This window comes from Agrobacterium sp. GD03872 (genome assembly GCF_029840625.1).
Classification (GTDB): Bacteria; Pseudomonadota; Alphaproteobacteria; order Rhizobiales; family Rhizobiaceae; genus Agrobacterium; species Agrobacterium fabrum_A.
Genome location: NZ_JAOCCY010000004.1, coordinates 170,231 through 226,269 on the forward strand (window position 1 = coordinate 170,231; position 56,039 = coordinate 226,269).

59 protein-coding genes, 2 pseudogenes and 2 riboswitches (1 of these 63 cut by a window edge) are annotated in these 56,039 nt (G+C 59.2%); of the genes and pseudogenes, 34 read left to right on the plus strand and 27 right to left on the minus strand.

The window, feature by feature from the left end; all coding sequences use genetic code 11:
* Positions 1–19: 19 nt before the first annotated feature.
* The 15 genes and pseudogenes from N5D22_RS11850 to N5D22_RS11920 all read left to right on the plus strand — a co-directional run bounded on the left by N5D22_RS11850 (position 20) and on the right by N5D22_RS11920 (position 14,360).
* A complete protein-coding gene (locus tag N5D22_RS11850; protein ID WP_279655176.1) occupies positions 20–763 on the plus strand; it encodes a hypothetical protein in 744 nt (247 codons plus the stop codon).
* A gap of 204 nt (positions 764–967) precedes the next feature.
* Positions 968–2,641, plus strand: a complete 1,674-nt coding sequence (locus N5D22_RS11855) for a hypothetical protein (RefSeq protein ID WP_279655177.1) — start codon at positions 968–970, stop codon at positions 2,639–2,641.
* On the plus strand, positions 2,607–3,284 hold the full coding sequence (locus tag N5D22_RS11860) for a hypothetical protein (RefSeq protein ID WP_279655178.1): 678 nt from the start codon (positions 2,607–2,609) through the stop codon (positions 3,282–3,284). Before N5D22_RS11855 ends, N5D22_RS11860 begins: the two co-directional genes overlap by 35 nt.
* Complete coding sequence (locus N5D22_RS11865; RefSeq protein ID WP_279655179.1) at positions 3,250–3,744, plus strand: M15 family metallopeptidase; 495 nt, start codon at positions 3,250–3,252, stop codon at positions 3,742–3,744. Before N5D22_RS11860 ends, N5D22_RS11865 begins: the two co-directional genes overlap by 35 nt.
* Before the next feature lie 10 nt (positions 3,745–3,754).
* Positions 3,755–4,978, plus strand: a complete 1,224-nt coding sequence (locus tag N5D22_RS11870) for a hypothetical protein (protein WP_279655180.1) — start codon at positions 3,755–3,757, stop codon at positions 4,976–4,978.
* A 532-nt stretch (positions 4,979–5,510) separates the two neighbouring features.
* Positions 5,511–6,848: pseudogene (locus N5D22_RS11875) on the plus strand (ISNCY family transposase); the annotation flags it as partial.
* Between the two features lie 227 nt (positions 6,849–7,075).
* Positions 7,076–7,289, plus strand: a riboswitch (cobalamin riboswitch).
* A 102-nt stretch (positions 7,290–7,391) separates the two neighbouring features.
* The gene (locus N5D22_RS11880) at positions 7,392–8,369 is read left to right on the plus strand and encodes a DUF1852 domain-containing protein (protein ID WP_279655181.1); all 978 of its coding nucleotides are present in this window, start codon (positions 7,392–7,394) and stop codon (positions 8,367–8,369) included.
* Between the two features lie 25 nt (positions 8,370–8,394).
* Positions 8,395–9,423: a methionine synthase gene (locus tag N5D22_RS11885; protein ID WP_279655514.1), complete on the plus strand. Its 1,029-nt coding sequence runs from the start codon at positions 8,395–8,397 to the stop codon at positions 9,421–9,423.
* A 485-nt stretch (positions 9,424–9,908) separates the two neighbouring features.
* Entirely contained in the window at positions 9,909–10,475 is a 567-nt protein-coding gene (locus N5D22_RS11890) for a YceI family protein (protein ID WP_279655182.1), read from the plus strand.
* Positions 10,476–10,588: 113 nt separating this feature from the next.
* Positions 10,589–10,756: a hypothetical protein gene (locus tag N5D22_RS11895; protein ID WP_279655183.1), complete on the plus strand. Its 168-nt coding sequence runs from the start codon at positions 10,589–10,591 to the stop codon at positions 10,754–10,756.
* 4 nt (positions 10,757–10,760) lie between these two features.
* The gene (locus N5D22_RS11900) at positions 10,761–11,267 is read left to right on the plus strand and encodes a sigma-70 family RNA polymerase sigma factor (RefSeq protein ID WP_279655185.1); all 507 of its coding nucleotides are present in this window, start codon (positions 10,761–10,763) and stop codon (positions 11,265–11,267) included.
* The gene (locus N5D22_RS11905) at positions 11,264–12,043 is read left to right on the plus strand and encodes an anti-sigma factor (RefSeq protein WP_279655186.1); all 780 of its coding nucleotides are present in this window, start codon (positions 11,264–11,266) and stop codon (positions 12,041–12,043) included. The genes N5D22_RS11900 and N5D22_RS11905 overlap by 4 nt, the downstream gene beginning before the upstream one ends.
* Before the next feature lie 3 nt (positions 12,044–12,046).
* On the plus strand, positions 12,047–12,691 hold the full coding sequence (locus tag N5D22_RS11910) for a cytochrome b (protein WP_279655187.1): 645 nt from the start codon (positions 12,047–12,049) through the stop codon (positions 12,689–12,691).
* A 279-nt stretch (positions 12,692–12,970) separates the two neighbouring features.
* On the plus strand, positions 12,971–13,708 hold the full coding sequence (locus tag N5D22_RS11915; RefSeq protein ID WP_279655188.1) for a DUF1062 domain-containing protein: 738 nt from the start codon (positions 12,971–12,973) through the stop codon (positions 13,706–13,708).
* 226 nt (positions 13,709–13,934) lie between these two features.
* Positions 13,935–14,360: a GNAT family N-acetyltransferase gene (locus N5D22_RS11920; protein ID WP_279655189.1), complete on the plus strand. Its 426-nt coding sequence runs from the start codon at positions 13,935–13,937 to the stop codon at positions 14,358–14,360.
* Positions 14,361–14,385: 25 nt separating this feature from the next.
* On the opposite strand, the gene N5D22_RS11925 is transcribed toward N5D22_RS11920, so the two are convergent.
* Positions 14,386–15,036 (minus strand): glutathione S-transferase family protein, encoded by a 651-nt coding sequence (locus N5D22_RS11925; protein ID WP_279655190.1) that lies wholly within the window; start codon positions 15,034–15,036, stop codon positions 14,386–14,388.
* A 538-nt stretch (positions 15,037–15,574) separates the two neighbouring features.
* On the opposite strand from N5D22_RS11925, the gene N5D22_RS11930 reads away from it, so the two are divergent.
* Positions 15,575–16,231, plus strand: coding sequence for a peroxiredoxin (locus N5D22_RS11930; protein WP_003496073.1), 657 nt, complete (start codon positions 15,575–15,577; stop codon positions 16,229–16,231).
* 64 nt (positions 16,232–16,295) lie between these two features.
* Here N5D22_RS11930 and N5D22_RS11935 read toward each other — a convergent pair whose 3' ends face one another.
* A complete protein-coding gene (locus N5D22_RS11935; protein ID WP_279655192.1) occupies positions 16,296–16,769 on the minus strand; it encodes a hypothetical protein in 474 nt (157 codons plus the stop codon).
* Positions 16,770–16,800: 31 nt separating this feature from the next.
* Positions 16,801–17,253: a DUF5680 domain-containing protein gene (locus N5D22_RS11940; RefSeq protein WP_279655193.1), complete on the minus strand. Its 453-nt coding sequence runs from the start codon at positions 17,251–17,253 to the stop codon at positions 16,801–16,803.
* 166 nt (positions 17,254–17,419) lie between these two features.
* On the opposite strand from N5D22_RS11940, the gene N5D22_RS11945 reads away from it, so the two are divergent.
* The 3 genes from N5D22_RS11945 to fghA are packed head-to-tail and all read left to right on the plus strand — an operon-like array spanning position 17,420 to position 19,472.
* Positions 17,420–17,875, plus strand: a complete 456-nt coding sequence (locus N5D22_RS11945) for a YaiI/YqxD family protein (protein ID WP_279655194.1) — start codon at positions 17,420–17,422, stop codon at positions 17,873–17,875.
* 25 nt (positions 17,876–17,900) lie between these two features.
* Positions 17,901–18,608: a DUF1345 domain-containing protein gene (locus tag N5D22_RS11950; RefSeq protein WP_279655195.1), complete on the plus strand. Its 708-nt coding sequence runs from the start codon at positions 17,901–17,903 to the stop codon at positions 18,606–18,608.
* Between the two features lie 30 nt (positions 18,609–18,638).
* Positions 18,639–19,472: an S-formylglutathione hydrolase gene (fghA, locus tag N5D22_RS11955; protein ID WP_279655197.1), complete on the plus strand. Its 834-nt coding sequence runs from the start codon at positions 18,639–18,641 to the stop codon at positions 19,470–19,472.
* A 55-nt stretch (positions 19,473–19,527) separates the two neighbouring features.
* On the opposite strand, the pseudogene N5D22_RS11960 reads toward fghA, so the two are convergent.
* From N5D22_RS11960 to crcB, 6 genes and pseudogenes are all read right to left on the minus strand, one after another.
* A pseudogene (locus N5D22_RS11960) lies at positions 19,528–19,916 on the minus strand (RidA family protein).
* Positions 19,917–20,152: 236 nt separating this feature from the next.
* Complete coding sequence (locus N5D22_RS11965; protein ID WP_279655198.1) at positions 20,153–20,641, minus strand: hypothetical protein; 489 nt, start codon at positions 20,639–20,641, stop codon at positions 20,153–20,155.
* 60 nt (positions 20,642–20,701) lie between these two features.
* Entirely contained in the window at positions 20,702–21,496 is a 795-nt protein-coding gene (locus N5D22_RS11970) for an ATP12 family chaperone protein (protein WP_279655199.1), read from the minus strand.
* Positions 21,497–21,530: 34 nt separating this feature from the next.
* Positions 21,531–22,196: an HAD family hydrolase gene (locus tag N5D22_RS11975; protein WP_279655200.1), complete on the minus strand. Its 666-nt coding sequence runs from the start codon at positions 22,194–22,196 to the stop codon at positions 21,531–21,533.
* 5 nt (positions 22,197–22,201) lie between these two features.
* Positions 22,202–23,191 (minus strand): RluA family pseudouridine synthase, encoded by a 990-nt coding sequence (locus N5D22_RS11980; RefSeq protein ID WP_279655201.1) that lies wholly within the window; start codon positions 23,189–23,191, stop codon positions 22,202–22,204.
* 66 nt (positions 23,192–23,257) lie between these two features.
* On the minus strand, positions 23,258–23,635 hold the full coding sequence (gene crcB, locus N5D22_RS11985; RefSeq protein ID WP_279655202.1) for a fluoride efflux transporter CrcB: 378 nt from the start codon (positions 23,633–23,635) through the stop codon (positions 23,258–23,260).
* A gap of 202 nt (positions 23,636–23,837) precedes the next feature.
* Between crcB and N5D22_RS11990 the strand changes: the two genes are divergently transcribed.
* Positions 23,838–24,158, plus strand: coding sequence for a hypothetical protein (locus N5D22_RS11990; protein WP_279655203.1), 321 nt, complete (start codon positions 23,838–23,840; stop codon positions 24,156–24,158).
* 220 nt (positions 24,159–24,378) lie between these two features.
* Here N5D22_RS11990 and N5D22_RS11995 read toward each other — a convergent pair whose 3' ends face one another.
* Complete coding sequence (locus tag N5D22_RS11995; protein ID WP_279655204.1) at positions 24,379–25,353, minus strand: copper chaperone PCu(A)C; 975 nt, start codon at positions 25,351–25,353, stop codon at positions 24,379–24,381.
* 88 nt (positions 25,354–25,441) lie between these two features.
* Entirely contained in the window at positions 25,442–25,822 is a 381-nt protein-coding gene (locus tag N5D22_RS12000; RefSeq protein ID WP_279655205.1) for a hypothetical protein, read from the minus strand.
* Between the two features lie 173 nt (positions 25,823–25,995).
* On the opposite strand from N5D22_RS12000, the gene N5D22_RS12005 reads away from it, so the two are divergent.
* The 8 genes from N5D22_RS12005 to N5D22_RS12040 all read left to right on the plus strand — a co-directional run bounded on the left by N5D22_RS12005 (position 25,996) and on the right by N5D22_RS12040 (position 34,041).
* On the plus strand, positions 25,996–26,181 hold the full coding sequence (locus N5D22_RS12005) for a DUF3008 family protein (RefSeq protein ID WP_279655206.1): 186 nt from the start codon (positions 25,996–25,998) through the stop codon (positions 26,179–26,181).
* 124 nt (positions 26,182–26,305) lie between these two features.
* Positions 26,306–26,393, plus strand: a riboswitch (glycine riboswitch).
* Between the two features lie 154 nt (positions 26,394–26,547).
* Positions 26,548–27,687, plus strand: a complete 1,140-nt coding sequence (gene gcvT, locus N5D22_RS12010; RefSeq protein ID WP_279655207.1) for a glycine cleavage system aminomethyltransferase GcvT — start codon at positions 26,548–26,550, stop codon at positions 27,685–27,687.
* 28 nt (positions 27,688–27,715) lie between these two features.
* On the plus strand, positions 27,716–28,078 hold the full coding sequence (gcvH, locus tag N5D22_RS12015) for a glycine cleavage system protein GcvH (protein ID WP_045016075.1): 363 nt from the start codon (positions 27,716–27,718) through the stop codon (positions 28,076–28,078).
* Positions 28,078–30,942 carry an aminomethyl-transferring glycine dehydrogenase gene (gene gcvP, locus N5D22_RS12020; RefSeq protein WP_279655211.1) on the plus strand — a complete coding sequence of 955 codons (2,865 nt, stop codon included), beginning with the start codon at positions 28,078–28,080 and terminating at the stop codon, positions 30,940–30,942. Before gcvH ends, gcvP begins: the two co-directional genes overlap by 1 nt.
* 157 nt (positions 30,943–31,099) lie before the next feature.
* Entirely contained in the window at positions 31,100–31,642 is a 543-nt protein-coding gene (locus tag N5D22_RS12025; RefSeq protein ID WP_279655212.1) for a sigma-70 family RNA polymerase sigma factor, read from the plus strand.
* Positions 31,639–32,355 (plus strand): anti-sigma factor, encoded by a 717-nt coding sequence (locus tag N5D22_RS12030; protein WP_279655213.1) that lies wholly within the window; start codon positions 31,639–31,641, stop codon positions 32,353–32,355. Before N5D22_RS12025 ends, N5D22_RS12030 begins: the two co-directional genes overlap by 4 nt.
* A 166-nt stretch (positions 32,356–32,521) precedes the next feature.
* A complete protein-coding gene (locus N5D22_RS12035) occupies positions 32,522–33,079 on the plus strand; it encodes a fasciclin domain-containing protein (RefSeq protein WP_279655214.1) in 558 nt (185 codons plus the stop codon).
* 158 nt (positions 33,080–33,237) lie between these two features.
* Positions 33,238–34,041 carry an endonuclease/exonuclease/phosphatase family protein gene (locus N5D22_RS12040; protein ID WP_279655215.1) on the plus strand — a complete coding sequence of 268 codons (804 nt, stop codon included), beginning with the start codon at positions 33,238–33,240 and terminating at the stop codon, positions 34,039–34,041.
* Between the two features lie 39 nt (positions 34,042–34,080).
* Here N5D22_RS12040 and N5D22_RS12045 read toward each other — a convergent pair whose 3' ends face one another.
* From N5D22_RS12045 to cysG, 6 genes are all read right to left on the minus strand, one after another.
* The gene (locus N5D22_RS12045) at positions 34,081–34,584 is read right to left on the minus strand and encodes a hypothetical protein (protein WP_279655216.1); all 504 of its coding nucleotides are present in this window, start codon (positions 34,582–34,584) and stop codon (positions 34,081–34,083) included.
* Between the two features lie 230 nt (positions 34,585–34,814).
* Complete coding sequence (locus N5D22_RS12050) at positions 34,815–35,627, minus strand: ferredoxin--NADP reductase (RefSeq protein WP_279655217.1); 813 nt, start codon at positions 35,625–35,627, stop codon at positions 34,815–34,817.
* 149 nt (positions 35,628–35,776) lie between these two features.
* Positions 35,777–36,283 carry a DUF934 domain-containing protein gene (locus N5D22_RS12055; RefSeq protein ID WP_279655218.1) on the minus strand — a complete coding sequence of 169 codons (507 nt, stop codon included), beginning with the start codon at positions 36,281–36,283 and terminating at the stop codon, positions 35,777–35,779.
* Positions 36,284–36,293: 10 nt separating this feature from the next.
* A complete protein-coding gene (locus N5D22_RS12060; protein WP_279655219.1) occupies positions 36,294–37,964 on the minus strand; it encodes a nitrite/sulfite reductase in 1,671 nt (556 codons plus the stop codon).
* 8 nt (positions 37,965–37,972) lie between these two features.
* Positions 37,973–38,287, minus strand: coding sequence for a DUF2849 domain-containing protein (locus N5D22_RS12065; protein WP_279655220.1), 315 nt, complete (start codon positions 38,285–38,287; stop codon positions 37,973–37,975).
* Complete coding sequence (cysG, locus tag N5D22_RS12070; protein ID WP_279655221.1) at positions 38,280–39,740, minus strand: siroheme synthase CysG; 1,461 nt, start codon at positions 39,738–39,740, stop codon at positions 38,280–38,282. Before cysG ends, N5D22_RS12065 begins: the two co-directional genes overlap by 8 nt.
* A gap of 262 nt (positions 39,741–40,002) precedes the next feature.
* Between cysG and N5D22_RS12075 the strand changes: the two genes are divergently transcribed.
* Positions 40,003–40,590, plus strand: coding sequence for a nucleoside deaminase (locus N5D22_RS12075; protein WP_279655222.1), 588 nt, complete (start codon positions 40,003–40,005; stop codon positions 40,588–40,590).
* 60 nt (positions 40,591–40,650) lie between these two features.
* Positions 40,651–41,496, plus strand: coding sequence for a nucleoside triphosphate pyrophosphohydrolase (mazG, locus tag N5D22_RS12080; RefSeq protein ID WP_279655223.1), 846 nt, complete (start codon positions 40,651–40,653; stop codon positions 41,494–41,496).
* Between the two features lie 238 nt (positions 41,497–41,734).
* On the opposite strand, the gene hflX is transcribed toward mazG, so the two are convergent.
* The 8 genes from hflX to dusB form a co-directional block, all read right to left on the minus strand.
* On the minus strand, positions 41,735–43,069 hold the full coding sequence (hflX, locus tag N5D22_RS12085) for a GTPase HflX (protein WP_279655224.1): 1,335 nt from the start codon (positions 43,067–43,069) through the stop codon (positions 41,735–41,737).
* A gap of 197 nt (positions 43,070–43,266) precedes the next feature.
* Entirely contained in the window at positions 43,267–43,509 is a 243-nt protein-coding gene (gene hfq, locus N5D22_RS12090) for an RNA chaperone Hfq (protein WP_003496145.1), read from the minus strand.
* 184 nt (positions 43,510–43,693) lie between these two features.
* Positions 43,694–45,070 carry a Trk system potassium transporter TrkA gene (gene trkA / locus N5D22_RS12095; RefSeq protein ID WP_347881144.1) on the minus strand — a complete coding sequence of 459 codons (1,377 nt, stop codon included), beginning with the start codon at positions 45,068–45,070 and terminating at the stop codon, positions 43,694–43,696.
* A 48-nt stretch (positions 45,071–45,118) separates the two neighbouring features.
* Positions 45,119–46,483: a sigma-54 dependent transcriptional regulator gene (locus tag N5D22_RS12100; RefSeq protein WP_279655228.1), complete on the minus strand. Its 1,365-nt coding sequence runs from the start codon at positions 46,481–46,483 to the stop codon at positions 45,119–45,121.
* Entirely contained in the window at positions 46,473–48,734 is a 2,262-nt protein-coding gene (locus tag N5D22_RS12105) for a PAS domain-containing sensor histidine kinase (protein ID WP_279655229.1), read from the minus strand. Before N5D22_RS12105 ends, N5D22_RS12100 begins: the two co-directional genes overlap by 11 nt.
* Before the next feature lie 150 nt (positions 48,735–48,884).
* Entirely contained in the window at positions 48,885–50,336 is a 1,452-nt protein-coding gene (ntrC, locus tag N5D22_RS12110; protein WP_279655230.1) for a nitrogen regulation protein NR(I), read from the minus strand.
* Complete coding sequence (locus tag N5D22_RS12115; protein WP_279655231.1) at positions 50,333–51,481, minus strand: nitrogen regulation protein NR(II); 1,149 nt, start codon at positions 51,479–51,481, stop codon at positions 50,333–50,335. The genes ntrC and N5D22_RS12115 overlap by 4 nt, the downstream gene beginning before the upstream one ends.
* On the minus strand, positions 51,478–52,494 hold the full coding sequence (gene dusB / locus N5D22_RS12120) for a tRNA dihydrouridine synthase DusB (RefSeq protein ID WP_279655232.1): 1,017 nt from the start codon (positions 52,492–52,494) through the stop codon (positions 51,478–51,480). The genes N5D22_RS12115 and dusB overlap by 4 nt, the downstream gene beginning before the upstream one ends.
* A 275-nt stretch (positions 52,495–52,769) precedes the next feature.
* On the opposite strand from dusB, the gene N5D22_RS12125 reads away from it, so the two are divergent.
* Complete coding sequence (locus N5D22_RS12125) at positions 52,770–53,957, plus strand: bifunctional 2-C-methyl-D-erythritol 4-phosphate cytidylyltransferase/2-C-methyl-D-erythritol 2,4-cyclodiphosphate synthase (RefSeq protein WP_279655233.1); 1,188 nt, start codon at positions 52,770–52,772, stop codon at positions 53,955–53,957.
* The gene (locus N5D22_RS12130) at positions 53,954–54,463 is read left to right on the plus strand and encodes a CinA family protein (protein ID WP_279655234.1); all 510 of its coding nucleotides are present in this window, start codon (positions 53,954–53,956) and stop codon (positions 54,461–54,463) included. Before N5D22_RS12125 ends, N5D22_RS12130 begins: the two co-directional genes overlap by 4 nt.
* On the opposite strand, the gene N5D22_RS12135 is transcribed toward N5D22_RS12130, so the two are convergent.
* Together N5D22_RS12135 and N5D22_RS12140 are read right to left on the minus strand one after the other, a co-directional pair.
* Entirely contained in the window at positions 54,445–54,900 is a 456-nt protein-coding gene (locus N5D22_RS12135) for a type II toxin-antitoxin system RatA family toxin (RefSeq protein WP_279655235.1), read from the minus strand. The genes N5D22_RS12130 and N5D22_RS12135 overlap by 19 nt on opposite strands.
* A gap of 9 nt (positions 54,901–54,909) precedes the next feature.
* Positions 54,910–55,479, minus strand: a complete 570-nt coding sequence (locus N5D22_RS12140; RefSeq protein WP_279655236.1) for an AAA family ATPase — start codon at positions 55,477–55,479, stop codon at positions 54,910–54,912.
* A 249-nt stretch (positions 55,480–55,728) separates the two neighbouring features.
* Here N5D22_RS12140 and N5D22_RS12145 point away from each other — a divergent pair, with 249 nt between their 5' ends.
* Entirely contained in the window at positions 55,729–55,905 is a 177-nt protein-coding gene (locus N5D22_RS12145) for a hypothetical protein (protein ID WP_003496171.1), read from the plus strand.
* Positions 55,906–56,033: 128 nt separating this feature from the next.
* Positions 56,034–56,039 carry the 5' portion of an AraC family transcriptional regulator gene (locus N5D22_RS12150; protein ID WP_279655238.1) on the plus strand. It continues 729 nt past the right edge of the window, so only the first 6 of its 735 coding nucleotides appear in the window; its start codon is at positions 56,034–56,036; its stop codon lies off the right edge, out of view.

Below are 56,039 nucleotides of genomic sequence, written 5' to 3' on the forward strand. Positions count from 1 at the left end.
CGAGAACGAAATTGCTGCAATGGAGCTTCAACGAAAATGGGATTTGGAAGACCGCGATGAAGCGCGGGAATATTCCCGTGATGTCTACAAAAATCTCGTGATCGATGCGGAGGAAGCAGGGTTTAATCCTCTGACCGCTCTTCGCAATGGCGGCGGCGCAAATTACAATGCTGCTGCTGCCTTCGCTCCCCTCTCCCGCAAAGCACCTGTCAGGCAGGCCGTTGGCGGCTCTGTTGCTGGTGATGCGTTTGACGCCCTCGGGGATTTCATCACCGACTTCGATCCGTTCAAGGATCAGAAACGCGAGCAGGAATATCGGCTTGTTGAAAGCCAGATTGCCGCGCTGAACGCGTCGGCGCTCTCCGGTGCTCCGCGTGGTTCCGCCTCGTATGCAACGGGCGGTCTTGAACGGCGTGTGTCCGGTCAAGGTGGCGTTTTGGGTAAACCCGCCAAATGGGAAGCGGGCGATGTCGTCGTAACCAATCCGTTTCAGACGCGGGACGTGGATGCGAATTGGTCTGATGCGGCGACATGGGAGCAGCGTTACGGCGAACCCGGTAGTTGGGTCGGCGGCGTTGTCGTCGGCGTTGCTGATACTTGGGACTTCGCAAAGTCGAATGTTAAGTCGGCGTGGAACTCTCCCGTTTCCTACAACTCCCCAATGCGTAAAGCGGCGAGATGGGTCGATGACACCTTCGGGTTTAAGTCGAGCAAGGCGGGGAGGTTGTCGCGTTCTTCCAACGGTGGTGGCGGCGGTTGGTGACTACGTTAGGGCGGTAATCAGTCCTGCGAATACAGTCAATCCGAGTATTGCGAGACCGGCGAGGATGCCGAGGGTTGCAAAAAAGTTCAATCCAAACCGAACGATGGGCCACATGGCAACTCCTAGAAAACGTTGTTCCGCCTGTATGCGGCGGGCCGCAAAACTAAAGCAGTTTTTCAAACGGTTCAAGAAAGGAACCCGTAAATGACAGGACCGAATTCCATATCCAATAATCGGACGCGTACCGCACCTCTGGTTGCGCCGCGTACAATGCGCCGTCAGGGCGCTCCGGTTCTGACCTCCCTCCCCGCTGGCAAGATGGTGCCGATTTCGGCCTATCCTGTCTTGCGTGAGGATGCGATCCGTTCGGGTCGCCTTCGCTTTTCCTTCGAACAGATGGAAACGGCGGAAGTGCTTATGAACGCGACCAAGGTTCGCGTCATGGCGTATTTTGTCCCTATGCTGGCTCTCGACCGTTTCAATGGTTCCATCGATCAGCTCAACCTCTCCTACGAAGGCCGTCCTCCGCTCGACGGCGCGCCGGTCGTACCCTATATCGAGCGTATCGCGTTCGGTGCGCACGGTTCCAATCAGGTGTACAAGTATCTCGGCCTGCATGGTCAGCCGACGACGCTTGTGAATACGGCCTATCTGGAGGCGTACAATCAGATCTGGAATTTCCGTGCGAAAAACCGGTCTCCAGACCTGACGCTGCGCGGAAGGCTGGATACGTCGTTGGCTCCGGCGTTCTGGGCGCATGAGCGCTTCTCGCACATGGTCCCTGACTTTGATCAGGCGGTTATCGACGGTGAGGTGCCGCTGAATATCGTTGCGTCGCAGCTTGCCGTCAAAAGCGCGGGCGGCGGTTCCAAGATCGCTGTGAAAAACCAGCATCCCGTCATGAACGCCAAGTTCAGTGGCGGCGGCACTCATGAGCTTGGTATCGTGTCGTCTGGTGGTTCGTTGATCCATGCGCCCGGTGGCGGCAATGGGCAGCAGATGGTCGATTTTGTCGGCCTTCAGGCTGATTTGACCGGCGTTTTTGCTGAAATGGCGGAAAATGGCGTCACGGTCTCGCTCTCGAATATCGAGCTTGCCCGCAAGACGCAGGCGTTCGCCAAGCTGCGTCAGCAGTACAACCAGCATGAGGAGTGGGTCGTGAATCTCCTTATGGATGCTATTTCGATCCCAGATCAAGCGTTCAAGCAGCCTATGTTGCTTGCGGATCGTCAGACCATCTTCGGCCAGTCCAAGCGCTATGCTTCGGATGCCGGAAACCTGACGGAAAGCGTCGTCAACGGTATGACCGGCGTGGATATGTCTATCCAGCTTCCGCGTGTCGGGGTCGGCGGTATCGTGATGATCGTGGCGGAAATTACGCCCGATCAGCTTTTCGAGCGTCAGGAAGACCCCTTCCTCTCTGCGGCGTCGGTTGATGATCTGCCGCAGTACCTGCGTGACACACTCGACCCTGAAAAGGTTGATGTTGTCAAGAACAGCCGCATCGACGCATCGCATGCAAACCCCAATGGGACGTTTGCCTATGAACCGATGAACGCAAAGTGGAATATCGACGCGCCTCGCGTCGGCGGCGATTTCTATCGCCCCACGGTGAACACCGGCTTCGATGAAAAGCGTCAGCGTATTTGGGCGGTCGAAACGCTCAATCCAACGCTTTCGACGGACTTTTATCTGTGCACCAACATGCACACGAAGCCGTTTGTTGTGACCAATCAGGACCCCTTCGAAGTCGTCCAGCAGGGCGATCTTTATATCGAGGGCAACACTGTGTTCGGCGGCCATCTGATCGAGGCCACTGACGATTACGAAAAAGTCATGGCCGTTGCTCCGCAAGGCCGCATTGAGAAGGACGCATAAAATGGTTGTGAAACTTAACAGTCTTTCCCGTTGGTCGTCGCTGGACGACGCGAAAGCGATCCTTTTCAGCGGCACGGCGGATGCCGAAAGGTGCGTGCGCATCCAGTTTAATCTGGAGGCCGTCACCACCTTTTACATCGGCAAAGATGAGGTAGATGCGGATCTGCTCTGCACCATCGGGCCGGGACAGGAGACGGTGGAGTTTTACGCCCAGGGCGATTTCTACGTCTTTGCGGAGAAGGACGCCGGAATGGTCAAGTACCAGTCGGCGGACCTTGAACCCACCTTCTCTGAGGTGGTCGATCCCGTGATTTTCACGAAGATCGCCAATCGTCGTCATCGCAACCCCGAGCTGGAAGAGATGATGTATCGCATGCAGGAAAACATGGAGCGCCGCCTTGCGCAGCAGGCCGGTGAATTTGAGGCCGCGCTTGCGCGTCGGCGTACGGAGGAAGAAAATGGACGTTCCGCAGAAACCATCGTTTCCAACGCTCCGGGAGCGTCTTCTGGCTCTGGTGGCGGAACGGTACCCGAACAAAAGCCTGATGCTGAAAAATCCGGCGAAGCGTCCGGAGGCGGTTCAGGCGGCGAACAGCAGGGAGGCGCAGGTGGCGGACAAGCCGGAACGGGTGGTTCCGCCTGACGGCGAGAAATACGCCTCTGAACTGCGGGGAATGATCGATAGATCATTCCTTGTCAGTGAGCGTCACAAAGGTCAGCACAATCGTGCTGACCGGTCCCGTGGCCACCCTACCCTGCTCGAATTTGAGCGGGTGCTTATTAAGCGTTTGGCAAAACTCGGTGTGCCGATGTTCGCGCACTGCGTGTATCGCGGTGATGTCGAACAGCAATCGCTGTATGCCCGTGGTTTGAGCAAAGCGAAGCCCGGGCAGTCTGCCCACAATTACGGCCTCGCCGTTGATATCGTGCATGGCACGAAGGCTTGGGGCCTGACGCGCAAACAATGGGAACTTGTCGGTCATGTCGGCAAGGAAGTTGCGGTCTCTCTCGGCATTAAGGTCGAGTGGGGCGGTGATTGGTCGTTTTACGACCCCGCCCATTGGGAACTCGCCAACTGGCGAGACATAGGCCGCTCCCTCTAATCAAGCCTCTTTGGCGAATGAAAAGCGCACCCGCCGTCAATTCGGCGGGCGCGTAGCCGTGCCTGCCTTCCTTGATCCCAAGATCACGGAAGGAAGGCAGGCGCGGCGGAACACCATCCCCTTGGTAATAGGTGCATTTAGTGACAGGACACGAAAACTCATGTGTTTGAACCCGGTAAAAATCAGCGATGTCGGCGTCGTGGCCTGTCGCGAATGCTGGCAATGTCGGGAAACCAAAGTCGATGATTGGGTTGGCCGAAACATTGCCGAAAGTAAGACGGCAACTGCCTCGCATGTCGTAACCCTGACCTATGGGCAGGATCGCACAACGGGCGATATCGATCATATCCGCGCTGCGGTGCTGACTTACTCTGATGTGCAAAAATACCTCAAGTATCTCCGCACCGATGGGTTTCCTGTTCGGTATTTCGTCGTCGGCGAATACGGCTCTATGAAGGGCCGCGCTCATTGGCACATCATCTTGTACTGGCAAGGGCCTGTCCCTGACCATGTACTCAGAGAAAACTTCATGCAAAAGCACTGGCCGCATGGCTGGTCCTATTGGGACAAGTGCTCACCGGAAGCAATCCGGTATGCATGTAAGTATCTTCTCAAAGACCCTGCGGACGAAGAACAGCAGGGTTGGGGGCCTATGCCCTCCAAAAAACCGCCGCTAGGCCATTATTACTTTCGCCAGTTGGCGGAGCAATATCTCGAACAAGGTCTCTCTCCGCAGAACCTGTTCTATAGCTTCCCCGATGTGCGCCGCGTCCCTAGGACCACGCGCGCCAAAACGCAAAAGCAGTTTCGGGAAGCGGCCAAGCCGGTTCAGTTTCACATGACCGGGAAAACGGCGGAAAACTTCCTGCAATATTTCATCGACATTTGGGATGAAAAGCATGGTGATCTCCCTCCTCGCAGTGAGATCATTTGGGACTTCCTCGATACCGGCGCGACGCCGGTCTACGATGAATTTCTTTATTCGGAGCATCGCTCCAAGGGGCCTGTCCCTGTCGCCCCGCCGTTTGAAGGGGCAATTGTGCAGTTTTGCGAGAAAGCAAACTGCTACTTTACCGCCACGGCTGGTGTCCGGCTGTGGTTCTCAATCGATGAAGAGGGAGATGCCGGATGGCACGTAAAAATAAAACCAAAAAGTCACAACCCCTACGAGACAGAACGCTTGTGGCGGCTCGCAGGGTTTCAAACCCACGTCCCGACAGTCCCCGATCTGTAGGGCCTGCTCTCGCCGTTACGGTGAGGCGTGTAGCGGAACCAGCCCTTAGGGCTTCGGTGAAGCTGAAAACGCCCAGGACGAAATATGTCGATGTGAAACCGTCGATATCGGACCGTCCACCATCTGGCTATGCTGCGCCCGTCGCTGCTAAAGCCAAAAAACCAGTCATCACGGAGAAACACCGCCAACAATCAAAACTCAATCTGTCGCCTACACCTGAGCCTGACGCAAGGAAGTCGTCTGAAAAGGCGCGCGAAAACAATGTGTGTAAGAAGCGACCAGATAGCAAAAAAGCGGCCCGCTCCAAGGGCGGGGGCGGTGGTCGAAAACAGTTCGTTCCGTGGTGTTAATAAAGTGTTGGAAAGTTCATTATAATGGTTGACGAGTTACCCCAAATCAGGTCACATAGATTATGTAACGTGGGTTACTCAAGTGTATGAAAATACACTGTCACTAAACTGCTGAAATTCCCTATTCTATCTTATGCGATTATCCATTGTAGCGCCCATTTAGTAATGCGACACTTGGGCCAGATAGAAACGTGCTCTGCATCAGCCGAAGCCAGATGCATCGGCTGTTAAATGCATATGAGAGCGATGGCATGCCCGGTCTCGTCTCAAAGAAGCGCCAACAACCAAGCAACCGGCGTCACAGCGAGGATCTTCGCAACGCCGTTCTCGATCTGGTCAGAGAACGGTATGCCGATTTCGGTCCAACCTTGGCTCGCGAGAAGCTGATTGAGCGGCACCAACTGGCCATCGGCAAGGAAACGTTACGCCAGTGGATGACCGAGGCAGGCATCTGGATATCTCGGAGAGAACGCAAGAAACGTGTCTTTCAACCACGCGGCCGGCGCGATTGCTTTGGCGAGCTGGTGCAGATCGATGGATCGCATCACTGGTGGTTCGAGAGTCGCGGACCAAAATGCGCCCTTCTCGTCTATATCGATGACGCTACCGGCAAGCTGCTACATCTGCGCTTTGCGGGATCCGAGAACACTTTCGATTATCTGCACGCGACAAAGGCCTATTTGCAGCAATGGGGTAAACCGCTGGCTTTTTATAGCGACAAGCACGGCGTGTTTCGCTCTACGCACGCTTCGGAGAAAGATCGAACCAGTGGGCTGACGCAGTTTGGACGCGCACTCTATGAGCTGAACATCGACATCATCTGCGCCAACACTCCACAGGCCAAGGGCCGGGTTGAACGGGCCAATCAGACCCTGCAGGATCGATTGGTCAAGGAGCTGCGGCTCCGCGGTATCGATACGATAGACGCTGCCAACGATTACGCGCAGGAATTCATTATCGATTTCAACGCTCGTTTCGGTAAACCACCACGTAATCCGAAAGACATGCACCGTCCCCTCGCCGCCCATGAGAACCTCGACAGTGCCATGTGCCGCAAGGAGGTCCGCACGCTCTCGCAATCCCTGACGTTGCGCTATGACAAGGTGATATTCATTCTCGATCCGACGGAACGGGCAACATCACTGGCGGGTCAAAAAGTCATCGTTTGCGATTATCCGGACGGCCGCCTGGAGATCATGCACGAGAGTTTTACGCTGCCTTATAGGACGTTCGACACGCTTCGCTCCGTTCACCGGTCGCCTGTGGTTGAGAACAAGAGACTGGATGACATGCTGTCACTCGTTGCTCAGATGCAGGAAGGTCGCGATCTAAAACGGAGCAAACGTGGTCCGCGCCGAACCGGACAGGTCAACAGCATGTTTGATATCCCGGACGGCAGCCAGAGCAATGGGTATCAAAAACGCGGACGAAAGCCCGGACGACGGACAGATTTCATGAATGATCCGGAGGTGATTGCGAGAAGGCAGAAAGCGCTTGCGCGAATGGAGGCGGCTGAATAAGGCCGCTATCGGCCCAAAGCGGACATCGCGCAGGGTCACATCCGCCTATCTGAACTGAGCCGACTGTCGGCGATTTATCTTTAACTAGCGACCGGCCAAGGCTGCGCGTGTAACAGTCGTGTGTTAATGCCGCATGCAATCCATCAGATCAGAGCTTGCGGCCGCGCTATGGATTTAACGATATAAAGATATCGTTATATGATGTTGACCGACGTCTCACCTTGCATTATGGTCGGGATGCCTAAGGTTCCCCGGTCGTTGCATGCAGCGTACTGGGGCTAAGAGGGAAGTCGGTGCTCCGTGTCATTCGGAAATGCCGACGCTGCCCCCGCAACTGTAAGCGGCGAGCCAAAGTCCACCATGTCACTGGTTTACCCCGGGAAGACGGACGGAAGCGATGAACCGTGAGCCAGGAGACCTGCCTTTGGCGAAGTAACGTCCACGGGCGGGGTGTCCCAGTGTGCCGTAGCAAAGGCTGCATCATCGCGGCCTGTCTTGCTATGCGTCCGCAGATCCATGCCCCCCACTCCATAGGGGCACTACATGTCTCAGACCTGCAGTTTCACGATCACAAGCGTACCCTTCGACGAGGATTATCGTCCTTCGGAACATACGCGCATCACCACTAATTTCGCAAACCTGGCCAGGGGCGAAAAGCGGCAGGAGAACCTGCGCAATGTCCTGCGGATGATCGATAGCCGCTTCAACGCCCTCGCGCATTGGGACAATCCCAAAGCGGACCGATACTCGGTCGAGCTGGAGATCATTTCAGTCGAAATGAGCCTGGATGTTCATGGCGAGACATTTCCTCTCATCGAGATACTGAAGACGACGATCATCGATCACAAAACCGGTGAACGTATCGACGGCATTGTGGGGAATAACTTCTCCTCCTATGTGCGCGACTACGACTTTAACGTCGTGCTGCCTGAGTATAACAAGAGCCTGCCTGCCTTCAGTATTCCGGCCGACTTCGGCGACCTGCATGGAAACCTTTTCAAGTCCTTTCTGCAGTCGGATGCCTACCGGTCGCAGTTTCGCAAGCCGCCGGTCATTTGCATCAGCGCCTCCACCAGCAAGACCTATTACCGGACCGAAAATCATCATCCGGTCATGGGCGTCGAGTACCGGCAGCATGAGTTCTCGCTCACCGATGAGTATTTCGGGAAAATGGGATTGCAGGTTCGCTATTTCATGCCCGCGGGCAGCGTTGCGCCGCTGGCCTTCTATTTTGTCGGCGACTTGCTGGGCGATTATTCCAATATCGAACTGATCGGCGTCATCAGCACGATGGAAACGTTTCAGAGGATTTATCGCCCTGAAATCTACAATGCCAACGCAGCCGCTGGGAATTTTTACCAGCCCAATCTGAAGCACCAGGACTATTCGCTGACCCGGATCATCTACGACCGCGACGAACGCAGTCGCCTGGCGGTGGATCAGGGCAAATTCACCGAAGAACACTTCATCAAGCCATACCGCGCCGCCCTTGAGCAATTCCTGGCTCAATGCGCCGCCTGATCAACACTGGAAACAGGTCATCATCATGAAGAAGCTTCTCCCCACATCGACTGCCGGCAGCCTGCCGAAACCTTCCTGGCTTGCGCAGCCCGAAAAACTGTGGTCGCCCTGGAAACTAGAGGATGAGGAACTGCTGGAGGGCAAAAGAGATGCCCTGCGCCTGTCACTGGACGATCAGCAACAAGCCGGCATCGACATCGTCAGTGATGGCGAGCAAACGCGCCAGCATTTCGTCACGACTTTCATCGAGCACCTCGATGGCGTTGATTTCGAAAAACGCGAGACCGTCAGAATTCGCGATCGCTATGATGCGAGTGTCCCGACAGTCGTCGGCACGGTCTCTCGCCAGAAGCCCGTTTTCGTCGAAGACGCCAGATTTTTGCGTCATCAGACCAAACACCCCATCAAATGGGCATTGCCGGGTCCGATGACGATAATCGATACGCTTTTTGACGACCACTATAAAAGCCGTGAAAAGCTCGCCTGGGAATTTGCCGGTATACTCAACGCGGAAGCAAGGGAACTGGAGGCTGCCGGCGTTGATATCATCCAGTTCGACGAGCCTGCCTTCAACGTTTTCTTTGACGAAGTGAATGACTGGGGCATTGCCACTCTGGAAAAGGCGATCGAAGGGCTGAAGTGCGAGACCGCCGTCCATATCTGCTACGGTTACGGCATAAAGGCAAATACGGATTGGAAAAAGACCCTCGGCTCAGAGTGGCGGCAGTATGAAGAAACTCTCCCCAAACTGCAGAAATCCAGCATCGGCATGATCTCCCTCGAATGCCACAACTCTCATGTCCCTATGGACCTTCTGGAGCTTGTTCGAGGGAAGAAAGTGATGGTCGGAGCCATCGATGTGGCAAGTGACACGATCGAAACCCCGGAGGAAGTCGCCGCCACGTTGCGCAAGGCGCTCAAGTTTGTCGACGCGGACAACCTTTGCCCGTGCACCAATTGTGGCATGGCCCCTCTGTCTCGCCGTGTGGCAAGAGGTAAGCTGAATGCTCTGAGCGCAGGAGCCGAGATCGTCCGGAAAGAGCTCGCTACGTAGCTTGTCGACGATCGAAAACTCGGGTGGCGGATGCTCGCTGCCACCTTCCATCATGGCATATGTGGGAAGACTATTGGATTGCTTTGGCGCCGCAGCGCCGATCAACCTGAAGGCTTCGGCGGAAGTCCGCTGTTGGCGCAAAGCAGTCACCACAACTGAGGAAGCTAAAGCCGAAGAGGGAGTTCCATCATCCGCCCCCTCCCTACCCTTGCAACCCCGGCCAGCCGGTCCGGTCGGGGGCTGACCGTCAGCGCAAGAACGCGACCAGTGTCGCATTTCTAACGGGCCAGCGGCGTCGCATCTCTAATCAGCTTTGACAGCCATTGTGAGTGACGAAACCACGCCCTGCAAGATATCCGCTCCCCGCGCCATCAAAGCAAGTCCCGCCCATCGGGCAGGATTTTTACGATCTGACTGAACCGGGCGGATTAAATCTTTTCCTGTGGTGTTTTTCTGAGTGCGACCGTTCATAAGGAGCTCGCGCCGTGAAACATCCCTATCTCGTCAGTCTCTTCATCGTGATATTGGCCGGTTCGCCGGCGGCCGCCAATCCGCTTTCGACCGCGGCCGGGCGTTATCGTATCGATCCGGCCTCTCATATAGGCTTTTCAATTGCCCAGGTTGCCGGCCCCGGGATCAAGGGCACAATTCCCGATATATCCGGACGCTTCGACATCGACCCGGACCAGCCGGCCAAATCCTATGTGGAAATCAGCCTCAACCCTTCCAGCGTCCGGACGGGGCAAGAACGGGTGGAGGATTTCCTGCGGTCCAGCGCGGTTTTTAATATTGCCGTTTATCCGCAGATTGTCTTCCGTTCCAGCCGCGTCACGCAGGACGGACCTCGCAGCGCGATGGTTGAAGGCATATTGACGGCCAGAGGCATATCGAGACGCGAGACGTTTCACGCCACATTCGTTGACCAGCAGAACGGATCCGTCACCTTCCACGTTACCGGCAATATTCCCCGCATGCCTTATGGCATGGGTGTCGGAGTGCCGCTCTATTCGAATATGGTTGCATTCGACATCGATTTGAAAGGCGTGCGGTAAAAGGACAACCGCATCAAAAAGTCCGGCGGGATTGGGATTAAGTACCGCTAGCCGGTGTTCTGTCTGGTGTCGGGCAATATTGTCCGATCCGTTACCGCCAAAGGGACTATTTCATGCGTGCACATCATTTCGTTCTGACCGCCCTCGTCGAGCCATATGCCGGTGGCGCGTTGGTCTGCTATGATGGATGTGCGAAGAAATGGGCGTGTCGCCGGCAGATGGACTGGCAGCCCGGCGATGTCGCGGGCGAAGGCGGCGTCTGCCGCCCTGCCAGGGAATAGCACCATGGCGGATTTTCTCGACGAGATTACAAATTGCATCCCGGCGCTTCGACGCTACGCGAATGCGCTGACGCACGACCGCGACACTGCTGACGATCTCGTTCAGGACTGTCTCGAAAGAGCCATCCGCAAGAAGGCATTGTGGAAGCCGCGGGGACCGTTGCGTCCGTGGCTCTACCGGGTGCTTGTCAATGTCTACCGCAACAATCTGCGCAGCCGGAATCGCCGCCCCTCGCAAATCCCGATCGACGATGTGGCGGAACAGCTGTTCGTGCCGGCGGCGCAGACGGGCCGGATAGCGCTTGCCGAAATGGCCCGCGCCATTGAACAGCTGTCCAGCGAGCACCGCGAGGCCCTCCTCCTCGTCGTCGTCGAAGGTCTGAGTTACGCGGAAGCCGCCGACGTTCTTGAAATTCCGCTGGGCACCCTGATGTCCCGTCTCGGGCGGGCCCGGACGGCCTTGGCCCGGATGACCCAGGAATACCAGCCAGGTCTCAAGGTGATAAAATGACCGGTAACGATCCGCAGATAACTGAAGCCGATCTGATCTCTTATGTCGACGGAGAACTCGACGGCAAACGGCATGATGCCGTTCGTACCCACCTCGCCTCCAGTCCGGCCGACGCACGCAGGGTTGCGATGTGGCAGCAGCAGAACACGACGCTGAAGGCTCTTTATGGCCCTCTCGATGGAGGTGTTTTACCCGAACGCCTCGATGTTTACCGCCTTGAGCGGCGCCTGCGGTCGGAGCGCGGCGATTGGCGCAACATGGCGGCGGCATCCATTCTGATGCTGGCGGTTGGATTGGCTGGCGGCTGGTTCGGGCGCGGGCTGCTGTCCGAGGCCACGACGCCTGCCCGCTCCATCGTCGCGGATGCGACGCAGGCGCACAAGCTGTTTGCGGGCGAGGTTCTTCACCCCGTGGAAGTTCGAGCCGATGCCGAGAACGCGTCCGACCTGCCGAAATGGCTGTCGAAGCGGCTGGACCGTAAACTCAACATTCCCGACCTCAGCCGCCATGGCCTGTCGCTTGTCGGCGGCCGGGTGCTCCCCAGTTCCGAAGGCGTCGCCGCACAGCTCATGTATGAAGATAAAAGCGGGCAGCGCGTCACGCTTTACATCGTGGCCGCGGGCGATGCGAGCGACAGCGCCATGCGGCGCGCCACCGTCGGTTCACTGGAGACCATATCCTGGGACGATGAAACGATCCGCTGCGCCCTGGTCGGCAATCTGCCATCCGACCGCATGGACGCCATCGCGAAAGACACTTATCAGCAGCTGAGTTAGCCGATGAAATATTTCGAGGATTACTCCGACAAAACCCCGGCTGGTGGTCGGGTGTGGCGCAACACGTCCACACGCTTCGGATTGGTGACAATCGCGTTCCACTGGGCAATAGCGCTGCTTTTTCTGACGCAGCTTGCACTGGGATATCTGATGAGCCGTGACAATATCGATCCGGCCCTTCAGTTCGACCTGTTTCAATACCACAAGTCGATAGGATTTCTGGTGCTGGCCCTCGCCGTGCCGCGTTTGGTGTGGTCGGTTTTCAGCGGCAGGCCGCAGCCTGTCGATGGTGAGGGTCCGGCCTCAAGGCTTGCCGCGCGCGCCGCGCATGCGGCTTTGCTGCTTCTTACCCTTGCGGTTCCCCTCGCCGGCTGGGCCGTTGCATCGACGTCTCCCCTGCAGATCCCCAGTTATGTCTTCGATCTTGTCGTCGTTCCGGGACTGCCTTTGGCGATCTCGGACGAGGCCGAGGTTTTCTGGAGTGATATCCACGCCACCCTCGCCTATCTCGCAGCCGCCATCATCGTTCTTCACGTTGCAGCGGCGTTCTGGCACCACTTCGTCCGCAGGGATCCGACCCTCCGGCGCATGCTTCCGCCTTCGTCCACCGCGGGTGATGGGCGCAACCCCGCCCCTCCTCGGAAATAAGCCCGTGCAGGCTGATCCGGAGAGTGAGCGGATCACCCGAAGTTGCATAAAAGTCGCATTGCGGCAGCTTTTGGCGGTCCGGACGCGCCGCGTGACTCCATTTCAGACCGATCGTTTGTTATCGTCGCTGCCGAAGAGCATTGGCGCATCGAGGTAGACTTTGCCTAAGTAAATACCGGTCTCAATCCAGTTTCACCCTATTGCGGATAGCCATGGGCTGTCGGCGTATGATGATGTTCATCGGGTGGCGGCAAGAGACCGGTCTGGCATTGTTAAAATGTGCCCTGCGCAGCCCTGCTGTCCCAGCTCTTCATCCATCCGAAACATCGCCACGCCGCTCCCGCAAGGGTTTTCTCCTGCACCATCTTGGTGGACTTCCAAACGGAAGACCAAGACGATATGTGCAACTTACTTCGTGTCCAATGGACCATTACACCACGAACGGCGCCCCAACCCTGGTTTGCATGCAACGGATGCGGCGGCGTGAGGGCATTCCAGGCCAGCGGTAAAATCCGGCTCAATGCCAACGGCCGAAAACTGGATGCCTGGCTCATCTATCGATGCCTGACCTGCGACAAAAGCTGGAACCGGCCAATTTTCGAGCGGCAGAACGTTCGCGACATCAGCCCCGTCATTCTGGAGGCGCTGCAGTCCAACGATCCGCAATGGATAAGAACGGAGACATTCAACCTCGAAGCCCTGAAACGCAAATCGCAACGCATCGATGAATTTCCCGAGTTCGATATCGAGAAAAGGATAAAGGACGAACCTCCCGACTGGACCGCGGCGGAGATTGACCTGGCGGTTCCGTTTCTCACCGGCGTTCGCCTTGACCGGCTACTGGCGTCTGAACTCGGACTTTCGCGGTCGCAGCTGCAGAAGCTTTACGATAGCGGCAGGATACGGACGCCGCCTGACCTCTTGCGACGGCGTCTCAAGGACGGCGCCCGGATTGTGATCGAGTGCTGCGACAGGATCGATCGGGAGCGGTTCTGGAAGCCGGCGACGGGAGGCTGAAGATTGGCGGGGGTCTGCGGATACAGGCCCTCGCCTGCCCTAATAAATTTCGACGGCCCGGATTTACTGGATCACGCATGGGTATCAGAAACTATCCGCTCGCCAGATGCGGCGCGGGTGGCTGAAGGCAGACGACGTTGACGACGCGCCGTTCAGAATCGAAAGCGATGGTATAAAACGTCATCTGTGGGAGGCCGCACCATGTTGCGGCCAAGAGGAGAGTCGAATGAACCATCCCGAGTATTCAATCGTGGCCAGAACTCCATCCGTCGAGGACTATCTGCGTCTTCGTGCCGTGGCGGGGCTAAGCCCCTTTTCAGAGGCGGCGGCGGAAAAGGGTTTGCAGGGTACGGTTTTCTCCGTGCTGGTTTTACATGCTGGTTCCGCGATCGGCATGGGCAGGCTGATCGGCGACGGCGGCTGCTTTTTTCAAGTCGTGGACATTGCCGTCGATCCCGCTCATCAAGGCAAAGGTTTGGGCAAGGCGATCATGACTGCGCTGATGGACCACGTGACGAACGAATTTCCCGCTTCGGCCTATGTCAGCCTGATCGCCGATGTGCCAGCAAACAGGCTATACGAAAAATTCGGCTTCAGGGAGACCGCACCGAGGTCGCTCGGAATGGCCTATCGCGTCAGCGCGTCGACCTGAGCGGGGATTTCCCGCCTGTTGCGGCTCAGCTACCCGAAGCGGCCCTGAAAACCGCCAGCTGGGCGGCGAAGGCGCGTTGGTAGGCGGGTCGCGCCTCGCCTCGGGCGACATAGGCCGCAAGGTTCGGATATTCATCGAGAATGCCCGAACTTTTTATCCGTTGCAGGACCGATATCATCATCAGGTCACCGGCGCTGAATGCGCCGTCGAGCCAGTCGGCTCCGCCGAGACGGCGGGATAATTCGCCGAGCCGCTTGCGAATGCGCTCATCGACGATGTGCAGGCGTTCGCTGTGCCAGCTCTTGTCCCTTTCGAGGAAGCCTGTGACAAAATGCTCGACGACAGGCGGTTCAATGGTGCTGAGTGCGGTGAACATCCACATGATCGCCCGCGCCCGCGCATCCGCCTCACGGGGCAGCAGGCCGGCATGGCGTTCGGCTATATGGAATACAATCGCACCGGATTCGAACAGGGCGAGATCGCCCTCTTCATAGGTCGGGATTTGCCCGAATGGCTGAAGAGCCAAATGCGCCGGCTCGCGCATCGCCTTGAAGGAGAGAAGGCGGACCTCATAGGGCTGCCCCACCTCTTCAAGCGCCCAGCGGACGCGCATGTCGCGGGCGAGGCCCCTGCCACCATCGGGCGAATGTTCAAAGGCTGTAATGGTGATTGTCATTGCTGTTCTCCATCGCATCATTCTGGAGATGATCGGCAATTCAGCGTCTCGTACCGGCCGGGAAATGCAAACAGCCTCGCCTTTGTCCGACTGGCGCTGCGCCACAATAGGCGCTTGGATGGTTGCAGACAACGTCAGTGACGGAATGGCTGACGGCGCCGGGCCTGGAGCATGTCGCGGTTCCATTCGACCTCGACGGGCTCAGTCCGAGCTCTTTACGATTTTCTGCCGTTGCACAGCGCATCACCGCTGCCCGGCGTGTTTGATGGTGTGGCCAAAGGCCGCATGACCTTGGGGCCGATATTGGAGGTTCTTATATCCGTGGCGTCGATATCGGAGGGCTGGCGATAACCGAATATATGCGTGGAGCGCCATCACGCTTTCACGGGAACCTAGTAAGCTGCCCCTGCCCGGCGGAACGGCTGGCAGGAGCTGAAAAAGCTGGCCATTTCATGCAAGAACTCCAAGCTCCTGCGCCAACCAGGATTGCCGAGAACCATTACGTTTTCAACTTAAGTGATTAGGGAGAAAGAACCAGATGAGCCTGCGTATCAACGACATAGCACCCGACTTTACCGCCGAGACCACCCATGGTCCGGTGAGCTTTCACGACTGGATCGGCGACGGCTGGGCGGTCCTGTTTTCGCATCCGAAGAACTTCACACCGGTCTGCACGACGGAACTCGGCGCGATGGGCGGCCTGCAGCCGGAATTCGAAAAACGTGGCGTCAAGATCATCGGCATTTCGGTTGATCCGGTCGAAAGCCATGAAAAATGGAAGAACGATATCCGCACCGCGACCGGTTTCAACGTCGATTATCCGCTGATCGGCGACAAGGACCTGAAGGTGGCGAAGCTTTATGACATGCTGCCGGCGGGTGCAGGCGAGAGTTCCGAGGGCCGCACGCCCGCCGACAACGCCACTGTGCGCTCCGTCTTCGTCATCGGCCCCGACAAGAAGATCAAGCTGGTCCTCACCTACCCGATGACCACGGGCCGAAACTTCGAGGAAATTCTTCGCGCGATCGATTCCATCCAGCTCACATCCAAACATCAGGTGGCGACACCGGCCAACTGGAAGCAGGGCGAGGATGTCATCATCACCGCGGCCGTCTCCAACGAGGATGCGATTGCCCGTTTCGGTTCCTACGATACGGTTCTTCCCTATCTGCGCAAGACCAAGCAGCCTGGCTGATTTGAACCTGTGACGGGGCGGTGAAACACATCGTCCCATCCGTCCTTAGATGCGACTGCGCGCTCTAGCCGGCGTCCTGCCTGATGACGCGCAGCATTGGCCGGGCATCGAGTTCGGCGGAGGTGAAACGCGCAAGAAGGTCGAAAGATGTTATGGCTTCGCCGGCAGCGAAGCGTCGCCCGTTGACGATGAGATGCCCGAGGCCGAACAGGGTGAGAAGCGCTTGCGTCGCATCTCCGGCCGGAGTCTCGAAAAGCAGATTCGTCTGGCCGAAATGTTCCAGACCCGTTGTCCAGGCCCTGATATTTTCTCCCTCCTCCGTCACGAAGGTTCCGAAGGCCAGCATCGCCGCGATTTGCTGAGTGCCGACAAAAATCCTGGTCGAACCGCGCAGGCCGTCAAACACGCCCTTTTCGCTCAGCCGCTCACATTCATATCCCTCCTCGCCCCACGCTTGCATCAGGGTCAAATCAGAGATCGTGGGTTCGCTGTCGAAATAGAGTGTCGCCTTGAAAAATTGAGTGTCGCCATTTGCCATTGCAAATCCCGTCCATGGCGTTTCCCGCGCTCTATGGCTTTATGATCCCGCCATGATAGTCAAGCCGGTACGTCTCGACATGGCCACGGTAAATGCGCTCGATGCCGGTGAAGGACCGGAATTCACCCTCATTCGTATCGACATAGACCAGATTTTCCACCGGGTGGGTGAAGCCGCCAAGGAACCGGCCCTCACGATAGAGCGTGGAAAGCGACCGCTGAATGACACTGCCAGCCGTGGCGCCGTCGATCATATCGGGCCGGAGGATGCGGCCGTAATAACTCATCGCCCACACGGCCGTCCCCTCATGCCAGACGACCTCCTGGCCGATGAAATCGGTTCCGCCGAAATAGCTGTCGATATAGTGCCAGTCGCCGCTCTGATAACCGAGATCGTGCGATCCCTTGCGCGTGGGCGTCGCGGATTTGTTGCCGCCGCCGACATAAGTGGCGGACTTGGCCTGCACGATGAACTCTTCCAGCATGGGAAACCTTTCGGGATAAGAACATAAAGAGAACATAGGCGATTTTCAGGATGGTCGCAAGTGCGGCCCCTGCCCGGCATCGAACCCGCATTTCAGCAATGGCGGGCTTGGTAATCGCGGCATTTGCGCTTAGAAGCGTGGCAGGAATTATCCGAAAAGAGTGTCCATGCCGCAAAACCCGCAAATCTATGTCGACGCCGATGCCTGCCCCGTAAAGCCGGAGATTCTCAGGGTGGCGGAGCGGCATGGGCTGGAAGTGACCTTTGTTGCCAATTCCGGTCTGCGCCCGTCGCGCGATCCCATGGTGAAAAACGTCATCGTGTCCGCCGGTTTCGATGCTGCTGATGACTGGATCGCCGATCATGCCGGCGAAAACGATATCGTCATCACGGCCGATGTGCCGCTCGCCGGCCGTTGCGTCGCCAGGGGCGCGCTGGTAACGGGGCCGACGGGCCGTGTTTTCGACCAGTCGAATATCGGTATGGCGACGGCGATGCGCGATCTTGGAGCGCATCTGCGCGAGACCGGTGAAAGCAAGGGATATAACGCCGCTTTTTCACCGCGCGACCGCTCCGCATTTCTGGAGACGCTTGACCGTTTCTGCCGCCGTGTCAAAAAGTGACGGCGTAAACAGAAAGGTGTCGCCCATGACCCCGGCCAATCCGAAGAACCCAGCCAACCCCAAAAGCCCCAGTTCTAAAAGCCCGGGGGCCCAAAGCACTGTCTATCGGCGTCACCAGCCTTTCGTCATCGCTTTTCTGGTCGGCGCCATCGGCCTTGGGCTGGCGCTGGTTTTTGCACCGCCCCTGGCGGTGGAGATCGCGGCCGTCCTGTTCTTCCTGACCTATCTCACATTGATTGCCTTTCGCCTGCCGGCATTGACGGCGCAACATCTGAAGGCGCATGCCGATAACGACGATCTGCCGGCAATCGCCATCATCGCCGTCACGCTGCTTGCGGTCGCAGTCGCCGTGGTATCGCTGTTTCAGGCGCTGAACCATACGGGCGAGACGGTCTGGACCCTGTTCATCGCTTTTGCGTCGGTGATCTTCGGCTGGCTGACGATCCACACCATGACCGCATTGCATTATGCGCATCTCTACTGGCGGCCGGCCACGGTGGACGGCAAGCGCCAGCATCGCGGCGGCATGGATTTTCCGGCGACGAAAGAGCCCTGCGGCTACGACTTTCTCTATTTTGCCGTGGTGATCGGCATGACGGCGCAGACCTCGGATGTGGGGATCACCACCACGAGCATGCGCAAGGTGACACTGCTGCACTCCATCGTTTCTTTTTTCTTCAATACGGTCCTGGTCGCAGCGGCGGTCAATGCCGCGGTCTCGCTTGCGGGTTGAACCGGAAAATTCTCCAAAAGGAATGGCTTCATGAACATCATTTCGCAGAATACGGCCTTTGGCGGCATGCAGGGCGTGTTCTCGCACACATCCGAAACCCTGAAGTCCGAGATGACCTTTGCGGTTTATGTGCCGCCGAAGGCGATCCACGAACCCTGCCCGGTTCTGTGGTATCTCTCCGGCCTCACCTGCACCCACGCCAATGTGATGGAAAAGGGCGAATACCGCCGCATGGCCTCGGAACTCGGGCTGATCATCATCTGCCCGGATACGAGCCCGCGCGGCAACGACGTGCCGGACGAGTTGACCAACTGGCAGATGGGCAAGGGCGCCGGCTTTTATCTCGACGCCACCGAGGCGCCCTGGTCCGAGCATTACCAGATGTACAGCTATGTGACGGAAGAGCTGCCGGTCCTTATCGGCCAGCATTTTCGCGCGGATATGAGCCGCCAGGGCATTTTCGGCCATTCCATGGGCGGTCACGGCGCGATGACCATGGCGCTCAGGAACCCGGCGCGTTTCAGGAGCTGCTCCGCCTTTGCACCGATTGTGGCGCCCTCTTCCGCCGACTGGTCGGAACCGGCGTTCGAGAAATATCTCGGCACGGACCGGGCCATCTGGCGTCAATACGACGCCTGCTCATTGGTTGAGGACGGCGCACGCTTTCCCGAGTTTCTGATCGATCAGGGCAAGGCCGACAGTTTCCTCGAAAAAGGTCTGCGTCCTTGGCTGTTCGAAGAGGCGATCAAGGGTACGGATATCGACCTGACGCTGCGCATGCACGATCGCTACGACCATTCCTATTATTTCATTTCCACCTTTATGGACGACCATCTGAAGTGGCATGCCCAACGGCTCGGATAAGGGTGGAAAAGCCGGCGACGCCTGGTAGCGTCGCCGGCTCGAACCTGCCCCGGCATCACGGAATGCGGGCAATGACCTTGATCTCGAAATCGAAGCCGGCAAGCCAGTTGACGCCGACGGCGGTCCAGTTCGGGTAAGGCGATTTGCTGAAAATTTCCTGCTTGATGGCCATGATCGCCCCGAACTGGTTCTCCGGGTCGGTGTGGAACGTCGTCACATCCACGAGATCGTCGAAGGTGCAGCCGGCCGCCTCAAGCGTGGCCTTGAGGTTTTCAAAGGCCAACCGGACCTGACGTTCAAAGTCTGGCTCAGGCGAACCATCGGCACGGCTGCCGACCGGCCGGAAACGAAAAGAAGGTCACCGGATCGGATCGCTGCCGAGTAGCCGTGCTCCTCATAGAGCGCGTGCCTGTTGGCGGGGAAAATTGCTTCGCGTTCGGTCATTTGCATCTCTCTTTTGGCTGAATGGCAATGGCGCGCAAAGCATTGTTTCGAAACTTCGGACGCCACTTCACATACGTTACGTATGTGAGGTAATGACCTACGCAACGTATGTCAATTGAGATACGCAACGTATGTGAGATTCAGCCTGTCAAGCGAGGCTCTTCTTGCCGGGGGGCTTGAGATATGTTGAGAACCAATCGAGACGAATAGCTGGCGCATGCCGGCCTTTGCCCTGTTCAGGGAAACAGCGCCGTCGCAAGCGTCGTTGGACCGGGGCGGTTCAACCGGAATTCGCGGATCACCCGTTCTGCAACGCCATAGGCGAGCTCCTGCTCGATCGACTGATTGTCGAAACTGACGACTGTGGCGGTGAATTTGGCTTCCGCAATCACCTCGCCTGTCACCACGGCGGCAGCACGGACGATGACCTTGGCCGACGCCCGCTCTCCGAACAGGAACGGGGCGCGGGTGACGGATGCGAGACGGATGGTCAGCACCACACGTGGCCGGGTCTCGCCACGCGCCGTGGTCTTGATCGCGTTCTGCACCTGCGCATGAATGGATTGCATCAGCGCCGGCGCGACATCCGGGCGGGCGGCGACAAATGCGCCGCGCACATCGTAAAGCAGCCGGTCAGTATTGGTCGCTTCCGGTTCCAGCCTGAAGGACATGAGCGTGAAACACGCCAGCACAAGAATGCCAAGGCGTTTCAGCAAGGTGATCATGATCAGCGGCTCCCCTAACGTGAGGTAACCGCATGTTCGGCGATCAGGGTTAGAAAAGCGTTAAGAGGCGCTCTTCAGGGACTCCAGGACATTGAGTGCGGCGCGCATGTCGATGAGCCTGACGGCGCGGCGTTCCAGCGCTTCCTCATCCTCACCCCATTGCTCGGCGGTCCAGTCTTCGTCGAGATGGGCAAGCGCCCATGCCTCCTCCAGCGTCAGCTCGCCTTCCGCCAATGCCAGAGCCAGAATGGCGGAGCCGGTCAGCGACGTCATGGTGTGAAGAGCGGCAAGCGCAATCGGCGTATCATATTTCTTGAGCGTCACCGCAAAGGCCGCGATCGCCTCGCGCGGCTGGTCGCGATGCATCACGCCTTCAACGAGAATGAAGCGGGCGCCGAGCACATTGGCCGCCCAGTCCAGAACCGGATCCCAATGGTCCGTCTGCCGCGCCACCAGCGCTTCCGGGTCACCGGCGCGATAGCACAGGAGATCGGAAGAGGAAAACCGCAGAATATCCTCAAAAACCGCCTGCGTGTCATTGGCGACGCCATCGATGGCCGTGTTCACATGCCGCGATATCGGCATGACGACCGGGTTGACCACTTCTTTCTGGGCATCCCATTCATCGCGAAGCAGTTCCGCCAGCGCGCGCGACGGCACGGTCAGCGGTTTCTTGGCGGGGGTGCGCAGCGGCTTGCCATCGAGAAGGATGGTAAAGCCGTCCTCCTCCGCCTCGCCGACGGTGACATCCTTGTAAAACCGCTTCGGCAAAGGTTTTTGCATCTGGATCTGCGCGCGCAGGATCGGATCGGGATGGCTCAGGCCCTCCGAAAGGTCATTCAGGAGATCACGCATGGCACGTCCTCATCACTCGGGTAGAATGGGTTACTTAGAGATTGTCGGCCGGAACATGGGCCGGGATTTCGCGCGGGTGGCTGACGACCGCATCGGCGCCCGCTTTCCAGAGATCGTCGACCGAAGCATAACCCCAGGCGACGCCGATGGCTTTTGCGCCCGCCGCCCTGGCCATCTGCATGTCATAGACCGCATCGCCGATCACGATAGTATCGGCCGGAACCATGCCGGTTTCATGGCAGCACTCCATCACCATGGCCGGATTTGGCTTGGAGGGGCAATCATCCGCCGTGCGCGAAACGATGAAGTGATCGGCAAAGCCGTGCGTTTCGAGAATATGGGTGAGCCCGCGCCTTCCCTTGCCGGTTACCGCGCCGATCAGCACGTCATCCCGTTTCGACAGCGTGTCGATCAGCGGCTCTATGCCGTCAAACAGCGGCGTCGTCATTTCTGGACGTTCGCGCAGGGGGTGATAGACCTCCCTGTAGCGCTGCGTCATCGCCAGCGCCTCGTCATCCACATGCGTTTTGCCGAGCATGCGCGCGATAGCGATATCGAGCGTCAGGCCAATGATCGCCTTGGTCTCGGAGATATCGGGGCGCGGCTTTCCGAAATCGGCAAAGGTTTCGACCATGACCGCATGAATGAGGCCGGCGCTATCCACCAGCGTGCCGTCGCAATCGAAAAGAACGAGCTTCATCGCTTTCAGTCTTCCCTATCGCCATCGGCCACATCGAGACCGAGCAGGTTCCAGCTCTGCACCATATGCGGCGGCAGGGGCGCACTGACCCGAAGCCGGCCACCATTCGGATGCGGAATGTCGATATGGCGCGCATGCAGGTGCAGGCGTTTCTGGATACCGCCCGGGAAATCCCAGTTCGGATCGTCGATATAATATTTGGGATCGCCGATGATCGGGTGCCCCATGTGCAGGGCGTGGACGCGAAGCTGATGGGTGCGGCCGGTATAGGGTTCCATCTCCAGCCAGGCGAGGTTCTGCGCGGCGGTGTCGATGACGCGGTAATAGGAAACGGCGTGATCGGCCCCCTCCTCGCCATGCTTGGCGATGCGCATGCGGTCGCCGTCCATCGTCTGTTCCTTGACGAGCCAGGTGGAAATCTTGTCCTGGTGTTTGCGCGGCACGCCCTTGACCAGGGCCCAATAGGTCTTCTTGGTGTCGCGCTCGCGGAAGGCGGCGGTCAGCTTCTGTGCGGCGCCACGGGTGCGGGCAACCACCAGCACGCCCGACGTATCGCGGTCGAGGCGGTGCACCAGACGCGGCTTTTCGCCCTTCTGGTTGGTCCAGGCTTCCAGCAGCCCATCGATATGGCGGGTGACGCCCGAACCGCCCTGCACGGCAATGCCGGCCGGCTTGTTGAAAACGAACACCTTGTCGTCCTCATGCAGCAGCATGCGCGCCAGAAGCTCGGCATCTTCTGAGTGTTTGAGATCCTTCGAACCGATCGGACCTGTCTTGGTCTTGAGGTCGGAATCGACCGGCGGCACACGCACCATCTGTCCCGGCTGCACCCGTGCATCCGTCTTCACCCGGCCACCGTCCACACGCACCTGGCCGGAGCGCAGCAGCTTCTGCAACTGCCCGAAACCCAGCCCCGGATAGTGAATCTTGAACCAGCGATCGAGGCGCATACCGGCCTCGTCGGCCTCGACCTTGATATGCTCGATACCTGCCATGAAATTTCCAGTCTTTCTGTCCTGATCGCGCGCCGGCATTTCTGGCGCGCCGTTTGGATCAAGCCTTTAGAACAAGTTGCGGCCCAAGGCCAGCCCGGCGAAAACCGCAGCGATGGAAACCGCAAGACTTGCGAGCACGTAAACGGCCGAAAGACCGAGCGCGCCGCGTTCGAACAGCGCCACGGCATCGAGCGAGAAGGACGAAAAGGTGGTGAAGCCGCCAAGCACGCCGGTGACGAGGAACAGGCGCATTTCCATCGAGGCGTTCAGCCGTCGCGCCACAAGTTCGACCAGCAGACCGATCATGAAAGATCCGACCACATTGACCGCAAACGTTCCCCAGGGGAAATTCGCACCCGCCAGCCGCACGCTCCAGAGCCCGACCAGATAACGGAACACGGAGCCGATTGCGCCGCCTGCGGCGACAAGGGCGATATTGAGCATGGGGATTGTGTCTCCGGAAGAAATTGCCCGATCGGGCAGTCCGGACATTTCTAGACCATGGGAACCGCTGACGAAACCCCTCTGGCGGGCGCTTTGGACTGCTAAAATGCGATTAAATTACCGGTCCGCGATTTAGCCTTCCAACAAGATGCGGATGCTAATCTACGATTTTTAGGGGTCAGCGAAGTTGGCCGGAGGTTAGATGACACAGGTTCTTTCCGTTTCCGCGAATACGGCAGCCTATGCGCTGGAGGCCATGAAACCGCCGCAGCGTGTGCCGCGCAAGAGCGAGGTCGAAGAGGCCATTCACGAACTCGCGCGCAAGGCCGAACATGGCGACGATTTCCAGCTGCGCGGCCTGATGACCGCGATCAAGCCGCCGGCCCTGACGCTTTATTTCCTGATCGCATCGAGCCAACGTCACGAGCCGCAGGCAACGCTTGAACAGGCCGTGGAGGCATATGAGGAAAACAGCACCTCCGGAAAATCTGAAAATAAATTTTTAAATCAATCCGATACGTAGATATTTTAATTTAATTTCTTCACTGCGGACGCGATCGAACGGACGCCTCCATTCAGCTCGATGTCAGATTGAACGTCTAGATATTTTCGACCGAGTTCCGGAAAATCACGAAGGCGAGTGCCATTCTGGCTTTCCGCCACGGCGCTGAAGAACAAATGCAATGAATGAAATTTGCGGCTACCGGACCTGTCACGCGTTCCGGTAGCCGTTTTTCCATCGGTCAATTATGCTGGTGTTCGCCGCCGCTCTTGCCTGCGCCGCCCACAGACAGCACGATCTCAACCTTGCCGGCCTTTTCGAAGATCAGCGTCACCGGCACCTTGTCGCCTTCGGCAAAAGGCTTCCTGACGTCGAAGAACATCATGTGCAGGCCGCCCGGCTTCAGTTCCACCGTCTGGCCGGCGGGAATGATGATACCGTCATCCAGCTTGCGCATCTTCATCACGTCGTTAACCATCGCCATCTCGTGGATTTCAGCGCGGCCGGCGGCGGTGGATTCGATGCCGATCAACCTGTCGTCGCCATTGCCGGTATTCCTGATCGTTACATAGCCGCCGCCCACGGGCTGCCCCGGCAGCATGGCCTTGGTCGTACCGTCCGACACTTCGAGGCCGCCGGCCTTCACGACATCCATATCCATGGCGGAGTGATCATGGCCACTGCCCTGCGCAGCCTTTGCGGTGATGCGAATGATGGGAGCGGGACTTTTAAGGGAATGCGGATCAACGCCGGCCGCCGCCACTTCGTCCCAGGAAACCTTGCCCTTGTCGCCGCAAAGCTGCGTCACCTTGAAGGGCAGGTCCTGTCCCGCCTCTATGCCGGAGATTTTTCCCTGCACGGCGAAAGTATCGTAAAATTCATCCGGCAGGTTGCCGCCCTTCCAGCGGATTTCGACCGGGCCGCTTTTGATTTCCTTGCCCTGGTTCTTATAGGCCTTCTGGTATTCGCCCTTGATGATTTCCAGCTCCCAGCCGGCCTTCGGCTGCGGTTTGGCGGAAATGAAGCCTTCCGGCAGCTTCATCTGCACTTCGGTGGTGGCAAGCCCGCCGTCGCAGCCATGCGGCACCTGAAGGGCGGCAACGACGGTGCTGTCCTGTTCGGCCGAACCGCTGACAAAGGCGGCGTGAGCGAAAGCCTGCGCGGCCGAAACCGAGGCGACGAAAAGGCTGCAGGTGATGATCTTGGTGGTTTTCATTTGCTTGTCCCCTGCGACTGCCATCCCTCTGGGTCCACGCAGTCGCTCCGTGCCGCCAAAGGCGGCGATGATCCTGTAAAACGAAAAATCAGGCGGACAGGGATGGCGGGCCGCGCGCGGCAGGTTTCCGGATCGTCAGCACGGAGCGGAAGCTCCACTCCGCAGGCAGGCGATTGTCGAGCCAGGCGAATTCAGTCTTCAGCCAGCCGGCCGCATCGGGCGTCGGCAGGAGAATGGATGAGGCCAGCAGGCAAGCCTCGCAAAACAGGATGGCGTCGCCGGAATGGGTGGGATCGCCCTTGGCATGGGAAGCATTCACCCCGTTGCCATGGCCAAGGCAGATTTCCGCGAAGCTGCCATCCGGCAGCCGGTAACTCTCGTCGAGAGCAACGGCGGGTGCTGCGGCCAGCGCCGGCTTATGGGCAAAACCCAGCGACAACATCAGGGTCGCGCAGAAAATGCGCAGCATTTTCTCCATCCCCACCAGCCGTCGTGTGCGATTTGCATCCATCTTCTAGGCGATATCCCTGTTTGTCTCCGATTTCAAAGGGGAATTTTGCCGCAGGCCGCACCGCCGCCACGGAACAATCGACGCAAGGCGGCATTTTCCTTATGGAACCATCATTCAAGGGAGATCCGGACATGCCAGCCAAATCGCAGGCCCAGCAGAAGGCAGCGGGCGCCGCACTGGCGGCTAAACGCGGCGAAATCAAGAAATCCAGTTTAAAAGGTGCTTCAAGAACCATGGAGAAGTCCATGACAGAAAAGGAACTTGAGGATTTCGCCTCAACGAAACGCAAGGGACTGCCAGAGAAAAAATCCGGCTGAGAAACGCTGTTCCCACTGGAAGTGGCCGCATATCGCCGATGCGATGGCGCAGATGGAGCAAGAATCTGTTCAGTTGCGTCATTTGGTCCTTGCCAATAACAGGTCTTCGAAGATAATGAGCGTCGCATCATCGTTGGGAGAAACCGCTTCAATGCGGTGCCGAAGGAGCAACCGCCCCGGAAACTCTCAGGCAAAAGGACCAGCGGTGACGACGGAACTCTGGAGAGAAGCCACCTTTCATAAGGACGGCTCGCCGAAGGGATAACAATCTCAGGCGACAAGGACAGAGGGGGCTCTTGAACCCGGCGCGTTTTTCGCGTCATGACCTGAGCCCGCGCGATATTTCGCGCTACCCTGGAGGCGTCCTTGGACGATACCGCCGAGCTTCAAATCACGCCACTTCATTCCCTGCATATTTCGCTTGGCGCCCGCATGGTGCCGTTTGCCGGTTACGACATGCCGGTGCAATATCCGGCCGGCGTTTTGAAGGAGCATCTTCAGACGCGTACCTCCGCCGGTCTCTTCGATGTCTCCCATATGGGCCAGGTAATCGTGAAGGCGAAGTCCGGCGACAACGCCGATGCCGCTCTAGCATTGGAAAAGCTGGTGCCGGTGGACATCCTCGGCCTCAAGGAAGGCCGCCAGCGTTACGGTTTCTTCACCGATGAAAACGGCGGCATCCTCGACGACCTGATGATCACCAATCGCGGCGATCATCTGTTTGTGGTCGTCAACGCCTCCTGCAAGGGTGCCGATGTCGCCCATATGAAGGCGCATCTTTCCGACACGTGTGAGATCACCCTCCTCGATGATCGCGCCCTGATCGCGCTGCAGGGGCCGCGCGCCGAAGAGGTGCTGGCGGAACTCTGGACGGGCGTGTCCGAAATGAAGTTCATGGATGTGCAGGAAGTACCGCTGCACGACGTTGCCTGCATCGTCTCCCGCTCCGGTTATTCCGGTGAAGACGGTTTTGAGATATCGGTTCCGGCAGACAAGGCGGAAGAGATCGCCAAAGCCCTGCTCGAACATCCCGATTGCGAACCGATCGGGCTTGGCGCGCGTGACAGCCTGCGCCTCGAAGCCGGTCTTTGTCTCTACGGCAACGATATCGACACCACGACCTCCCCCATTGAAGCCTCGCTCGAATGGGCGATCCAGAAGGCGCGCCGCGCCGGTGGCGATCGCGAAGGCGGCTTTCCGGGCGCAAAGCGCATTCTCGGCGAACTCGCTGATGGCACAGAACGCCGCCGCGTCGGCCTGAAGCCGGAGGGCAAGGCCCCGGTCCGCGGTCATTCCAAGCTTTTCGCCGATGCGGAAGGCAAGACGGAAATCGGCGAAGTGACGTCGGGCGGCTTTGGACCTTCGGTCGAAGGTCCGGTCGCCATGGGTTACGTGCCCACGGCCTACACGGCTCCCGGCACGGCGATCTTTGCGGAAGTGCGCGGCAAATATCTGCCCGTCACCGTCGCCGCCCTGCCCTTCATCAAGCCCACCTATAAACGATAATCTTCATCCCATCTCCGGAGAGAATACGATGCTGAAATTTACCGCAGAACACGAATGGCTGAAGTTCGAAGGCGATATCGCCACCGTCGGCATCACCAGCCACGCCGCTGAACAGCTTGGCGATCTCGTTTTCGTCGAATTGCCGGAAGTGGGCGCCACCTTCTCCAAGGATGGCGACGCGGCGACCGTTGAATCCGTCAAGGCGGCTTCCGATGTCTATTGTCCGCTGGATGGCGAAGTGGTGGAAATCAACCAGGCCATCGTCGATGATCCCTCGCTGGTCAATTCCGACCCGCAGGGCGCCGGCTGGTTCTTCAAGCTGAAGCTTTCCAATGTGGCGGATGCCGATACGCTTCTCGACGAAGCAGCCTACAAGGAGCTGATCGCGTAATGACGACGCCCACCGAATTCCATTTCACCGACTATCAGCCCTATGATTTCGCTAACCGGCGTCACATCGGGCCGTCGCCGTCGGAAATGGCCGAGATGCTGAAGGTCGTTGGCTATAAGAGCCTCGACGCCCTGATCGACGCCACCGTTCCCTCTTCCATCCGCCAGAAGGTGCCGCTGACCTGGGGTGCCGCGCTGACCGAACGCGAGGCGCTCGACCGTCTTCGCGAAACGGCCAATAAGAACCAGGTGCTGACCTCGCTTATCGGCCAGGGTTATTACGGCACCATCACGCCGCCGGTCATCCAGCGCAATATTCTGGAAAACCCGGCCTGGTACACCGCCTATACGCCCTATCAGCCGGAAATCAGCCAGGGCCGCCTTGAGGCGCTGTTGAACTACCAGACCATGGTCTGCGACCTGACTGGTCTCGATGTCGCCAACGCATCGCTGCTCGACGAGGCGACGGCGGCTGCCGAAGCCATGGCCATGTGCCAGCGCGTCGCGAAATCCAAGGCGACCGCCTTCTTCGTTGACGCCAATTGCCATCCGCAGACCATCGCGCTGATCGAGACCCGTGCGGCCCCGCTCGGCTGGAAGGTGATCGTCGGCAACCCGTTCACCGATCTCGATCCGGTCGACGTGTTCGGCGCGATCTTCCAGTATCCGGGCACGCATGGCCATGTCAGCGATTTCTCCGGCCTGATTTCCCGCCTGCACCAGACGGGCGCGATTGCCGCCGTCGCCGCCGATCTTCTGGCGCTGACGCTCCTGAAGTCGCCCGGCGAAATGGGCGCGGATATCGCCGTCGGCACTTCGCAGCGCTTCGGCGTTCCGGTCGGTTATGGCGGTCCGCATGCGGCTTATATGGCGGTCAAGGACGCGCATAAGCGTTCCATGCCCGGCCGTCTGGTCGGCGTCTCGGTCGATGCGCGCGGCAACCGCGCCTATCGCCTGTCGCTGCAGACCCGCGAGCAGCATATCCGCCGCGAGAAGGCGACGTCGAACATCTGCACCGCGCAGGTGCTGCTCGCCGTCATGGCTTCGATGTATGGCGTGTTCCACGGCCCGCAAGGCATTAAGGCGATTGCCCAGCAGACCCACCAGAAGGCCGTGCTGATGGCCAAGGGTCTGGAAAAGCTCGGCTACACCATCGAGCCGGAAACCTTCTTCGACACGATCACCGTCGAAGTCGGCCATATGCAGGGCGTCATCCTGCGCTCGGCCGTGGCGGAAGGCGTCAACCTGCGCAAGGTCGGCGCAACCAAGATCGGCATGAGCCTTGACGAGCGCACGCGCCCGGCAACGCTCGAGGCCGTCTGGCGCGCCTTCGGCGGCAATTTCTCGATCTCGGATTTCGAGCCGGAATATCGCCTGCCGAAAGAACTGCTGCGCACCAGCCAGTACATGACGCATCCGATCTTCCACATGAACCGTGCCGAAAGCGAGATGACCCGTTACATCCGCCGCCTTTCGGACCGCGATCTGGCGCTCGACCGCTCGATGATCCCGCTCGGTTCCTGCACCATGAAACTGAATGCGACAGCGGAAATGCTGCCGATCACCTGGCCGGAATTTTCCGACATCCATCCCTTCGTGCCGGCCGATCAGGCGCTCGGTTACAAGGAGATGATCGACGATCTCTCGGAAAAGCTGTGCTCGGTCACCGGTTACGACGCTTTCTCCATGCAGCCGAATTCCGGCGCGCAGGGGGAATATGCCGGGCTTCTGACTATCCGCAACTACCACCTCGCCAATGGCGGCACACATCGTGACGTCTGCCTCATTCCGACTTCCGCACATGGCACCAATCCCGCCTCGGCGCAGATGGTCGGCATGAAAGTGGTGCCGGTGAAGGTGCGGGACAACGGCGACATCGATATCGATGATTTCCGAGCAAAAGCAGAGCAGTATGCGGAAAACCTCTCGTGCTGCATGATCACCTATCCGTCCACTCATGGCGTGTTCGAGGAGACGGTTCGCGAGATTTGCGAGATCACCCACAAGCATGGCGGTCAGGTCTATCTCGATGGCGCCAACATGAACGCCATGGTCGGTCTTGCCCGTCCGGGCGATATCGGCTCCGACGTTTCGCATCTCAACCTGCACAAGACCTTCTGCATTCCGCATGGCGGCGGCGGTCCGGGCATGGGACCGATCGGCGTCAAGGCGCATCTTGCTCCTTACCTTCCGGGTCATCCTTCGACGGACGGCCGTGAGGGTGCGGTGTCTGCCGCCCCCTTCGGTTCGCCGTCGATCCTGCCGATCTCCTGGAGCTATTGCCTGATGATGGGCGGCGAAGGGCTGACGCAGGCGACCAAGGTGGCGATCCTCAACGCCAATTACATCGCCGAACGGCTGAAGGGCGCTTACGACGTGCTCTACAAGTCCGAGGCCGGTCGCGTGGCGCATGAATGCATCATCGATACCCGCCCGCTGGCAGATAGCTGCGGCGTGACGGTGGACGATGTCGCAAAGCGCCTCATCGACTGCGGCTTCCACGCGCCGACCATGAGCTGGCCGGTCGCCGGCACATTGATGATCGAGCCGACGGAATCCGAGACCAAGGCGGAAATCGACCGTTTCTGCGATGCCATGCTGGCGATCCGCGAGGAAGCCCGCGACATCGAGGAAGGCCGTGCGGACAAGACCAACAATCCGCTGAAGAACGCGCCGCATACGGTGGAAGACCTCGTCGGCGAATGGGACCGTCCCTATAGCCGCGAAAAGGGCTGCTTCCCGCCCGGCGCCTTCCGCATCGACAAATATTGGTCGCCGGTCAACCGCATCGACAATGTCTATGGCGACCGCAACCTCATCTGCACCTGCCCGCCAATGGAAGCTTACGCCGAAGCGGCGGAATAAGGCATCGTTGCAAATCAACATGCGAAGGCCCGGAACAATCCGGGCCTTTTTTTATTGAAGAAATTGCAGTGCCGCCTTGTCTGGCTTTCTCACGGCAAGGGCTTGCGTTTTTTCGATCCTGCTTGTCTAACTGATGGAAGATGCGGAGAGTGCGCAGATGCAAGGCGACGAAATTGCTGTCCTTATCGGGCGCGTTGCGCTCGGAGACCGCTCCGCATTTTCCGCACTCTATCAGGCGACCAGCCCGAAACTTTTTGCGATCTGCATCCGTATCTTGAAGGACCGGGCGGACGCGGAAGAGGCATTGCAGGAAATCTATGTCAGGATCTGGCAGAGAGCACATTCCTTCGCAAGCCGCACGGGGCATGCTTTGGCCTGGCTCGCCACCATCGCTCGGAACCACTGTATCGATCTCATCCGGGCGCGGAAACCCGTGAGCGACGATATCGATACCGTGCTGGACCTTGAAGACCAATCGACCCCCGACCCGGAAATGCAGATCGTGATGCGCGATGAGGGCCGGCGGATCGACAGATGCATGGAGGAGTTGCGACCGGATCAGGCCGCCGCCGTGCGGAGAGCCTATGTGGAGGGCATGAGCTATGCGGAACTTGCGGAAGAGATGAATGCGCCGCTCAATACGGTGCGGACATGGCTTCGCCGCAGCCTGCTGAAACTGAGAGAGTGCATGGAACGATGACATCGGGCGAACATAGTCATGGCGACGCTCCGCAGGACGAAATCCTGGCGGCTGAATATGTGCTTGGTCTTCTTTCGCTGGAAAAGCGCCGGATGGTCGAAAAGCGGATGATTGACGATGCCGACTTTCAGCGCCTGGTGGAGCGCTGGCAGAGCGATACCGAAACGTTCAACGATGCCTATGGCGAGGTCTCTCCCGATGCCGCGGTGTTCAACCGGATTGAAAAGCACCTCTTCGCCGACCGCCCCGATAATGCGGCCGGTTCGCTCTGGAACTCGCTTGCCTTCTGGCGCGGCGTATCGCTTGTCTCGTCGCTTGCGGCTGCCGTTGCCATAACCTTTGTCTCAGGCCTGCTTCCGCCAGGTGACAGGCGCGCGGCGCCACTCGTTGCCAATCTCACCGCCCCCGGCAATGTGATCGATCTCGTGGCGTCCTATGACGCGTCGAGCGGACGCCTAAAGATCACACCCGTTGCGGCGGATGGCGGTGGACGTCGGTCGCTCGAATTGTGGCTGGTGCCGCCGGCGGGTAATCCAAAATCGCTCGGTATCATTGATGCAGCTGCTGATGCAGATTTGATCATTTCACCCGAAATACGGGATAGCCTCGGCGAAGGCGCCGTATTTGCCGTCAGCCTCGAACCGTTCGGTGGTTCGCCCACCGGCCTTCCCACCGGCCCGGTCATCGCTTCGGGTACTGCACGTCGCCTGTAACGAGCAGCCAGTTATTCCTTTTTGAAATCATTTACTTATCATTTTTCCTGGTTTGCCTGAAACTTCGCGGGACCAACCTCCGTCTCTTGTGTTGCTACGGATGACCGATAGCGGCCACTGGAAGGACGACCTTTCGGGGCAAGGATGTCACCAAGGAGGAATATCGATGTATAAAGTTTCAGTTCGCGCCCTGACGCTGGCCGCAGCTCTCTCCATCGGCATGGTTTCCGCTTATGCCGCAAACCCCGAGGTTGGCGGCGCCGCGATGTTCGAGAACAAGAACATCGTTGAAAATGCGATGAACTCGAAAGACCACACCACGCTCGTCGCGGCGGTGAAGGCTGCCGGCCTTGTCGAAACGCTTCAGGGCAAAGGTCCGTTCACGGTGTTCGCGCCGACCAATGAAGCTTTCGCGGCCCTTCCGAAAGGTGCGGTCGACGATCTCCTGAAGCCGGAGAACAAGGAGAAGCTGACCAAGGTGCTGACCTGCCACGTGGTCGCCGCCAATGCATTGTCACCCGCCATCGAAAAAATGATCAAGGACGACAAGGGTGAGCATGACGTCAAGACGGTCGGCGGCTGCGTGCTCAAGGCCAAGGAAAGCATGGGCAAAATCACCCTGACAGACGAGAACGGTACGGTTGCTCACGTAACCATCGCCGACGTCAAGCAATCCAACGGCGTCATTCACGTCATAGACAAGGTGCTGCTGCCGAAGATGTAATATAACGAGACGCCCGGCGACCGGCACTTGGGAGGCCCGGAGCAATCCGGGCCTTCTGCTCTACGACAGCAACATTTCACGGCCTCGCCACCCATGATTGATCGCCATACGTTCCGTGCTAGAACGGATGCCGCAATCAACCGGGGGATGGAGTGTGAATGCGTCTGATTTGCCTGAATGGCTGGGGTGGAAAGCTTCATGACGAGATTGTTCCCTATATCTCCTCATCCGATCCCGATATTCTCTGCCTGCAAGAGGTGGTGCACACGCCGGCCGCCTTGCAGGACTGGCTGAGTTATCGCGATCACGGCATCGACCTGCCGCAAAGGGCGAACTTCTTCAGCGACATAGCCAAGGCCCTGCCGGATCATCTGGCGATCTTCTGCCCGGCGGCGCAGGGCGATCTATGGCATGGTGAGACACGATATCCTTCCCAATGGGGGCTGGCGACCTTCGTGCGCAAGTCCATTGCCATCGTGGCGCAGGCGCAGGGTTTCGTGCATGGCGTCTTCTCTGCGGGCGGATATGGCGATCACCCACGCTCGCGAACGGGTCATGCCATCAGGGTCTTCGACTTCACGACGGGTCAGCCTGCCGTCATCGCCCATATGCATGGACTGCGTGACCTCAACGGTAAACACGATATCCCTGCCCGTCTGGCGCAGGCAAAACGCCTCGTACAGCTTGTCAAGAACGTCGCTGAAGATGGCGACCGGATCGTCGTCTGCGGCGATTTTAATGTTCTGCCTGACAGCGAGACCTTCGCCATATTGAAGGAACTTGATATCACCGAACTCGTCACGACACGCGGCTTCGCCGACACCCGGACCTCGCATTATGCCAAACCGAACCGTTATGCTGACTACATGCTGGTCAATCCGGCTGTGAAGGTCGATCGCTTCGATGTGGTGAGACAGCCCGAGGTCTCGGACCATTGCCCCCTGCTGCTCGAATTCCACTAAAAATCCGAGCCGCCTCATCCGTCATTTTCTCACGGCGACTTAGCGAACGAGCCGGATATCGCTCGTGACCACCGTCTTGCCGGTCCGGCCGTCCTTGTCGGTGGTGCGCAGCCGAAGGCCATTGGCGCCAACTTTTTCGATGGTCATGGCGGCGGTGCGATCACCGTTGATATCGCGATTCCAGCGGACCGTCAGGTTGATCGCATTCCCCTGCCTTGTGCCGGAAAGGGCCGATGGTCGGCCGGAAGGGCCGGTATAGGCGCCGCTGTAGCGCCCGCCCTTCGCCGAAAGATCGGCGGCGATTGCGCGCTTCACTGCAAGCAGTCCCCGGCAAGTGCCGGACATATTGAGCGAAGATGTTCCGGTATTCGAGTTGAGCGTACAGTTGACGCTGATCGGCGGCGTGCCAATGCGGGTAATCACGGTTCCCTTGCCCGCCCAGGTGCCTTCCAGCGACGAGAGGAATTCGCGTTCATCCGCATGCGCGGACTGCGCGCCGAGCAATCCGGCAGAGAATAAAACCGCAAAAGCCTTGGTCTTCATGGCGAGTATCCGTTTTTCCACGAAGGCTAACTCGCTTGCGCCGGCAAACGTTCCATCGGCCTATTCTGCGACCGTCAAAAATATCGTGGACCACTATTTCTATTGTACCAGTGCACATGGCGAGACAGCGCCGAAACAGGATGACGACGACGCCTCTCACCCCCAGCAATGAAGACGCAAACAAAAAGGAGGCCTGACGGCCTCCTGAAAACTCGCAGTCTGTTGTGCGATCAACCGACGAAAGCGCGCTCGATGACGAATTCGGCAGGCTTGTTGTTGGCGCCTTCGGTAAGGCCCGCTTTCTCAAGCAGTTCCTTGGTGTCCTTCAACATCGCCGAGGAACCGCAGATCATGCCCCGGTCGATTTCGGGATCGAGCGCCGGGACACCGAGATCCGCAAACAGCTTGCCGTCCTCGATCAGCGTGGTGATACGGCCCTTGAAGGGGTAATCTTCGCGGGTCACGGTCGCATAGTGCTTCAGCTTGTCGCCGACGATCTCATTCAGGAATTCGTGGTTGCGGATTTCCTCGACCAGATCGAAGCCGTATTTCAGCTCGGCCACGTCGCGGCAGGTATGGGTGAGGATGACTTCCTCGAACTTCTCATAGGTTTCCGGGTCACGGATCAGGCTCGCGAAAGGCGCGATGCCGGTGCCGGTGGAGAACATGTAAAGCCGTCTGCCGGGCGTCAGCGCATCCAGAACCAGCGTGCCTGTCGGCTTCTTGCGCATCAGCACGGTATCGCCGGGCTTGATCGCCTGAAGATGCGAGGTCAGGGGACCGTTCGGAACCTTGATCGAGAAGAATTCCAGTTCCTCGTCCCAGGCGGGGCTGGCGATGGAATAGGCGCGGTAGATCGGCTTGTCGCCGACCATCAGGCCGATCATGGCGAATTCGCCGGAACGGAAACGGAAGCCGGCCGGACGCGTCATGCGGAAACGGAACAGGTGGTCGGTATAGTGTTCCACCGATAAAACCGTCTCGGCATAAACACCATCGGGTATCTTGACCGCGAAATCTTCCGTCTTGGCTGGCGCGTTCATTTCAGGTTCCGTCCATTCTCATTCGATAAGCGACATTCTCCAACCGGGCAATTATACCATTTTTGTCGCCGTTTGAAGGCATGAGAATGTCAATACTGCCATGTGCGTAGGAAATATGTATCTAAAACTCATATTTCCGACATCATGCGTCAACCGGCCGCACGGCGACGCCAGCTATAGGCCTCGCCGCCCGTCGCCGGTCGAGCCGTCGGCTGGTAATAGACCGGTATTTCCGGCAGGCGATTTTCAGACAGGCGGCGGATCGCCGTCGCGTTCGTCACCGCAAAGCTGGTGAAACCGGTGCGCAGCATCAGCGGCACCTGGTCGATCAGCACATCGCCCACCGCCCTCACCTCGCCTGTAAAGCCAAGACGGCTGCGCAACAGCGAGGCATGGCTGAAGCCGCGGCCGTCGTTGAAGGCCGGGAAGCTTATGGCGACAAGGCCGATACGGTCGAGATAGGGCTCAAGCCGCGTGACATCGTCGGCAGGCGCAATCAGGACGCCGAGGCCGATATCGTTGCTTTCCGCGGCGCGCGCCAGGAAATCGGCGAGCGGCAAAACCGGCTTCTGCTCGGCCGTCGCTTTTACTTCTTCCGTTTCGATCACCCAGGGGTCGTTTTCCACGAAGCCGTCGCGGTTCCAGATTTTCGTCATGGCGTTCTCCTCAGGCAGCTTCGGCGGCCGAACCGTAGAGCGCATCCTTGAAGGGCTGCGGTCCGACGCGGCGGTAGGCTTCGAGGAAGTTTTCTTCCTTCGAAAGGCGCAAGCCCAGATAGGTGTCGACGATGGTTTCGATGGCGTCGGTGACTTTTTCCGGCTCGAAACCGCGACCGATGATCTCACCGATCGAGGTGTTTTCGTCGCCCGATCCGCCCAGCGTGATCTGGTAGAGTTCCGCGCCCTTCTTCTCCACGCCCAGCAGGCCGATATGGCCGACATGGTGGTGGCCGCAGGCATTGATGCAACCGGAAATCTTGATCTTCAGCTCACCGATTTCCGCCTGACGCTCGGGCGAGCCGAAACGGGTGGAAATTTCCTGCGCCACCGGAATGGAGCGCGCATTGGCGAGCGCGCAATAGTCCAGTCCGGGACAGGCAATGATATCGGTGATCAGCCCGGCATTGGCGGTCGCAAGGCCAGCGCCTACCAGGGCGCGATAAACCGGCTCGAGATCGGCCAGCGCCACATGCGGCAGGATGATGTTCTGCTCGTGGCTGATGCGGATTTCATCGAAGGCATATTCCGCGGCGATATCGGCGACGAGTTCCATCTGCTCGTCTGTTGCATCGCCGGGAATGCCGCCGATCGGCTTCAGCGAAATCGTCACCATGCCGTAATCGGGATGCTTGTGCGGCGCGACGTTCTGCTCGACGAAACGGGCGAAACCTTCATCGGCCCGCTTCCAGCGCGCCAGGCTTTCCCAGCCTTCGGGCCGGTCCTGCAGCGCCGGCGGCGCGAAATAGGCGGTGATGGCAGCGATATCCGCATCCGGCAGCTTCAACTCGGTGTTCTTGAGCTCCGCGAACTCCACCTCGACCTGGCGGGCCAGTTCTTCCGCACCTGTTTCATGCACGAGGATCTTGATGCGCGCCTTGTATTTGTTGTCGCGGCGGCCGTGCAGGTTATAAACGCGCATGATCGCCGTGGTGTAGGACAGGAGGTCCTCTTCCGGCAGGAAGTCACGGATTTTTTTGGCGATCATCGGCGTACGGCCCTGCCCGCCGCCGACATAAACGGCGAACCCGATCTCGCCCCTGTCGTTCTTTTTCAGATGCAGGCCGATATCATGGACCTGAATGGCGGCACGGTCGCGCTCGGCGCCGGTGACGGCGATCTTGAACTTGCGCGGCAGGAACGAGAATTCCGGGTGCACGGACGACCATTGCCGTAGGATTTCCGCATAGGGACGCGGATCGGCAACCTCATCGGCGGCCGCACCGGCGAAATGATCAGCGGTCACGTTGCGAATGCAATTGCCCGAGGTCTGCAGCGCGTGCATTTCCACGCTCGCAAGTTCGGAAAGAATGTCCGGCGTGTCCGACAGGCGCGGCCAGTTGTACTGGATGTTCTGGCGGGTGGTGAAATGGCCGTAACCCCGGTCATATTTGCGGGCGATGTGGGCCAGCATCCGCATCTGCCTCGAGTTCAGCGTGCCATAGGGAATGGCGACACGCAGCATATAGGCGTGCAGCTGAAGATAGACGCCATTCATCAGGCGCAGTGGCTTGAATGCGTCCTCAGCCAGCTCACCGGACAGGCGGCGCTCGACCTGATCGCGAAACTGCGCCACGCGGCCTTCAACAAATGCGTGATCGAACTCGTCGTAACGGTACATCTTCTTCCTCAGACTGCGATAAATGCTGCATCGGCCGGCTTGTAGCCGGCGGCATAGTGCATGGTCGGGCCAGCGGCGCGAATGCGCTCGCGAAGCCGCGTCGGCCAGAGCTTGCCGTTCTCCTCCACGACATCGACGACATTGACATCGACGACCTTGTTGGCGGAAAAATCGCGTTTGCCGATTTCCTCGAACGAGGCGACGGCCTCGGGGTGGCGCGCGACAATTGCGTCCTGCAGCTTCTCGGTCCATTCGCCATTGGCGTCGAGCCAGACGGCGATGCCGTCACTCAGGCGATTGGCGGTCAAAACCTTGTCAGCCATTTACATACTCCCGTTTGAGGTCAGCCGGTCTCGCAAGCGCCAGCGCCTCTGATCTGTCGAAATTGGCGCCCGCAACCGCATCGCCGATGATGACCATGACCGGGCCGGTCAGCTCATCGCGATATTCGAGATCGGGCAGATCGTTCAATGTGCCATGCAGCAAGCGGCGATCCGCGCGGCTGGCATTTTCGATGACGGCAACTGTCGTTTCCACGCCGAGACCCGCGTCGATCAGCCGCTTGGCCACGGAAGCAGCGACACTGCGGCCCATATAGACGGCAATCGTCGCACCGGAGACGGCAAGACGCGCCCAGTCGGGCAGGACGTCGCCGGTCAGGTCATGACCGGTGGTGAAGATCAGCGACGAAGCGACACCGCGCAGCGTCAGCGGCAATTCGAAATCCGCAGCGGCGGCAAAGGCTGACGTAATACCGGGCACGATCTCGTAAGCGATACCGGCCTCACGCAGCGCCGCCATTTCTTCGCCTGCCCGGCCATAGACCAGCGGATCGCCGGATTTGAGGCGCACGACGCGCTTGCCATCCTTGCCGAGGCGCACCAGCAGACGATTGATTTCGTCCTGCGACTTGCTGTGGCAACCCTTGCGCTTGCCGACGGAGAGCCGCTCAGCATCGCGGCGGCCCATATCGACGATCGCCTGCGGCACCAATGCATCGTAAACGACCACATCCGCTTCCATCAGCACGCGCTGCGCGCGCAGCGTCAGCAAATCTTCCGCGCCGGGTCCTGCACCGACCAGCCAGACACGGCCTTCGCTGCGTTCAGGCGATTGCAGCAGGCGGTCAACCGCCTGACGTGCGGAAAGCGTGTCACCGGTGGCGATGGCATCCGCCACCGCGCCGGAAAAGAACCGCCGCCAGAAATTGCGGCGCAATGCACCTTTCGGCACGTTTTCCTCGGCCGCATCGCGATATTGCACGGCGAGGCGCGCGAGCTTGCCGAGCGACGGCGACAGCATCTGGTCGATGCGCGCACGGATCATCTGGGCGAGAACCGGCCCCGCCCCTTCCGTGCCGATGGCGACGGCGACGGGCGCGCGGGCAACAAGCGCCGGGGTGAAGAAATCGCAGAATTCCGGCTGATCCACCGCATTGGCGGGGATTTTTTTGGTGCGTGCAACCGTGACGATCTCACGATCCAGCGCCTCATCACCGGTCGCGGCAAAGATCAGAGTGGCGCCATCAACCAACGGGCTGGAGAAGGCCAACGCCCGATGATCGATATCGTTTTCCCTGATATAACGGGCAAAATCGGCTTCCGGCTGGTCGGCATAGGCGACGATATGCGCATTGGTATTGGCAAGAAGCCTAACCTTGGCAAAGGCCTCGTCGCCATTTCCGAAAACGGCAACCTGCCGTCCCTCGACCCGGAAGAAAGCGGGGAAGGTTGAAAGGCGGTCGCCAGCAGCGGAAAAATCATGTTCGTTGTGCATTGGACATATATCCCGCATCGCGCCGCAAGATTGAAGAAACAGAAATTCAAGCCTTTCCGGCACTTGGATTTTTATTTCTCGAAGACCACGGTTTTGGAGGAAAACAAACCGGCCCCCAATTTCCGGCCCTTGCAGCGCTGGTGAATACGCCGCGAATCCCTTGACAAAGCCGGCCCGTGCGCCGAACAAGGACCCAGCAGTTTCCTGCTTTTTTCTCCATGTAAATACCGCTTTTCCACAAGCGGTACTAAGGATCAGCGCCTTGACCAGCCCCAGCCTCGCAGCCCGCCTCCTCGATGTCATCGAACACGATATCCTGCCGTTGACGACCCGCGGCGTCAGCCTCGGCAACAAGGTTTTCGGTGCGGCGATCCTGCGCAAATCCGATCTGTCTCTGGTGATCGCCGAGACCAATAATGAGCTGGAAAATCCGCTCTGGCATGGCGAAGTGCACACGCTGAAGCGGTTTTACGAGCTGGGCGAGAAGGCGAATACCAAGGAACTGATTTTCCTTTCCACCCATGAACCCTGCACCATGTGCATGTCCGCCATCACCTGGGCCGGCTTCGATAATTTCTACTCCTTCTTCAGCCATGAGGATTCGCGCGACGCTTTCGCAATCCCGCACGATCTGAAGATCCTGAAGGAGGTTTTCGGACTGGAACCGGGCGGCTACCGTCGTAACAACGCCTTCTGGAATTCCTATTTCGTCGCCGATCTGGTGGAAGGCGAAGACGATCCGTTGAAAACCACGCTGAAGGCGCAGACGGCGCGCATCAAGACCACTTATGACGACCTTTCCAACAGCTACCAATCCTCGAAAAGCGGCAACGACATTCCGCTGAATTGAAGCGTTATCAGGCAAGTTGCTGTGGTTTTGCGCTCGTTAAAGAATGAAGGTTTGAGACATATGGAAGCCTCGAAGGATATTTCCCGCCTGATCGAGATCATGCAGGCGCTGCGCCAGCCGGAAACCGGCTGTCCCTGGGATATCGTGCAGACCTTCGAGACGATCAAGCCCTATACGATTGAAGAGGCCTATGAGGTCGCGGACGCCATCGAACGTGAAGATATGGACGATCTTTGCGAGGAGTTGGGCGATCTTCTCCTACAGGTCGTTTTCCATGCACGCATGGCCGAGGAGCGGGGCGAATTCGCCTTTGGCGATGTGGTGCATGCCGTCACCGCAAAGATGATCCGTCGTCACCCGCATGTTTTCGCCGTCTCCGATGCCGATACGCCTGACAGCGTCAAGCTGCAATGGGACCAGATCAAGGCCGAGGAGAAACGCGAGCGGGCGGAACGGCGTGCCCGTCGTGGTATTACCGAGGATTTCAAGGCGGGTTTTCTCGGCGGCGTGCAGCGCAGCCAACCGGCGCTCACCGAAGCGCTCAAGCTGCAGGAACAGGCTGCCCGCGTCGGCTTCGACTGGTCGGACCCGGCTCCCATCCTCGACAAGATCGAAGAGGAAATCGCCGAGCTGCGCGAGGCATTGGCCGAAGGCAAGCCGGAGAAAGTCTCCGATGAACTCGGCGATCTGATCTTCGCCCTCGTTAATATCGGCCGCCACGTCAAGGCCGATCCGGAAAACGCCCTGCGTGGCACCAACACGAAATTCCGCAGGCGTTTCAATCACATCGAAACGTCGCTCCGCAGCGGTGGCGAGACGCTGGAAGCAGCGAGCCTCGAGAGGATGGAAGATTTGTGGCAGGCGGCGAAACGCATCGAGCGGTCGCTCGACACGGTTTTACCCTGATCGCGAGGATATGCCAGGGAGCCGGGAGGGTCTGGAACGTCCCTGACGACTGGCGAATGCCCTTGGTGGCAGCGCGGCATCCCCATCCGTCACCCTGGATCTAATCCGGGGTCCAGTGCGATCAAGTCTTTGATCGCGAGGGACTCCCTTCACCGCGCGGACGTGTCGTGGCTGGACGCCGGATCCAGTCCGGCATGACGCAGGAGAGGTTCGGAGTTTGTCACCGTTTTCGGAGCGCTCAACGCTCCCAGTCTTCCCGCTCGCGAATGGTCGCCTTTCCAAGCTTCCGCTCCAGTTCGGCGGCCTGCGCTTCTGACAGGCGCACATCGAGCGCTACCGATCCGTCCTCATGGTCTTCACGGGCGTCGACGATGGAATTGCTGTAGACCCATGAAATCAGCGGCAACTGCTCGACGGAAAGAAGCACGGTCGTTTCCGTCAGAACACCGGACAGACGCTTTGAAATCTCGTCCATCAGGGCATCAACGCCCTCACCCGTGATGGCCGAAACGGCGCGAATATCCGAACGGCCCTCGGCACGCTGCATGATGGCGTCATGGGCTTCCGGCTCGAGACGGTCGACCTTGTTCCAGACCTCGATGATGCGTTGCTCGGCTTCCTTCTCGTCAATGCCGAGATCGCCGAGAATGCGCAGCACGTCGGCCGATTGCGCTGCATTGTCCGGATCGGACATATCGCGCACATGCAAGATGAGATCGGCCTCGAGCACCTCTTCGAGCGTCGCGCGGAAAGCCGCGACGAGATGCGTCGGCAGGTCGGAAATGAAGCCCACCGTATCGGAAAGGATGACGGTGCGGCCATGCGGCAGCTTCATGCGACGCAAGGTCGGGTCGAGCGTGGCGAACAGCATGTCCTCGGCCAGAACACCCGCACCGGTGATGCGGTTGAACAGCGTGGATTTGCCGGCATTGGTGTAACCGACCAGCGCGACGATCGGATGCGGCACCTTGCGGCGCTTGGCGCGATGAAGCTGGCGGGTGCGAACCACCTGCTCCAGTTCGCGTTCCAGCTTGACGATGCGTTCCTGCAAAAGCCGGCGGTCGGCTTCGATCTGCGTTTCACCCGGACCGCCCATGAAGCCCGCACCACCGCGCTGGCGTTCAAGGTGGGTCCAGCTTCGGACGAGGCGGCCCTTCTGGTAGTTCAGATGCGCAAGGTCGACCTGCAGCGTGCCTTCCTTGGTGGAGGCGCGGCGGCCGAAGATTTCGAGAATCAGGCCCGTGCGGTCGATGACCTTGGCATTCCACTGCTTTTCGAGATTGCGCTGCTGCACCGGGGTGAGCGGATGATCGACGATGACAAGGCCGGAATCCGTTTCATCCAGGAGATGACCGATTTCCTCGATCTTGCCGGTTCCGAACAGCGTTGCCGGGCGCGGCTGGTTGACCGGAACGATCAAGCCCTGCGTCACCTCCAGATCGATGGCAAGCGCCAGACCTTTCGCCTCCTCGAGCTTGGCCTCGACCGACCGGCCGGGAACCGCAGGAGCGGACGCCGCATCACGGTTTTCGCGCTGCTGCTTGAGGACGGGCACGAGGACGACCGCGCGCATGTCGTCGCGGCGCTTCTCCTGCTCGGGAATAATCGATTCGTTCGAGGTGTCGCGCGTCGAAATGGGCTCAGCCTTATCCAGAAAGAATGTTAAGGCCGACCGCCTCCCGACGGAGGGCCATGGTGATTAACCTGACGGGACCGGAAATGTTCCCGATCCGGATCAGCCTGTGTCGAGTATACGTCGAGGATGCCCGATCAGGCCGCGCCTTCTTCGCTCTCGAACATCTGCATCGGCTGGCCGGGCATGATGGTGGAGATCGCATGCTTGTAAACCAGCTGCGAATGACCGTCACGGCGCAGAAGCACGCAGAAATTGTCGAAGGAGGTGACAACGCCCGTCAGCTTGACGCCGTTGATCAGGAAAATCGTGAGCGAGATCTTCTGCTTACGAACGGTATTGAGGAAGAGATCCTGAAGGTTTTGAGAACGTTCCGCCATGGCGCCGCTTCTTTCTTTTTTGCCGGCAGGGATACCGGAAAATAAACAATCAATAATAAGCCGGCCGAGTCTTGTCCCCCGCTTGGCCGACCTCAAACTCTGGTATCAAATCATGTTCCGTTCCGCAACGGTCAAAACAGCCTGATGAGTACGAGTAGTGACCCACATTTTCAATTCGGGACAGTCAAAAATATTGTATCGAAACACGGAAAAGTTGCTCCACGTCACGCACCGCATCGGCGGATGCAAACAGCACGACGCGGTCCTTCGCCTTGATTTTCGTGCTGCCATCCGGGCGTATCACCACGCCATCGCGATAGATCGCACCGATGCGCACGCCGTCTGGCATATCGATGTCGCGGAAGGACTGGCCGACCAGCGGCGATGTCTCCAGCGCCTCCGCCTCGATCACCTCCGCCGAGCCGCGTTGCACGGCATAGACCGAACGGATGCGACCTTTGCGCACATGCTGAAGCACGCGGGAGATCGTTACGGCCCGCGGGTTGATATAGGCATCGAGCCCCAGCGAGCGGGCGACGTCGTGGAATGACGTGCTATTCAGGAGCGCCAGATTCGATTTGCAGCCGAGCTGCTTGGCGATCACGGCGGCCAGAATATTCGTCTGGTCGTTATTGGTGAGCGTGACGATCAGATCGGCATCCTGAATATCTGCCTGCATCAGGATCTTCTGGTCGAGCGCCGAGCCATGCATGACGATGGTGTGGCTTAACTGTTCGGATGCGGCGACCGCCCTGTCGCGGTCTGCCTCGATGATCTTCACACGGGTTTTCGGCTGCATTTCCTCGATCTTGCGGGCGACGAAATGGCCGATATTGCCGGCCCCCGCAATTACGATGCGCTGCGCTTCCTGTTCCTCATGACCGAAGAGGCTCAGGGTGCGGCGGGCGTGCTGGCGCTGGCAGATGACATAGGCCAGGTCGCCCACCCGCAACTGTTCGGAGGAATGCGCCACCTTGAGAACGCCACCGCGGTAAACGCCCACCACCGTGGCGATGAGGTCGGGAAAAAGGCTGGAGAGCTGCTGCAACGGCGTGTTGATGACTGGGCAATCTTCCATGCATTCGATGGCCAGCATATAGACCGTGTCGTCGGCAAAACGCACCACATCCGTTGCGCCCGGAAATGCGATGCGTCGGAGCACCATCTTGCCGACTTCGACTTCCGGGGAAATCGTCACATCGATGGACATGTTCTCGCGGCTGAAGAGATCGGCATATTCCGGCTTCAGATAACTCTGGTCGCGGATACGGGCGATCTTGGTCGGCACGCTGAAAAGCGCATGCGCCACCTCACAGGCGACGATGTTGATCTCGTCATGCAGGGTGACGGCGATGATCATGTCGGCCTGGTCGGCGCCGGCCTTGGCCAGCATATCCGGATGGGCGCCGTGACCGACGTAGCCGCGCACATCCAGTGTCTCGGTAATGGCGGTGATGAGCGGCGCGGCAGTATCGATCACCGATACTTCGTTATCTTCCCGCGACAATTGTTCGGCGATGCCGTAACCCACCTGCCCTGCGCCGCAAATGATGACTTTCATGCTGTCTCTCTGACGGAATAATCGGTTGCGGCGAAGCGCCTTCTTTCCTTATACGCCGAGAGATTTCAGTTTGCGATGCAGTGCAGACCGTTCCATGCCGACAAATTCCGCCGTTCGCGAAATATTGCCGCCGAAACGGTTGATCTGCGCCATCAGATAATCACGCTCGAACATTTCACGCGCTTCGCGCAACGGCAGGGTCATGATGTGCTGATCGCCCTGCGCCGAAATCTTCGGCAGCATGTCGCCAATATCCGAGGGCAGCATGTCGGCCGAGATCGGCGCTTCGCCGCCTTCTGGACGGGCAAGGATCATCAGCCGCTCGATATTGTTGCGCAGCTGGCGGATATTGCCCGGCCAGTCATGCGTCTGGAGAACGGCCATGGCGTCATCGCCGATCTTGCGCGGACGGATGCCGGCCTGTTCGGAAATCTGGCGCATGAACATGTCGACGAGGAAAGGAATATCCTCGCGCCGTTCGGAGAGCGCCGGCACCTTCACCGGCACGACGGCGAGGCGATGATAGAGATCCTCGCGGAACTGGCCTTCGGCGATCAGGCTTTCAAGATGATGCGCGGTCGAGGAAATGATGCGCACATCCACCTTCACCCGCTTGCCGCCGCCGACACGCTCGAACTGCTGGTCGACCAGCACGCGCAGGATCTTGTTCTGCGTCTCGCGCGGCATTTCGCCGACTTCATCGAGATAAAGCACGCCGCGATGGGCTTCTTCCAGAGCGCCCACCTTGCGCGGCTGGCCGGGCAGGCCTTCCGTGCCGAAAAGCGCGATTTCCATGCGCTCCGGCGTGATCGTCGCGGCGTTGAGCGCCACGAAGGGTCCGCTCGCACGCGAGGACTTCTTGTGCACCATGCGCGCCACCAGTTCCTTGCCGGAGCCGGAGGGGCCGAGGATCATGATGCGGCTGTTGGTGGGGGCGACCCTATCGATGGTCTGGCGCAGCTGCGATACCGCAAGCGATGCGCCGACGAGCTCGACCGCATCACCGGTGCGCTTCTTCAGTTCCTGAACCTCGCGCTTCAGCTTGGAATTTTCCAGTGCGCGCTCGGCAATCAGGATCAGGCGATCCGCCTTGAAGGGCTTTTCGATAAAGTCGAATGCGCCGCGCTTGATGGCGTTGACGGCGGTCTCGATATTGCCGTGACCGGAAATCATGACCACTGGAATTTCGGGATGGCGGCTCTTGATCTCGTCGAGCAGAGCCAGGCCGTCGAGCTTCGAGCCCTGCATCCAGATGTCGAGAAAGATCAGGCGCGGCACGCGTTCCGAAATGGCCGCCAGCGCGCTGTCGCTGTCGAACGCCATGCGGGTCTCGTGGCCTTCGTCGGAAAGAATGCCCGCTACGATTTCGCGAATGTCCGCCTCGTCATCCACGACCAGAATATCAGACGCCATATGCTGCTTCCTTGTTATTTTCGCCGCCGACCGCCTCGATATAGGGCAGCAGCACTCTGATCATGGCGCCGTGGCCGTGATCGAACTCCGGCGGGGCATCGTGGAGTTCCAGGTACCCGCCATGCTCTTCGATGATCTTCTTGACGATGGCGAGGCCGAGGCCCGTGCCCTTGTCCCGCATCGTCATATAGGGTTCGAGAATGCGATGTCGGTTCTCGACGGGCAGGCCACGGCCATTGTCGATGATATCGGCCACGAAACGCGAATTGGCTTCGTCGAAAGCGGCGCGCACCAGGATTTTTCCCGGCCGCTTTTCGCCTTCCACCGCCTCGATGGCTTCCGTCGCATTCTTGATGAGATTGCCGAACGCCTGCCCCAGCATGCGGGCGTCGAACATGCCCTCCAGCGGGATATCGCCCAGCTCCGTTGCGAATTTGGTGTCGGCGGCGCTGATTTCCCGGAGGAACGCCGCATCCTTCAGGACCGCCCGCAGGTCCGATTTTTCCTTCGTCGGTTTCGGCATGCGCGCAAAAGCAGAGAATTCATCCACCATCCGGCCGATATCACCGACCTGCCGGACGATGGTGTCCGTACACTGGTCGAAGACGGCGCGGTCGCTCTCGTCGATCTGCTTGCCGAAACGGCGCTTGATGCGCTCGGCGGAAAGCTGGATCGGCGTCAGCGGGTTCTTGATTTCATGGGCGATGCGGCGCGCCACATCCGACCATGCGGTCGAACGCTGGGCGATGACGAGATCGGTGATGTCGTCGAGGGTGATGACGTAGCTGTCACGGCTGTCGCGGGCATCCTCACGGGTCACCTGCACATTCAGCGTCCGTTCCTTGCCGCGCCGCATGATGTTGATCTGCTTGCGGAAGTTGCCGCGCGACCAGGTGTTGGCCTCGTTGACGACCTGTTCGATCTCAGGCGCGATCTCCGACAATTGCGCGCCGATAAGCTGCTCGGAGGTCTGCGCCAGGAATTCTTCGCCCGATGGATTGACGATGGTGATCCTGCGGTTCTCATCGACCCCGATGACGGCGGCCGTGACGCCCGAAAGCACCGCCTCGATGAAACGACGGCGATCGTCGATATCGTCCTTGGCCTCGATGATCTGTTCCTGCTGGCTGCGCAGTTCCGAGACCATCTTGTTAAACGTGCGTGAGAGGCGGCCGACGTCGCCATCCACGGCGCGGACGGGCACCAGCACATGCATGTTGCCGGTGGCGACACTGTCGGCCGCGCTGATGAGGAGACGGATCGGCCGTACGATACGGTCGGCGACCGCAATCGCCGTCCAGATGGCGGCGAGAAGCACGATCAGCGCGAAACCGAGATAAAGGATCGCGAAGGCGATCTGCAGCGGCGCGCGGCCCGCCTCCATCGCCTTGTATTCGGCACGGTTCTCTTCCATCAGCCGCATCGCGCTCATCACCTTGGGATCGACGGCGCGAACCGTGTAAAGGAAGGTGCCGCTGATGCCTTCGAGCTTGATAATGGCGCCGACGAGGTTGGTGATACCGGGCGGTATCAGCGTCGGCTGGCCGGCGGCGGCCTTTTCGAGCGCGTCCTGCGGGATGGCGGGAAGCGGTTTTTCGGTCTTGATGTCGGCCTGAGCAACGGCGTCGCCGTCCTCCTGCACCAGGAACGCGCCGAGAAGGCCGCGCCCCTTGGCCTGCCGGGTCATCAGATCGACAAAGCCGGTGCGATCGAGATAAAAAAGAGCGCGGTTGCGGTCGAGGTCAGTCGCCATCGACAGGGTCTGGCCCTGAAGATAACCGGCATTCTCCATCATATAGGCCTGGGCGATATTGCTCGATGAATCGACGATCGACTGCGTGCGCAGCGAAAACCAGCGGTCGAGACCGACATTCAGCGTCAGACTGGCGAAGATGGCGACAAGCACGGCCGGCGTGATCGCCACGATGGAGAAAAGCACGACGATGCGCACGTGCAGGCGCGCTGCCGCCCTGCCCTTTTTTCGCGCTTTCAGCAGCCGGTTGATTTCGCGGCCGATGAGGAAGATCAGGCCGATCACGAAGATCGAATTGATGACAACCGAGGCGATGACAACATTCGATGTCGGGGCAATTGGCGTCACGCCCAGAAGCACGAACAGGGTGAGGATGGCGCAAACGAGAGCGACGCCGGCCAGCACCAGCCCCGGCAAAGCAAAAGACATCCTGCGATCGGCAACCACCATGCCCGCTGCTTCATCGGCAACGGTGTTTTCGGCGGCGGATTTCCGCATGCACTACTCCCAATCGCTGGCCAGCCAGCACCACATTTCTGAAGTCAGGCGAGACGCGCCCCAGACTGGCGAATCTCTTTCCTTCCTAGTGTTTTTCAAGCAACACAATGTGGCGAAAGTGCAACGACAAATGCGGCCTTGTCAACATTCTCAGCTTGGCCGGGAGCTGCGATAGACCGAAACCCCAAGCTCGCGGATTTTCTTGCGCAGCGTATTGCGGTTAAGGCCGAGAAGATCGGCAGCCTTGATCTGGTTGCCGCGCGTCGCCGTCAGGGCGGCGAGAATCAGCGGATATTCCAGTTCGCGCAGAACGCGGTCATAAAGGCCGGGTGGCGGCAGGCCATCGCCGAAGCTGGCGAAATAATCGCGCATATTCTCCTCGACCGCCTGCGAAATGGTGAGCGAACCGGTGCGGACCGCCATCTTGTCGAGCGGGCTGTCGGGAACATCCGATTGCAGCTCCTGCTCGATGATCTCGCGGGTGATGACTTCCTGCGGATAAAGCGCCATCAGGCGGCGGATCAGGTTTTCCAGTTCGCGCACGTTGCCCGGCCAGGCATAGGCCTTCATGACCTCCAGCGCCTCGCCTTCGAAGCGCTTGCCCTCAAGACCTTCCTTCTCGCCCTGCTGGATGAAATGGCGCACCAGATCGGGAATATCCTCGGCGCGGTCACGCAGCGGCGGCAGGCGCAGCGGCACGACGTTCAGCCGGTAATAGAGGTCCTCGCGGAACAGACCCTGATTGATCGACTGTTTCAGGTCCTTGTTGGTGGCGGCGACGATGCGGACATCGGTGCGGATCGGCGTGCGGCCGCCCACCGTCGTATATTCGCCCTGCTGCAACACGCGCAGCAGCCGTGTCTGGGCATCCATCGGCATGTCGCCGATTTCATCGAGGAACAGCGTGCCGCCCTCGGCCTGTTCGAAACGGCCGGTGGAGCGGTTCTGCGCGCCGGTGAAGGCGCCCTTCTCATGGCCGAAGAGTTCGGATTCGATCAGGTCGCGCGGGATTGCCGCCATGTTGATGGCGACGAAGGGGCCGTTGCGACGCTTGCCGTAATCATGCAGCGCACGCGCCACCAGTTCCTTGCCCGTACCGGATTCGCCTGTAATCATCAGGGTCAGGTCGGTCTGCATCAGGCGGGCGAGAACACGGTAGATTTCCTGCATCGCCGCAGAGCGGCCGACGAGCGGCATGCCGTCCTGCATGTCATCGTCCAGCTTGGCCGGCTTACGCTTCGGCTCCGACAGGGCGCGGCCGATGATGGCGATCAGCTCGGTCAGGTCGAAAGGTTTCGGCAGATAGTCGTAAGCGCCTTTTTCCGAGGCCTTGATAGCGGTCATGAAGGTGTTCTGGGCGCTCATGACCAGAACCGGCAGGTCCGGGCGGGCCTTCTTGATGCGCGGCAGAAGATCGAAGGCGTTTTCATCCGGCATCACGACATCAGTCACGACAAGATCGCCCTCACCCGCCGAAACCCAGCGCCAGAGCGTTGCGGCATTGGAGGTGATGCGCACGTCATAACCGGCGCGGCTCAGCGCCTGGTTCAGCACCGTGCGGATTGCGGCATCATCATCGGCGACGAGGATCGTAGCTGTCATTGGTCATTTCCTGTCGTGTTCGGCAAAGAGCGGTCGTCGAGCGCCACTTCCGGCGAGACGGGCATCAATACGCGGAAAGTCGTGCGGTGGTTCTGGCTGTCGCATTCGACAATGCCGCCATGGGCGCCGATCAGCTTGGCGACAAGCGCCAGCCCGAGGCCCGAACCATTCGTCTTGGTGGTGATGAAGGGATCGAAAAGATGCGGCAGCAGATCGGCCGGAACGCCCGGGCCATTGTCATGCACGCAGAATTCGAGCGGCAGCGAGATGCGCTCGCGGCTGCCGGCGACAGAAAGCCGCATGCCGGGACGGTAGGCGGTGGTGAGGATGATCTCGCCGTCCGACTGGTTGCCGACGGCTTCCGCCGCATTCTTCACCAGATTGAGGAAGACCTGCACCAGTTGGTCGCGATTGGCATAAACAGGCGGCAGCGACGGATCGTAATTTTCCGAAATCTTGATATTGCGGGCAAAACCGGCCTTGGCGATGGCCTTCACATGATCGAGCACGGAATGGATATTGACCGGCACACGGTCCACCGGCCGCTCGTCGGAAAACACTTCCATGCGGTCGACCAGTGAGACGATACGGTCGGTCTCGTCGCAGATCAGCCGCGTCAGCGCCCGGTCCTCATCGGCAACCGAGGTTTCCAAAAGCTGGGCCGCGCCACGAATGCCTGACAGCGGGTTCTTGATCTCATGCGCGAGCATCGAGGCAAGGCCGGTGACGGAACGGGCGGCGGCGCGATGGGTCAATTGCCGGTCTATCTTGTCGGCCATCGACCGTTCCTGAAAGACGACGACCACCGATCCCGGCTCGCTGACAACGGGCGCGACATAAAGATCGACCAGCTTGTCCTGGCCGAGGCGCGGCGAACTCAGATCGACGCGGTATTCATTCACCGGCGCACGGCGTTCCCGCACCTGATCGATCAGCGCCAGAAGCGGGCTGCCGAAGGGAATGAATGTGGAAACGCGATAGCGGGCGAGATGGGAGGCGCTCGCCCCGAAAAAGGCTTCGGCTTCCCAATTGGCGAAGGCGATGAAACCTTCGGCATCCACCAGAATGACGGGGTTCTGCACCGCGTTCAGAACCGCCATGGCGAGCGGGTTCGCATCTACCGGGCTGTGTTTGTCAGCGCTCATGCGGCCTTCCTTGCGGCTTCTTCGCCCGCATTTTCGCTAAGGGCGGAGCGCAGCAGATCCGCCACCTCTCCCGTATCACGCGATGTCATGATGTTAGCCTTGTCGGGCGTGGCGATCTCAGGTGCGAAACGGTCGAGATACCAGCCGAGATGTTTGCGGGCATGCCTGAGACCGGCTTCCCTTCCGTAAAATTCCAGCATCATCTCATAATGTTCGATGGCGATGGCCGGAATATCGTCGCGGTGCGGCGCTGAATGTCCGGCAAGCACCGCCGGCAGCCAGGGCTGCCCCTGCGCGCCGCGACCGACCATGACGGCATCCGCACCCGAACGGCGCAGGATTTCGCGCGCGTCCCCGGCCGTTTCAACGTCGCCATTGGCGATCAGCGGCACGGAAATCACCTCACGCACGGCGCGGATGGCATCCCAGTCCGCCCGTCCCTCGTAAAACTGCATGCGGGTGCGGCCGTGAATGGTGATCAGCTGAACGCCTGCGGCTTCGGCGCGGCGGGCGATTTCAGGTGCATTGATGGTGTTTTCGTCCCAGCCGAGCCGCATCTTCAGCGTCACGGGCACATCGACCGCGTTGACAGTCGCCTCGATCAGCGACAGGGCATGATCGGGATCGCGCATCAAAGCCGAGCCGGAATAACCGCCCGTCACCTTCTTGGCCGGGCATCCCATATTGATATCGATAATGCCAGCGCCGTTATCCGCAGCAATTTTTGCCGCCTCGGCCATGAAATGCGCCTCGCGCCCGGCAAGCTGCACCATATGCGGAACCATGCCGGCATTTTTCAGCCGCGCCCAGGATTCGCCCCTGTTAGCGACGAGTTCGCGACTTGCAACCATTTCCGTAACGACAAGGCCCGCGCCGTAACGCCAGGCAAGCTGCCGGAACGGCAGATCCGTCACGCCCGACATGGGCGCCAGCACGGCACGATTACGGATCGTGACTGAGCCGATACTGAACGGTTCTGACAACTCCGGAAGATGCAATTGATGATCTTTCATGCAGAAGGGTTATTTGCATTATTTTTAGACAGTGTTTGCGCAGTTGCCAAGCACTTTTAGAGGCTTGCACCTTTTATTTGCTGGGCGGCTGCCTGCCTGTTTTGCTGTCGGCGGCAATTTGTGCAGGTTCAAAGGCCAATGACGACCGATCCTGCGGCATGCAGGGGCGAATGCGCGTCTTATCGGGCTGGCCATCCGGGTTTTGAAACGCTAGAGCAGGACTGTCAACCGCTAAGGGTTGCGCACAAAGCATATGACCAATGCAGGAAAGTACTATGAAACTCGGCATCGTCATCGTCGCCGCAGGACGCGGAGAAAGAGCCGGCTCCCCCGAGGAAGGGCCGAAACAATATCGCCCGATCGGCGGCAGGGCCGTGATCGAGCATACAGTGTCGACCTTTCTCAACTGGGACAGCACCTGCCCCATCGTCATCGTCAGCCATGCGGACGATGCAGCGCTGCTGTCACCGATCCTGCAGCGCCTTGATGCCGGCGAACGGATTATGACGGTTACGGGTGGTGCGACACGTCAGCAATCGGTGCTGGCGGGGCTGGAGGCGCTGTCTCTGGAAGACCTGACCCATGTGATGATCCACGACGCCGTGCGGCCTTTCGTCGCCGTGGACATGCTGGAGCGTATCGTGGCGCTGCACGCGGAAGGCGCTCGGGGCGTTCTGCCTGCCCTCCCCGTCACCGATACGCTGAAGCGCGGCTCGGATGGTCGAGTCGTGGAGACGGTTTCCCGGCAGGGGCTTTATGCCGCACAGACACCGCAGAGTTTCGACCATGGCGATATTCTCGCCGCGCATCGCGCCGCTGCCGCCTCCGGAAAGTCCGATTTTACCGATGATGCTTCGATTGCCGAATGGGCCGGGCTGGCGGTGACGCTGACCGAAGGTTCGGTCGACAACGTGAAACTCACTCTCAAGCGGGATATCGCCATGGCCGATGAAAAGCTTTCCCATGCATTGCCCGACGTGCGTACCGGCAATGGTTACGACGTGCACCAGCTGGAGGCCGGAGATGGCGTGACGCTCTGCGGTATCTTCATCGAACACGACCAGAGGCTGAAAGGTCATTCGGATGCGGATGTAGCCTTGCATGCGCTGACGGATGCGCTGCTCGCCACCTGTGGCGCCGGCGATATCGGCGATCACTTCCCGCCTTCGGATCCGCAATGGAAGGGTGCGGCCTCGCGCATCTTCCTCGAACATGCGGCCAAAGTGGTGCGCGATAATGGCGGCACGATCATGAATGCCGATGTCTCGCTGATTGCGGAAGCACCGCGCATCGGCCCACACCGGCAGGCCATGCGCGAAGCACTCTCGGACATGCTCGGCATCGCGCTGGAGCGCTGCTCGGTGAAGGCGACGACCAATGAGACCATCGGTTTCGTCGGCCGCCGGGAGGGTATCGCGGCAATAGCCACCGCTACCGTCGTTTACAGAGGCAGACCTTTATGAGCCTTTTTCCCGCCGACATAGAAGATCTGGCGCGGCGGATCATTACCGATTTCACCGCCCGTGGTTTCATGGTCTCGACCGCTGAAAGCTGCACGGGCGGTCTGATCGCCGGTGCGCTGACGGAGATCGCCGGCTCCTCCGCCGTCGTGGATCGCGGTTTCGTCACCTATACGAACGAAGCCAAGATGGAGATGCTGGGGGTTGGCGCCGGCACGCTTGCCGCATTCGGCGCGGTATCCCGGCAGACGGCGCTGCAGATGGCGCATGGCGCGCTGTTCCGTTCGCGCGCGGATTTTGCCGTGGCCGTGACCGGCATTGCCGGTCCGGGCGGCGGTTCCGCCGAAAAACCCGTCGGCCTGGTGCATCTGGCTGCCAAATCACGCAGCGGTAAAATCCTGCATCATGAAATGCGTTACGGCGACATCAGCCGCACGGAAATCCGGCTTGCGACGGTCAGAACCGCACTTGAGATGCTGATAGCGCTCAATCAGACCGGATCCGCGTAAATTTTATCGGCGCGGGTCTCGAAGGCCTCCGCAAACATGCGAAAAGCCCGGTCGAACATCGACCCCATGACCGCGCCGAGCAGGCGGCTCTTGAATTCATAATCGATGAAGAAATGAATCGTCGCACCGCCGTCTTCCGATTCTTCGAAACGCCAGCGGTTGTCGAGATATTTGAACGGCCCGTCGATATATTTCACGTCGATGGCGCGCTCGGCCGGGTTCAGCAGCACCTGCGTGGTGAAGGTCTCGCGGATGGCCTTGTAGCCCACCGTCATATCCGCCACCAGCAGCACCTTGCCGTCCCGTTCCTTGCGCGAGCGAATGGTAAGCGCCTCGCAAAGCGGCAGAAACTGTGGATATTTCTCCACATCGGCGACGAGGTCGTACATGCGGTCTGGCGAGTGTTTGACGAGGCGATGCGTTTCGAACTGGGGCATAAGCGGCAGTTAATCCCCGATGCCGAGAAGATCAAGAAGGCGGCGAAACTGTTTTCGGCTTTTCAGCTGGAATACAGGCACATCGGCGCCATAAAACGCAAAATTCTGCTCGAAGATCGGGGCGTGGCGCCGTTCGAAATTCCAGATATATCGCAGGAAATCGAAGTCTATCCGTTCAGGGCACCCCTCCGCCATTTCCGGCCTCGCCTTGCCATAGCCCTTGATCGCCCGGCTGACGGCACCCCACAGGCAGAGCCAGCGCGGCATGCGCACCCAGAGAACGATGTGGGAGCGTGGCAGGCGCATGTCGAACGAGGATGGATTGCTGCCATCCATCAACCAGCGCTCCTCGGCGATGATAGTGGCTATCCTCTCTCGCTGTTCTTCACGCGGGCGCGCCCGCCAGCCGGGCAGCCAGAAGATTTCACGGTCCATGGAGATATAGCGAAGCCCAAATTCGCTTGCGAGCTTTTGCGAGAGCGTCGACTTGCCGCCTCCGGAACAGCCAACGACCATGATGCGTTGCGCCCCGGCGATGATCGCCGCGGCATCTTCCACTGTCTCAAGATAATTCGGCATCGCATAACCTCGTCATGACCGGGGAGATTGCCTGCCGCAAGGATATCCGCCGCAAAGCGGTTATCTTCGTTGCGCATGGCAGTTACGGAAAATTGACTATTGCAACCCCGCCGCAGGGATTGCTATTTATTTGCGACTAATATTACACCCACTGGATGCAAACGCGCCGGGCACTCCCGATTTCCCCACGCGTATTCATCCTTGGGTTCAGACCCGACACATAACTGCTTTGAGCCACTGAGTGAGCCGATGGACGATTTTTCCAACATCATCAACCTTCTCGAATCCGCCAAGCAACTCGCATCGATGAACGGCATGCCGGTGCTTGCCTATCTCATCGACGTTGCAAAATGCGAGGCGAGAGAGAACAAGCCGGTTCTGCGCAAGCGCAAACGCGGCGAATCGACCGCCAAGGAAGACTGTTAATTGCCGTTTCGTATAGCCGACCGATAAAGCCGGCTGGCCCAATCTTCAAGACGATGTCATAATCAAACAATGAAACTGGCCGCTTTTTCGAGGCGGCCATTTCTTTGCACAATGGAAACGACAGCGTCATGACA

Bases quoted from the DNA above. Each gene is read 5' to 3' on its own strand.
- N5D22_RS11940 (WP_279655193.1), bottom strand. From the start codon at position 17,253: ATGCTGGAAGAGTTCATCGTGCAGGCCAAGTCCGCCACTTATGTCGGC.
- N5D22_RS11995 (WP_279655204.1), bottom strand. From the start codon at position 25,353: ATGAAAACCACCAAGATCATCACCTGCAGCCTTTTCGTCGCCTCGGTT.
- N5D22_RS12135 (WP_279655235.1), bottom strand. From the start codon at position 54,900: ATGCCCCAGTTCGAAACGCATCGCCTCGTCAAACACTCGCCAGACCGC.
- N5D22_RS12125 (WP_279655233.1), top strand. From the start codon at position 52,770: ATGAAACTCGGCATCGTCATCGTCGCCGCAGGACGCGGAGAAAGAGCC.
- N5D22_RS11935 (WP_279655192.1), bottom strand. From the start codon at position 16,769: ATGGCAAATGGCGACACTCAATTTTTCAAGGCGACACTCTATTTCGAC.
- N5D22_RS12045 (WP_279655216.1), bottom strand. From the start codon at position 34,584: ATGAAGACCAAGGCTTTTGCGGTTTTATTCTCTGCCGGATTGCTCGGC.
- mazG (WP_279655223.1), top strand. From the start codon at position 40,651: ATGGAAGCCTCGAAGGATATTTCCCGCCTGATCGAGATCATGCAGGCG.
- N5D22_RS11970 (WP_279655199.1), bottom strand. From the start codon at position 21,496: ATGCGTGATCTCCTGAATGACCTTTCGGAGGGCCTGAGCCATCCCGAT.
- N5D22_RS12025 (WP_279655212.1), top strand. From the start codon at position 31,100: ATGCAAGGCGACGAAATTGCTGTCCTTATCGGGCGCGTTGCGCTCGGA.
- N5D22_RS11895 (WP_279655183.1), top strand. From the start codon at position 10,589: ATGCGTGCACATCATTTCGTTCTGACCGCCCTCGTCGAGCCATATGCC.
- N5D22_RS12115 (WP_279655231.1), bottom strand. From the start codon at position 51,481: ATGAGCGCTGACAAACACAGCCCGGTAGATGCGAACCCGCTCGCCATG.
- N5D22_RS11855 (WP_279655177.1), top strand. From the start codon at position 968: ATGACAGGACCGAATTCCATATCCAATAATCGGACGCGTACCGCACCT.
- N5D22_RS11950 (WP_279655195.1), top strand. From the start codon at position 17,901: ATGACCCCGGCCAATCCGAAGAACCCAGCCAACCCCAAAAGCCCCAGT.
- N5D22_RS12145 (WP_003496171.1), top strand. From the start codon at position 55,729: ATGGACGATTTTTCCAACATCATCAACCTTCTCGAATCCGCCAAGCAA.
- N5D22_RS12035 (WP_279655214.1), top strand. From the start codon at position 32,522: ATGTATAAAGTTTCAGTTCGCGCCCTGACGCTGGCCGCAGCTCTCTCC.
- ntrC (WP_279655230.1), bottom strand. From the start codon at position 50,336: ATGACAGCTACGATCCTCGTCGCCGATGATGATGCCGCAATCCGCACG.
- gcvH (WP_045016075.1), top strand. From the start codon at position 27,716: ATGCTGAAATTTACCGCAGAACACGAATGGCTGAAGTTCGAAGGCGAT.
- N5D22_RS11850 (WP_279655176.1), top strand. From the start codon at position 20: ATGGAGCTTCAACGAAAATGGGATTTGGAAGACCGCGATGAAGCGCGG.
- N5D22_RS11945 (WP_279655194.1), top strand. From the start codon at position 17,420: ATGCCGCAAAACCCGCAAATCTATGTCGACGCCGATGCCTGCCCCGTA.
- N5D22_RS11965 (WP_279655198.1), bottom strand. From the start codon at position 20,641: ATGATCACCTTGCTGAAACGCCTTGGCATTCTTGTGCTGGCGTGTTTC.
- cysG (WP_279655221.1), bottom strand. From the start codon at position 39,740: ATGCACAACGAACATGATTTTTCCGCTGCTGGCGACCGCCTTTCAACC.
- N5D22_RS12030 (WP_279655213.1), top strand. From the start codon at position 31,639: ATGACATCGGGCGAACATAGTCATGGCGACGCTCCGCAGGACGAAATC.
- N5D22_RS12040 (WP_279655215.1), top strand. From the start codon at position 33,238: ATGCGTCTGATTTGCCTGAATGGCTGGGGTGGAAAGCTTCATGACGAG.
- N5D22_RS12100 (WP_279655228.1), bottom strand. From the start codon at position 46,483: ATGGCGTCTGATATTCTGGTCGTGGATGACGAGGCGGACATTCGCGAA.
- crcB (WP_279655202.1), bottom strand. From the start codon at position 23,635: ATGCTCAATATCGCCCTTGTCGCCGCAGGCGGCGCAATCGGCTCCGTG.
- N5D22_RS11910 (WP_279655187.1), top strand. From the start codon at position 12,047: ATGAAATATTTCGAGGATTACTCCGACAAAACCCCGGCTGGTGGTCGG.
- N5D22_RS11980 (WP_279655201.1), bottom strand. From the start codon at position 23,191: ATGGCAGGTATCGAGCATATCAAGGTCGAGGCCGACGAGGCCGGTATG.
- N5D22_RS11885 (WP_279655514.1), top strand. From the start codon at position 8,395: ATGAAGAAGCTTCTCCCCACATCGACTGCCGGCAGCCTGCCGAAACCT.
- N5D22_RS11990 (WP_279655203.1), top strand. From the start codon at position 23,838: ATGACACAGGTTCTTTCCGTTTCCGCGAATACGGCAGCCTATGCGCTG.
- N5D22_RS11975 (WP_279655200.1), bottom strand. From the start codon at position 22,196: ATGAAGCTCGTTCTTTTCGATTGCGACGGCACGCTGGTGGATAGCGCC.
- N5D22_RS12060 (WP_279655219.1), bottom strand. From the start codon at position 37,964: ATGTACCGTTACGACGAGTTCGATCACGCATTTGTTGAAGGCCGCGTG.
- N5D22_RS12105 (WP_279655229.1), bottom strand. From the start codon at position 48,734: ATGCGGAAATCCGCCGCCGAAAACACCGTTGCCGATGAAGCAGCGGGC.
- N5D22_RS12000 (WP_279655205.1), bottom strand. From the start codon at position 25,822: ATGCTGCGCATTTTCTGCGCGACCCTGATGTTGTCGCTGGGTTTTGCC.
- N5D22_RS11920 (WP_279655189.1), top strand. From the start codon at position 13,935: ATGAACCATCCCGAGTATTCAATCGTGGCCAGAACTCCATCCGTCGAG.
- N5D22_RS12065 (WP_279655220.1), bottom strand. From the start codon at position 38,287: ATGGCTGACAAGGTTTTGACCGCCAATCGCCTGAGTGACGGCATCGCC.
- N5D22_RS12005 (WP_279655206.1), top strand. From the start codon at position 25,996: ATGCCAGCCAAATCGCAGGCCCAGCAGAAGGCAGCGGGCGCCGCACTG.
- hfq (WP_003496145.1), bottom strand. From the start codon at position 43,509: ATGGCGGAACGTTCTCAAAACCTTCAGGATCTCTTCCTCAATACCGTT.
- N5D22_RS11925 (WP_279655190.1), bottom strand. From the start codon at position 15,036: ATGACAATCACCATTACAGCCTTTGAACATTCGCCCGATGGTGGCAGG.
- N5D22_RS12055 (WP_279655218.1), bottom strand. From the start codon at position 36,283: ATGACGAAAATCTGGAACCGCGACGGCTTCGTGGAAAACGACCCCTGG.
- N5D22_RS12130 (WP_279655234.1), top strand. From the start codon at position 53,954: ATGAGCCTTTTTCCCGCCGACATAGAAGATCTGGCGCGGCGGATCATT.
- N5D22_RS11880 (WP_279655181.1), top strand. From the start codon at position 7,392: ATGTCTCAGACCTGCAGTTTCACGATCACAAGCGTACCCTTCGACGAG.
- N5D22_RS12140 (WP_279655236.1), bottom strand. From the start codon at position 55,479: ATGCCGAATTATCTTGAGACAGTGGAAGATGCCGCGGCGATCATCGCC.
- fghA (WP_279655197.1), top strand. From the start codon at position 18,639: ATGAACATCATTTCGCAGAATACGGCCTTTGGCGGCATGCAGGGCGTG.
- N5D22_RS11900 (WP_279655185.1), top strand. From the start codon at position 10,761: ATGGCGGATTTTCTCGACGAGATTACAAATTGCATCCCGGCGCTTCGA.
- gcvP (WP_279655211.1), top strand. From the start codon at position 28,078: ATGACGACGCCCACCGAATTCCATTTCACCGACTATCAGCCCTATGAT.
- N5D22_RS12050 (WP_279655217.1), bottom strand. From the start codon at position 35,627: ATGAACGCGCCAGCCAAGACGGAAGATTTCGCGGTCAAGATACCCGAT.
- trkA (WP_347881144.1), bottom strand. From the start codon at position 45,070: ATGAAAGTCATCATTTGCGGCGCAGGGCAGGTGGGTTACGGCATCGCC.
- hflX (WP_279655224.1), bottom strand. From the start codon at position 43,069: ATGCGCGCGGTCGTCCTCGTGCCCGTCCTCAAGCAGCAGCGCGAAAAC.
- N5D22_RS11930 (WP_003496073.1), top strand. From the start codon at position 15,575: ATGAGCCTGCGTATCAACGACATAGCACCCGACTTTACCGCCGAGACC.
- N5D22_RS11905 (WP_279655186.1), top strand. From the start codon at position 11,264: ATGACCGGTAACGATCCGCAGATAACTGAAGCCGATCTGATCTCTTAT.
- dusB (WP_279655232.1), bottom strand. From the start codon at position 52,494: ATGAAAGATCATCAATTGCATCTTCCGGAGTTGTCAGAACCGTTCAGT.